We start from the raw sequence: 57,671 nt of genomic DNA on the forward strand, positions 1-57,671 counted from the left end.
AATGGAACTCTATCATTTTCAATACGATGTCATGCGCCTTTTAGAACTTGAAGGATTATCCATTAAGTTTTGTAAAGTCGGGAACTTAATGACAAGTTGTGATATGTCAGGAATTTCATTAACACTTTGTTCTGTCAAAGATCCTAAATGGTTGGACTATCTGAATGCTCCAACTGGAGCTTTCGCCTGGTAATCAATCTTCAAAAAGATTCAGTTGAGCGAGTAAGAGTTTAACTATCTGAGGATAAAGGTCCTCTAAAGAATTTCCTCTGATGATTGACTCTTTAGTTATTGCACAAATTGCTGAAGCATTATAACGACATATAAATGATTTTTCTAAGTCTGACCAATGATAGTCAGACTTTTTTTCTTGGTCAAAAAGTACCTTATCAAGCAAGTTTTCCCATTGAATAAGAAAAAAATGTTCAAAATTTTTATCAATAACAAAAATTTTTTGATAAAAAATTTGATTTTCATCTAAGTAACGTAATAAAAGCAAGAGTTCTTTTTGCCAGCCATAATAATCCAGATTATCATTAATTAATTCGGCAAAGTCATTCTCAAAAATCCAAGATAAAAGTTCTTCTTGGTTTTGAAAGTAATTATAAAAAGTTTGTCGTCTAATTTTTGCGACTTGCATGATATCACTGACCGAAATCTGGTGATAGGCATTACTTTGCATTAAGTCTTTAAAGGACTTAGCAATAATTTTTTGTGTAATGATTGATTTTTTCATATTTTAAAAGAAAGCGGACACATTTTGCGATTTGTCCCTTATTTTTATCAAATTTTTATTTTATACTAAGTATAACATAAGAAACTCAGGAGGATGAGCGATGAAAAAAATTATTAATCAACCACAAGATGTGGTCTCAGAAATGCTAGCCGGATTAACCTATGCTTACGGGGATTTGATTGAAAAAGTTCCAGATTTTGAAATTATTCAACGTAAAAGTCCTAAAAGTGGGAAAGTTGCCTTAGTCTCAGGTGGAGGTTCTGGACACGAACCGGCTCATGCTGGCTTTGTTGGGGAAGGAATGCTGTCAGCAGCTGTTTGTGGAGCTGTTTTCACTTCCCCAACTCCTGACCAGATTTTTGAAGCAATCAAAGCGGCTGATGAAGGAGCTGGAGTGCTCTTGATTATCAAAAATTATTCAGGTGATGTCATGAACTTTGAAATGGCAAGAGAAATGGCTGAGATGGAAGAGATTAAGGTTGAGCAAATTATTATCGATGATGATATCGCCGTTGAAAATTCGCTCTATACTCAAGGGAGACGAGGAGTTGCTGGAACAGTCCTTGTTCATAAAATATTAGGCGCAGCTGCCCATCAAGGGGCTTCTTTAGATGAAATCAAGGATTTGGCTGATAAGGTCGTCAAGAATATCAAGACTATTGGCTTAGCTTTGTCAGCCGCAACAGTTCCAGAAGTTGGAAAACCTGGTTTTGTTCTTGACGAAGATGAAATTGAATATGGCGTAGGAATTCATAGTGAACCAGGATACCGTCGGGAAAAAATGAAAACTTCTTATGAGTTAGCAACAGAACTGGTTGGTAAATTGAAAGAAGAATTCAAATTTGAAGCTGGTCAAAAATATGGCATTCTTGTGAATGGTATGGGAGCGACGCCACTAATGGAGCAATTCATTTTTATGAATGATGTTGCAAAATTACTGACAGAAGAAAAAATAGAAGTTCTTTTTAAGAAAGTTGGAAATTATATGACTTCAATTGATATGGCAGGCTTGTCACTTACAATGATTAAGTTGGAAGATGACCAATGGCTCAAAAATCTTAATGAAGACGTGAAAACTATTTCTTGGGGATAAGGAGAGAGAATGTTAACAATAGATACAACCATTGAATGGTTAGGGAAATTTAACGAAAAAATACAAGAAAATAAAGCTTATCTAAGCGAACTAGACGGACCGATTGGTGACGGGGACCATGGTGCAAATATGGCTCGTGGGATGTCTGAAACAATGAAAGCATTGGAAGGTTCAGACTTTGAAAATGTTTCAGAAATCTTTAAAAAAGTGGCCATGACCCTAATGTCAAAAGTAGGCGGAGCTTCTGGACCTTTGTATGGTTCAGCCTTTCTAGCCATGAGTAAGGCTGCCACAGAAACTTTGGATACAAGTGAATTAATTTATGCTGGATTAGAAGCTATTCAAAAAAGAGGAAAAGCTCAAGTCGGTGAAAAAACGATGGTTGATATCTGGTCAGCATTTTTAAAAGACCTGCAAACAGATTCAGCTTCCAAAGAAAATTTAGAAAAAGTTGTTAAAGCAAGTGCAGGACTTTTAGCGACTAAAGGACGAGCTTCTTATCTTGGTGAACGCTCAATTGGGCACATTGACCCCGGAACACAATCAAGTGCTTATTTATTTGAAACACTTTTGGAGGTAGTAGCATGACTTATGGAATTGTCATCGTTTCTCATTCGTCTGAGATTGCCTCAGGACTTAAGAAATTAATTCGTGAAGTTGCTAAAGATATTTCACTAACCGCTATAGGTGGTTTAGAAAATGGCGAAATAGGCACCTCATTTGACCGAGTTATGAATGCTATTGAAGAAAATGAAGCAGACAATCTCTTAACGTTTTTTGATTTAGGGAGCGCTCGAATGAATTTGGATTTGGTTTCTGAAATGACAGACAAAGAATTAACCATTTTTAATGTCCCGCTCATTGAGGGAGCTTACACAGCGAGTGCCCTCTTAGAAGCAGGAGCAACTTTTGAAGCAATAAAAGATCAGTTAGAAAAAATGCTGATAGAAAAATAAGGTAGAGCAATGACATTACAAATATTGGGAGAATTTCTGGGCACTTTCATCCTTGTATTATTAGGAAATGGGGTTGTCGCAGCAAATGTTTTAGGTAAAACAAAATCGGAAAATGCAGGTTGGGTGACTATTGCAATTGGCTGGGGCTTAGCCGTTGCTGTCGCCGTCTGGGTAGTTGGCTTCTTTTCGCCCGCTTATCTCAATCCCGCCTTGGTCATTGGTTTTCTCGTCTTAGGGAAAATAAAGATTGGCTTAGCACTTGCTTTTATTGTAGCTGAATTTTTAGGTGCTATGTTAGGTGCTGTTGCCGTTTGGTTACATTATTATCCCCATTGGGAAGAAACAAAAGATTCTTCTCTAATCTTGGCAAGTTTTGCCACAGCACCTGCTATTCGTCATTCTTGGTCCAATTTTTTAGGAGAAGCTTTTGACGGGGCGCTGCTCATGCTATTGATTATGGCAATGGGACATTATCGTCTTGAAGGTGGTTTTGGTCCAATTATTGTCGGTTTTCTCATTATGGCAGTTGGTTTTTCTTTAGGACCAACTACTGGTTACGCGATGAATCCAGCACGTGACCTAGGTCCGAGAATAATGCACGCACTTTTACCAATCAAAAATAAAGGAACTTCCGACTGGGGCTATGCTTGGATTCCAGCAACTGGTTCGATTGTTGGTGCTGTAATTGCTGGACTACTCTATCAATGGATGCTGACGCTTTGACTGAAAAATAATCTAAAAGCTAATAAATAAAAAGAGTTTGATTTTTTAAATCAAGCTCTTTTTGTATCTGTTATTGGGACAATTTCTGAGCACTTTTATTTTTAGATTAAATTATATGAATATTTGAAAAAGTTGTTGACATTCCGAATTTTGAAGAATATAATAAAACTATCTTCTAAAAAATTTTGAAGATACACTAAACCGCTCGGCCAACTGCTTAGTGTAAATAATATAGGAGGACTTTATTATGCAAAAAGCAAAACAACTCAAAAAATTGTTGGCAAAGCAAGAAAAAGAAGCTGAAGTAATTATGTATTCAACTGACTTATAAAACTAAAAAGTACTTCTACAGAATTTGTAGAAGTATTTTCTTTTATTGGAGAGAATAAACTATGGAAAATAAATTTATTGATAAAAATGATATCTGGGCTCTGAGTATTACTATTACAGGGAAATGTAATGCATACTGTGATTATTGTCATTTTTACGCTAGAAAAGACAGAAAAGAATATAATTTCAATCTTGATGAGGAGATTTTTAAGAAGTATGTGCAGCTAATCAAAATAATAAAGAAAAAATATCATAAAAACTTGCAAGTAAGATTTTCTGGTGGGGAGCCGCTTATGGCTAGAGATACACTTTTTAAATATTCAGAATACCTATTTAATGAAACTGGGATTAAACCATTTGCCCTATCAAATGGTAAAAGTATAGACAAAAAAGTTATTGAAAATGCGGAAAAAAATCATTTGGCTGGATTTTATGTTTCAATAGAAAATCCATTTGCCCCCGCCCCAGGGGCACCTATTCCAAAAGTAGTCATACAAAATATCAAAGATTTTAATTCAGAAATTGTGAAAGTTGCACCAGCAATTATGATTGTCAAAAATAACTCATTTAAACATCTAATGAAAATTGCAGACTATATTTATGAAGAAACAGGAACACTACCGGCTATATCGGAATTGACTTATCAGGCCTTTGAAAGCCCAACGGAACAAGAATTAAAAGATTTATCTAAGAATGTGGAAGAGCTTTGCTATAAATACTATGGAGTGGCACCCATACGCTTATTTCCCTACGTATCTCCAGAGTTTTTTGCAAATGGAGAAAAGAACTTTTTGAGTGAATTAGATTTAGAAAATTCTTTAAATGTAAGTGAAGGTAATATTGATGAAATTGCGGAAAGATTATATCATAAACTAGGAAAAAGTTACGTTAATAATCCTTGTCAAGATAAGAGCTGTCCGTGGTATGATGATTGTCGAAAAATTAAATGGTTATGGTTTCATGATTCGGATAAAGTTACAGCGGGAAAAAGGTTGGAAGACTTTTGTAGAATGAAGAAAGTCTTAAACGATTCAATTTACAATGGGATAATGAAAAAAGCCAAGGAACTTGGTTATGTTTGAAATTTTAAAAGAAAATAAAAACTTTAGAAATTTCTTTCTAGCTTTAAATTCTAGTTATATTGGAGATGCGATTGATGACATTGCATTTGGAATGCTAATTTATCAAATTACTAAATCTGCATTTTTGACGGGATTAGTAGTTGTGATTAGGATATTTTTTAGTTTTATTTCGATATTTACGGCAGCTTTGACAGATTATTGGAGAAAAGAAAGAGTTATTGTTTTATCAGAATTAGGAGAGTTCACATCCCTTTTACTATTCTTGATAATATATTTATTTAAAATACCTCCAGTTTGGCTTATTTTTATAGTAGTTATTATTAATGCTGGATTCGGAGCCTTTTCTACACCAGCCAAAAGTGGACTAATCGGATATATATTAAAAGATGTAGAAATTGTAAAAGCAAGAAGTTTATTATTTGGAGGGCAAAATCTATCACAAATTATAGGTTATACCATAGCTGGATTAGTTATTACCAGTTTGGGTTATAAAACTTGTATAATGATTGACTTAATAAGTTTTATTATAGGGATAATATTTATAAGCAAAATAAATTGTTACAACATCCCTTTAAAAAATAAAAATAGAAGATTTATGAGAGAAGCACTAAAGGGAATTAATATTATTTATAAAAAAAGAATATTAATCTTATTAATCCTTCTGTCTTTGATAGGAAATTTTGCGATTGCACCGGTAGAATCAATGATGACCGCATATTTGGGGAAATATTTTGGAGATATTAATTATTTTTCTTTATTTATGCTGTTTTCTACAATAAGTTCATTTTTAGGGGTAGTTTTTATTTCTCACTTTAATAAAAAATTTAAAAATAGTATTTTAATGATGATTGGCTTTGGCTTTGGAGTTGTTGGAATATATAGCTTACTCGGTAACAGGTTGTTTTTATTAATCCTATCGGCAATTTTTTTGGGACTATCAAATGTGATAGTTTCTACTATAAATGCCGCAATGATTCAGTTAAACACGCCGAAAGAATTTCTAGGAAGAGTTTTTGCTACGTTTAAATTTATATCATTATCAATAAGCCCACTATCTATTTTAGTAGTGGGAGGAATATCTTCAAGTTTTCCATTGTCAAGCTCTTTCGCTATTTTAGGAATACTATTATTATTGTCTATGGTACTTAGTCCATTTCTAAGTAGTGGGGATAAAAAAATAAAAATACTATGAGTTTTCTCTCCTAAAATAAATACTTTTCTAGTAAGTCGTTCTATATTAGATATATATGATAATAATTAAAAATAGGCAGTTTAAACTGCCTATTTTTTTAATCATTAAAATCAAAGCGAAGTTTCATATGATTGGAACCAGAAATAACCATTTTACCAAGAAGTTCGGTTTGAGCAGTCAGCGTAATTTGAGCGAGTTTTTCATTAACTGCTTCAAGGGATTGATTATCGATTGCTTTGTCAGTTTCATTTTGCAATGCTCTTAATTTGGCCATTGTTTTTAAGTCAAAATCATCTCTTTTATCGACATAGCCTTGGAAATTACTGTCTCCAAGGACAGCAGTCATTGTGGTCAACCAATACATTTGTGTTGGGTCAAAATCCAGCTTTGTATCACGATAAGAAGCAGGTGTGTCGCTTACTCTGGCATAAAAAGGAACCAGACAATTAAAGGTGTTGGCACCAAAGGCAAGCCAGTGAATCCCAGCAATATTTTCAGCAACCTTATCTCGAATTTGCAAAACATGAAGTTCTAGATTACGGTTGAGTCCAATTGGTCGAATCAATTTTTGTTCTGCGGCGCTTGAAGTTGTACTATAAGGGTCATAAGCTGTATTTTCATAATGACTTGACAGGACAAACTTAATTTCTTCAATGGAAATTTTACGATTGGCTTGGCAGATGAAAGGTAAATCTTGATTAAAAGGGTCATCATTTCCTGTGATTTCTGGAGAAAAATAGTTTTGAACATACCAAGCACGTGGATTGTTGTAGCGCGTGTCTTTAATCGTGCTTGAACCAAAAATATGCCGAAGATTATATTCGTCAAAGTCTGGATTAAGATTGTTGTCATCAATAAATTCTTTCAAACCAGTTGAATAAATCGTGTCAGAGCTTTCAAAATCATACCAATCAATATTAAGACGATTAGGTGCAATAACATAGGCATCATCGGGGATACGAATAGCAGCCCACTGATGTCCGCCCAGTGTTTCTAACCACCAAATCTCATCTTTATCGGAAAATGCCATGCCGTTTGATTCATAGGTTCCATATTTTTCTAAGAGTTGTCCTACTCGTTCAACCCCATCACGCGCACTCTGGATATAAGGAAGAGTAATTGTTGTGAAATCTTCTTCTCCCAGTCCTTTTTCAGCGTAGGGGTCCAATCCTAAAATTCGACTATTTGTTGTGGAGGTTTCTGTCGCGGTCATGGCAACATTCGCACTATTAATTCCAGCTGCAGCCCAAATGCCGTAAGTAGAGTCAGCATCGGGAGTAGAGGTATATGATAGGGGATTTTCTGGTAAGTCAAATTCACAAGCTGTGGCGATAGAGCGATAGCGCTTGGGTTGATTTTCAGGATTGATGACAACAAAACGTTGGGGATTAGGTTTATCTCCCCCATCTTCGTTTCGTGCAATTAGAGTGCTACCATCTAATGAGGCTTTTTTACCTACGAGAAATGTTGTACAGGCCATAAGAACTCCTTTATAAATGTGATAAATAGCCTGTTATTAATAAATACTAAGCATAATTACAGGTTAGATTTTTGAATTTATTTAAAACTTAAAGTTAACTATTATTATACTATAAAGAAAGTTGTTTTTGAATGCAGAATAATACAGTTTTTCTAAAGGGCAAATTGATTTGATGTTCAAAAGGGAAGTGTTAGAATTAGGGTAAGATTAAAGCTAGAGAAGATTTATTTGAAGGAGAAGAATATGACCTCACCAATAACTGTTAAAGGTATGAGCGTGAAATTTGGCGATAAAATAATATTAGACCGATTATCTTATGATTTTGAAAGTGGAAAAATAATTTGTTTGATTGGGCCTTCGGGCTCTGGTAAATCTACTTTTATTAAGTCAATTGTGGGAATGCAAAAATTAGATAGTGGAAGTGTTGAAATTCTTGAAGTCAAAATACCAGATAGAAAAATTTTAGGACAATTAGGATATATGGCGCAAGAAGACGCCTTATTTAAGGAGTTGACTGGAAAACAAAATTTAGAGTTTTTTGGTTCGCTCCAAGGAATCAAAAAAAATGAATTGACAGAAAAACTTGAAAAAGCGGCACTGACAGTGAATCTTACAAGTCATCTTAAGCAATCGGTTGCTAATTATTCAGGAGGAATGCAACGTCGTTTATCACTCGCCATCGCTTTACAAACGGATGCTCCAATCTTACTTTTAGATGAGCCAACGGTCGGGATTGACCCAGAATTACGTCAAGAAATCTGGGAAGAATTAAGAAATCAAGCGGACCAGGGGAAAACGATATTGATTACAACTCATGTCATGGACGAAGCAGAACGGTGTGATATTGTATTGATGCTTAGAAATGGCAAGTTTATTGCCGAAGGCTCTCCTAAGGAAATTAAAGAAAAATATCAAGTAGACTCGGTGGAAGAGGCTTTTATTGTGGCAGGAAAAACTTTAGAAATGAAAGCTAAGGAGGTGGTGAGATGAGAATTATTGCCATTTTCAAGCGAATTATGCTTCAAAGGCGCGGAGACCCAAGGACACTTGCAATGATGTTTTTAGCGCCGATATTTATTTTGACACTCATGTATTTTCTCTTTCAAGTGCCGTCAAATACTGCCTATCGAGTGGGCTTAAAGTCGGATAATACAGAACTAACGAAGGCTTTAAAAAATATGCCAGATGATAAAGCTCATTTGGAAGTGGTAAATGTTTCTAAAAATAATCGCTCGACAATGAATGAGAAAGATTTGAGTGCAATTGTCAGCATTTCAGGGAAAAATATTGAGATTAGCTATGCCAATCAGTCAAATGGAACAAGTTCTGCGGTAAAAATGCTTTTAACGCAAGTAATTCAAGAAAACCAAGCCAAAGCGACTAAAGAAGAGACTCAGCAGGCTTTGCAAAATTTGATGGATAAATTATCTCAAGTATCAGGACAAAGTGCTCCAACCAAACTGAGCGTTAATACAGAGCAGTTTCAGATAAGAAGCAAGTATTTGTATGGAAATCCGACGAGTATAAATGCTACTTTTGATGATTTAGCACCGATTTTAGTTGGCGCCTTTGCTTTCTTTTTAGTTCTTCTAATTTCAGGAATTTCCTTAGTGAATGAGCGAACATCAGGAACATTGGGAAGAATGCTAGTGACTCCTGTTAAACGAAGTGAGATTGTCACTGGCTATACTTTGAGTTATGGAATTCTTGCGATGATTCAAACGGCACTCATGGTTATTTTTACCTATTGGATTTTAGGGGTTCATAATAATGGAAATATTGGTTGGGTTTTTGTCATTAATTTCTTTATTGCAATCATTGCTTTGTTGTTCGGCTTGCTCTTATCCACATTAGCAAAAACAGAATTTCAATTTGTGCAGATGATTCCTTTGGCCATTATTCCACAATTTTTATTTTCGGGATTGATTCCTGTCGATACGATGCCAACAATTCTGCAAGGAATTGCCCACTGCATTCCAGTTTATTATGGGATTAGTGCCATGCAAGAAGTGGTTAAAAGGGGAATGGGTTTTTCAGGAATTTGGTTCGATTTGTTGATTATGTTCGTTTTTGCTGTCGTGCTTTATCTTGCAAATGTTTTAGCTTTGAAAAATGTTCGCAGAACCTAAGTAAATAATTTTTATCCTATTGATTGACAGCTTTCAGATCTGTCAGTTTTTGTATTGTCCGATGGGGAGGACCAGTAAGGTGAACCATTGTTTCGTGTAACTGGCTATGCTATAATTAAAAGATGAAAAAAATTACAGTACGGACAAAAGCAGCAAAAAAACTGCGAGCGGGTTACCCACTTTTGGTGGCAGAAGATTTAAGTTCACCTATTTCAGAGGATGATTTTGCACAGTTTTTTGATGAAAAAGCTCAAGCTCTTGGAACAGGCTATCTTTCAAAGCAAAATAAAGGAATTGGCTGGTTGTTGAGTACCTCATCAGCAAAAATTGACCATCATTTTTATGTGGAAAAATTTGTTCAAGCACGAAGCTTACGTGCTCCTTTTTTCCAAGATGAGTTGACGACAGCCTTCCGTCTGTTTAACGGCGAAGGTGATGGTTTAGGAGGCTTAACCATTGATTTTTATAATGGTTTTGTTGTCTTTTCTTGGTATAATCCATTTATTTATAGTCAAAAAAAAGCAATTGTCAAAGCTTTCCAAGTGGTTTTTCCTGACATTAAAGGGGCTTATGAAAAGCTGCGTTTTGCTGACAGTCAATTGGAAAGTCAATATCTGTTCGGTGAAGAAGCGCAAGAACCTTTATTAGTCATGGAAAATGGGGTGACTTATGCGACATACTTGAATGAAGGCTTAATGACAGGGATTTTTCTTGACCAAAAAAATGTCCGTGGAGCGCTTGTCAATGGCCTTGTGGCTGGTAAAACTTTGTTGAATATGTTTAGTTATACAGGGGCTTTCTCAGTAGCTGCAGCCGTTGGTGGAGCAAGTCAAACCACTTCGGTCGACTTGGCAAAACGATCACTTGATAAAACAAGAGAACAGTTTTTGGTCAATGGAATTGAACCAGACAGTCAAAAAATTTATGTGATGGATGTTTTTGGCTATTTTAATTATGCCAAGAAAAAGAATTTGACTTATGATATTGTTGTGCTTGACCCACCGTCATTTGCTCGCAATGGTAAAAAGACATTTTCGGTGGCCAAAAATTATGGGGAACTTGTGGAAGAAGCTGTGGATATCCTCGAAGATAATGGAACCTTGATTGCTTCAACGAATGCAGCAAATGTTTCTGATAAGAAATTCCGTCAAATGGTTGAAGAATCTCTCAAAAATAAGGGAGTGAAATTTACCGTTTTCCAAGAAGAAAAACTACCAGCTGATTTTCAGATTGCTGACAGCTTTCCAGAAGGAAATTATCTTAAAGTTTTATTTATTAAAATCAAAAAATAGTCTGTCAGTTACTGACAGGCTTTTTTGTCAGTAATTTAAAAATGTGAGCGCTTTACTATCTGCTTTCTATATGATAAAATGCAAGCATAAGCTTAATTATTCTCATTTTTTTAAATAGAAAGCAGATTGGTGAGATAGGGATAGAAACCTATTTTATTTTTATTATGGATAAAAAATATTATCAGTTATTAAAAAAGCAGTTTTCTTCAAAGGAGGCTGTACTTACAGAAATTATTAACTTGAGTGCAATTTGTGAATTACCAAAAGCAACAGAGCATTTTATGAGTGATGTGCATGGTGAATATGATGCTTTTAATCATGTCCTAAGAAATGGTTCTGGCAGTATCAAAGAAAAATTACGGGATTGTTTTCCACAATTTTCGTCAGCAGAAATTTCATCAGTGGCAACCTTGATTTATTATCCACAAGAAAAACTAGACTCTGAATGTCAACTTCAAGATAAAAAGCTTTTTGAACACTATTGCCGTCTAAACCTAGTCTATCTATTGAAAACAGTTAAATTTGTTGGACAAAAATATACGCGTTCAAAAGTTCGTAAAGCTTTTCCAGAAAAATTTCGCTACATCTTAGAAGAGTTAATCAATGAAGTGGATTCGACGACTGACAAACAGGATTATTTTGATTCAATTCTTTCGCAACTACAAAATCTGGGAGAACTTACTCGCTTAATTGTTGCACTTGCAGATACAATTCGCAGATTGACGGTCGACCATCTACATGTTGTTGGGGATATTTATGACCGCGGACCATATCCAGACAAAATTATTGACCGTTTGATAAACATGCCCTCAGTTGATGTTCAGTGGGGCAATCATGATATTGTGTGGATGGCGGCTTTTAGTGGCTCACCTTTGGCCATGATGAATGTGATAAGAATTTGCGCCCGTTACGGGAATTTAGATATTCTTGAAGAATCTTATGGGATTAATTTGCGTGCGATTTTAGAATACGCTGAACGTTATTATGAACCAAGTGAGGCATTTCGTCCCCGTTTAGTTGATGGGGTTCGCTTGTCAGCTGATGAAAAAGCACTCCTTAATAAATTACAGCAAGCCACGGCTATTTTACAATTTAAGTTAGAAAGTCAACTAATTGAAAGACGGCCAGATTTCCAACTTGAACATCGGGACCTCCTCCATTTTATTGATTTCTCACAAAATAAAATAGAATTAGCAGGTGAAACCTATGATTTAATTGATTTTCAGGCGCCTACAATTAATCCTGAACAGCCCGCAAGTCTAACTGAAGAAGAAGAAAAAATAATTGCTCACTTGTTAAATAATTTTAAAACTTCAGATAAGCTCAAGCGCCATGTTGGATTCTTGCAAGAAAAAGGGGCCATGTATCTTTCTTACAATGGCAATCTATTGATTCATGGTTGTCTTCCCTTACATGAAAATGGAGATTTTAAATCATTTACGATTGATAAGAAGGCCTATGCTGGACGAGATTTACTTGATTTTTTTGACAGTGAGGTTAGAAAATGTCTTGCTCATCCTGAAGAATCAGAGGATTTAGCAACAGATTTGATGTGGTACTTATGGGTGGGAGAATGTTCTTCCTTGTTTGGCAAAACAGCAATGACAACCTTTGAACGTTATTATATCAAGGATAAATCCACTCATGTGGAAAAGAAAAATCCATATTATCAATTACGTGAACAGCCTAAAATCATTACAAAAATCTTAGAAAACTTTGGTTTAGATGAAAATGGACATTTGGTTAATGGTCACACTCCAATTAAGGAAAAAAATGGCGAGAATCCAATCAAGGCGGATGGAAAGTTGATTGTGATTGATGGAGGTTTTGCTAAAGCCTATCAAAAAGAAACAGGTATCGCTGGATATACTCTTCTTTACAATAGTTTTGGCATTCAATTGGTTGCTCACCAACCTTTTTCGACAGTCAAAGCAGCGGTCGAAAAAGGAACAGATATTATTAGCTTGAAACGTTTAGTGGCGGAAGTTGACGAACGAAAGCGGGTCAAAGATACTAATGTTGGGCAAACTTTGCTAAGTGAAATAGCAGATTTAGAGGTGCTTTTTGAGCATTATGAAGATTATTAAAAGGAGTACCTTTCTTGGTACTCCTTATTTTCTATAAAAAGGCAATAAAAAAACTCAGCCTTAGCTGAGTTAATATTATGCGGTGGGCGGGACTTGAACCCGCACCAAGAAAATTCCCGACAGGATCCTTAATCCTGCGCGTCTGCCAATTCCGCCACCACCGCAAAACAGTACTTTAATATAGTACCATTTCTAGATTAATTGTGCAAGTATGAACTAGGGCTGATTTTTTATTGGAAATAAGAGGCAATTTCGGCGGCATGTTTTCCAGCGACAAAACCTGTGACAAAGGCACAAGTAATATTATAACCACCAGTATATCCATTAATGTCTAGCAGTTCCCCAGTCATAAATAAGCCTTGCGTTTTTTTACTTTCCATACTTTTAGGATTTACTTCTTTCAAAGAAACACCGCCACCAGTGACAAATGACTTCTCAATTGGGAGAGTTTTATTTATCATGATTTGCCAGTTTTTGAACAGTTGAACGAGTTTTTCGATTTGTTGTTCAGATAAAGATTTGGCTGGTAAGGCAGGATTAATGCCAGCTTTTTCAAGAATAAAGAGAAGCATGCGTTCTTGGGTTAGTCCAGCGAAGGCATTTTTAATTGATTTATCACTTGAAGCTAGCTTGGTCAGTTCATTTTTTAAAAACCCAGCCGATTTATCTGGGAATTGGTCTAAGCTGACCATGACAGGAGTTTCACCTTTTTCAAGAAGTTGGTTAATGAAACTTGAACAGCGTAAAGCAGCCGGACCAGACAAACCAAAATGAGTGAAGAGCAAGTCATGTTGATGAGAAATCACTGTTTTTCCTTTAGCATTAACGACTGACAGCTTGATTTCACGTAAAGAAATTCCTTGAAGGCTTTTATCTAAAATGAAAGATTCATCAGAGAGTAGCGCAGCTTCGGTAGCATAAAGTTGCGAAATCGTATGTCCCGCTGAGCGGGCTAAGCGATAACCATCGCCGGTTGAACCTGTGGAAGGATAGGCACGACCACCCGTAGAGAGAACGATTGTTGGACTTAAATAGCTTTCACTATCAGTTTCTAATCCAACGATGGCCCCATTCTCAATGATAAGTTGGCTGACAGCTTGACTTGGAAAATAAGAAACATGAAGGCTTAAAATTTTGTTGAAGAGCGCATCAACGATTGTTTTAGATTTGTCAGTTAGAGGGAACATGCGTCCATGGTCTTCTTCTTTTAATTTAACACCATTACTTTCAAAAAAGTTAATAATATCAAGATTAGAAAACTGAGAAAAGGCCGAATGAAGAAAGCGTCCATTACCAGGAACATTTGCTAATATTTCATCAACAGAGCGACTATTGGTCACATTACAGCGCCCGCCACCGGTCATTAATAATTTTTTTCCGACTTTTTTATTTTTATCAATAAGAGCAACTTTTGCTCCATTTTCCGCTGCTGAAATGGCGGCCATCATTCCTGACGGGCCTGCACCAACAACGATAACGTCAAATGTTTTTGCTGATTTTGTCATGGTTTAATTTTAACACGAAATGCGGTAAAATAGCAGTATGATTGAATTGACTGATGAGATTTTAAGAAAAGTGATTAAAAAACGTAAAAAAGATTCTTATAAAGGAACTTACGGACGTTTATTAGTGATTGGTGGAAATGCTCAATATGGCGGCGCGGCTATTTTGGCAACGACAAGTGCAGTTTATTCTGGAGCTGGTTTAGTTTCTGTAGCATTGGCTAAAGAGAACCATGGCGCTTTACATGCAAGACTCCCAGAAGCAATGACAATTGATTTTGATGATTTGTCAGCTCTAAGAGAAGTGGCAAAATCTGCTGACGTCATTGTCATTGGTCCAGGACTGGGTTTAGAGAGACTTGATTTACTGACAGAAGTTTTGAATTTACTGACAGAAAAACAAAAGTTGGTCATTGATGGTTCAGCACTGACTCTTTTTGCTAAAGAACAGTTAAGCTTGCCTTATCCGCAAAATACGATTTTCACACCGCATGAAATGGAGTTAGAACGACTTTCTAGTTTGAAAATTGGTCAGCAAACTAAAGAAGCCCTTCAAGATTTTGTTAAGCAAGAAGGAGCAATTATCGTTGCAAAATCCTCAGAAACGCGAATTTTCAGTCCAAATCAAGAGAACTTTATTTTAAAAATAGGTCTCCCAGCTCAAGCAACGGGAGGAATGGGTGATACGTTGGCTGGAATGATTGGCGGATTTTTGGCCCAATTTCATGGAGAAACAAGAGAGACAGTAGCTGCTGCAACCTATTTACACAGTTTAATAGCAAGTCATTTAGCTAAAAAAGCTTATGTGGTCTTACCCAGTCGATTGATTGAAGAAATCCCATTATTTATGAAAAAATATGAATGCTGATAAATTCTGTCAGCATTTTTTTCTTTGAACTTTGTTATAATTAATCATCAAATAAGCGAAATGAGGTGAAAAAATGAATGCAATAGAACTTGTAGAAGGAGCCATGAAAAAAGCTGAGACCATTCGCCCAAAAGTGGGCGGTTTTCCATATCTGGCCGAATGTTTGAGAGAAGCTGGTGTTTTGAAAAACGTCTGGACCTTACCAGCGGGACAGAGCACTTTTTGGACGGTTGCTGGAGTAATTAGCCTGACTAATGCGCCAATGCTTACCGGCTTTCAGGAAGTTGCAACTTTTGATAGGGAAGCCTTGATTAAAGCTTTACGAGCTGACCAAGCGGGTAAAACGACTTTTCCTGAGTTTTTAAGTGCAACTTGGGAGGCTGGTGTGATTGACTATGAAGCTAATTTTGAGAAAAGGATTGTTACTTATCGTGGAGCTCAGGGCGAGGAATATGTTGAAGCCTACCTTGCGGTAACCATTGTTTAGGAAAGTTCGTTATAAAAAAGCACTCATGATAATAGAGTGCTTTTTTATTTTAGGGACGAATATAGGATTAATCACAAGCTTTAGTAGACAAATGATAATTTCTAAAAAATATCAGCAAGAGATTGGATAATTTCTGTCAGTGATTTTTTCTTTCGTAATTTTTGAAATAAAAATGATATAATATTGATGATGAGAACTAATAAAAATAAAGAAAAACTACTAAATGTAGTTTCGCTAAAAAAGGAGAAAGCATGCTAACAATCGGCCGACGCTATTTGAATTTTTGGCCTGTTTTTTGGGCACTTTTTTTGCTTGTCATTCAAGTGGTGACTAATCTTTGGTTGCCAACAATTACAGCGGACATTATTAATAAAGGAATCGGTCAATCAGATATGAAATATATCTGGTTTATGGGTTTAATAATGCTAATCGTTGCCCTTGCTAGCTGGATTTCAGCGATTGGGAATGTTTATTTTGCTTCCAAACAATCGCAAGGTTTGGGGATGAAATTACGTCGTGACTTATTTAATAAAGTATTATTTATGGATGAGCGTAATTTTCAAGATTTTGGTGATGCAACTTTAATCACCCGGACAACAAATGACGTGACTCAACTGCAAAATGTTTTTCAGACGATGCTTCGGATGATGCTTATGGCACCGATGATGTTGATTGGTTCAATCTTTATGGCTTGGAAATTATCACATGATTTGATGCTTGTTTTTTTAATTTCTTTGCCTATTTTGACTTTGGCTGTGGTGATAAATATCGCCATTGCCATGCCCCGCTTTCGTTCAATGCAAACTAAAGTTGATAAGATTAATCTCATCTTTCAACAAGGGCTGACTGGAGTAAGGGTGATTCGGGCTTTTAGGCGAGACCAATATGAAATTGATAAATTTGATGAAGCAAATCGAGATTTAACGCATACTAGCCGAGTAGTATTGACCACCATTGCCATGTTAATGCCAATCATGACCGTTATTTTGAGTTTTACAAATATCGGAATTGTCTGGTTTGGTGCACAACTCATCGGTAAAGATATGATGGAAATGGGCTCATTGGTTGCCTTTTTGACTTATGCATCACAGATTTTGATGTCCTTTATGCAATTGTCGGCAGTCGCTGTTATGGTGCCCCGAGCTCAAGTTTCGGCTGTCCGCGTTCGAGAAATTTTAGAAAGACAAGACAAAATCACGGATGAGCAAGTTAATAAGGAGCTAAATGAGTCTGTCAGTAATTCTTTAGCACTTCATCAGGTTTCATTCAAATTTGATGAGGCTAAAAGACAAGCACTGTCAGATTTGTCAGTAAATGTGAAAGCTGGTCAAACTTTAGCGATTATTGGTGGGACAGGTTCTGGGAAATCAACGATTTTGAATTTGATTGCTAGATTGATTGACCCAACAAGTGGAAGTGTCAATATTAATGGGATTGATATTCGGCAAATGTCTCAACATGATTTGCATGAGAAGGTCGCCTTAACTCAACAAAAAGCAGTTCTTTTTTCTGGAAGCCTGCGTTCTAATCTACAATTTGGGAAAAGTGATGCCACTGATGAAGAAATGTGGCAAGCTTTAGAAATTGCTCAAGCTGCAGATTTTATTCGAGAACAAGGTGGTCTTGAGATGGCAGTGGAACAAAATGGTGCCAACTTTTCTGGTGGCCAAAAACAAAGAATTGCCATTGCTCGAACATTGATTAAAGAGGCTGAAATTTATCTCTTTGATGACTCATTTTCTGCATTAGATTTCGCTACAGACCGGAAACTTCGCGAGGCGATTAACAAGTCAGAAAAACATCATGATAAAATCAAAGTGATTGTCGCCCAAAGGATTGCCACAGTCATGTCAGCTGACCAAATTTTAGTTTTGGAAAATGGACTTGCCGTGGGTCTTGGAACACATGAAAGTCTGGCCAAATCATGTCCGCAATATCAAGAAACCATGCAATCACAACTCTCAGATGAGGATTTGGTGAAAATGGGTCTTTCGATTACAAATTCAACTGACAAAGGAGGGCCAGTCCAATGATGAGAGGAAATTATCTTAATCGTGGGGGGAAGGGAGCTGACCGTTTCCAAAAGGGACGGCGAGCTGAAAATTTCTTTCCGACCATTATTCGTCTTTTTAAATATATGCGTCGCGATTTGTGGGGGTTGATATTTTCAATGGTAATTGCTGGTCTGTCAGTCATCTTATCAGTTCAAGCCCCTAAAATCTTAGGGACGGCGACAACGGTGATTTTTGATGGAGTGACAAAAAGTCTAAAAAATCATCAAGCTATTCGAATTGACATGGCAAAAGTTGAATCTATTTTGCTTTATGTCTTGGTCATTTATCTAATTTCATTTGTTTCTGGAGTCTTGCAACAAAGCATCATGACTCGAATTTCACAACGAACGGTTTATACTTTGCGCCGCGAATTTAAAAATAAAATGAAAAAGTTGCCCATTTCTTATTATGATAGTCATAATAATGGTGATATCATGAGTCGAATGATTAATGATATGGACAATATTTCGGGGACTTTAAACCAAACATTGATTCAACTGATTACAAGTATCCTGCAATTTGTAGGAACCATCTACTTCATGCTGACAATTTCTTGGCAGTTGGCACTAGTTGCCTTTATCACAGTTCCTTTAGCAATGATTACTGTCAGAATTGTCGCTCCTTTATCGCAAAAATTCTTTTCTGAACAACAAAAGAATTTGGGCTTATTAAATGATCAAATTGAGGAAAATTACTCAGGGCACACGGTCATTAAAACTTTTAATCATGAAGCAGCAGCTGAAAAAGAATTTGCTAGAAGAAATGATGATTTTTATAAATCCGCATGGAAAGCACAATTTGTGTCTACTTTGATTTATCCAACCATGCGCTTTATCAATAATTTGGATTATTTAGCCATGGCAGTGATTGGTGGGCTTAAAGTGATTTCAGGGTCAGTCAATCTCGGAGATGTTCAAGCCATGTTGCAATATACCAATCAATTTGCGCAACCCATTACGAATATTTCTAACATGCTTAATACCATTCAAGCAACAGTCGCATCGGCTGAGCGTATTTTTGAAGTATTAGATGAAAAAGAAATGACTGATGGGATAACGGACATTGAAAAAGTTACTGACAGCAAGAAAAAAAGGACTGACGAAAGCTCAAAAAATTCTGTCAGCAACTTAAAAGCAACTGCTTCGCCTGATTTCATTAATTTTGAACAAGTTGCTTTTTCTTACAATGAAAATCAAACACTGATGACAGATGTTAATTTTTCAGTTGAAGTCGGTCAGATGGTTGCCATTGTCGGACCAACTGGTGCTGGGAAAACAACCATGATTAATTTGCTAGAACGTTTTTACGATGTGAGCTCAGGGAAAATTTTACTTGAAGGTAAAGACATTCGGGAAACAAAACGAGAACAATTGCGAAGTCGGATGGCAATGGTCTTGCAAGAAACATGGCTATTTTCAGGAACAATCATGGATAACTTGCGTTATGGACGTCTTGAAGCGACAGATGATGAAGTGATTCAGGCCGCTAAAATGGCCCATGCTGATGAGTTTATCACGACTTTACCTCAAGGTTATCAAACCGTCTTAAATGAAACGGCTACAAATATTTCTCAGGGACAAAGACAGCTGTTAACCATTGCGCGTGCTTTTGTGGCAAATCCCGAGATATTAATTTTGGACGAGGCAACCTCAAGTGTAGATACAAGAACTGAGCGCTTGATTCAATCGGCAATGAATCGTTTGCTCAAAGGGCGGACAAGTTTTGTTGTGGCGCACCGTTTATCGACCATTCGTGATGCTAATCAGATTTTGGTCATGGACAAGGGAAATATTGTAGAAACAGGCAATCATGAAAGTCTACTAAAACAAGAAGGACTTTATGCAAGTTTGTACAATTCACAATTTGCAAAATAAAAGAAATCAATCAAATTTTTGATTGATTTTTTCGTGTATTAAGAGACTATTTTGTTATAATGAGTTAAAAATAGGCTGAAAGGAGCGCAGATGATTAGAAAATCAGATAAGAAATTAAAGGATAGAACAGATGAAGATAAAATAGCAAAAAATGAAGGCTTTGATGAATTTTTCAATCAAGTTCTCAAAAATATGCCAGCTCGTTCTGCTAAAATAATAAAATCTTCATTTGTGGTTTCAAAGGCTAAGGCCGAACAGTTTTTGGCTAATAATTCTCAAAAATTTGATCAGCTTTTTGATGAGTTTTTAGTCGGAGTGGACAGTCAAACACGAAGAAAATGTCATGAAACGATTCATTTTGCAACTTTGACAGCAGCAATTGTTGGCTTTTCACCCATTCCTTTTTCGGATGCCGTCTTGCTTGTTCCGATTCAACTGACCATGATGATGCGACTTTATAAAATATTTGGGGCTTCTTGGTCAGAAGCTTTGGCAAAGGGAGTCACAAAGGAATTAGTAGTCGTTGGTCTGGGACGCAGCCTCGTAGGAAATGTCTTGAAATTTGTTCCAGCAGTAGGAACAATTGCAGGTGGAGCAATTAATGCGACAGTAGCCACAACAATTACTGAAGCCTTGGGTTGGGTGACCGTCAAAATGCTCAATGATGGTGAGGATATTTTCAATAATGTTCTTACTTTTGAAGGGCAATTTAAAGGTTTGGTCAGTAAATTACAAAAAACCACGAAGAAAAAATAAGTTGTCAGCAAAAAAAAGACTCATCAGTTGATCAGTCTTTTTTTTATTATTTAGAAAAACCATTTTCCAAAGTTTTGATAACAGCTAGCATTTGCTCATCAGAAACTAACTTGTCAGCGCCATTGATGATTGCTTCATAAGCAGAATCATAAACTCTTCCATAATCACCGGCAACAGTTGGGATATGTTTCACAATCCGGTCACCATTTTGATTGAAATAAGTAAGCTTACCAAAATCAGCAGGACTATCTTGGCCAAAGCCTTCATCACCTGGGAACATGCCAACTTTTAAATCATTTTCTTGTTGGTCAACATCCATTTTGATGAATGTTCCTTTTGTTCCATAAACAATCCATTTTGGGTGGGGCATCGCAGCAACTTCGGTAGCAGCGACGGTTGCTCTTAAGTTTGGATACATGAGATTGACAGAAAAGTAATCATCAACACTGTCATAATCTCTGGTCGCGCGAATGTCGTATTGAACTTCTTTGGGAGTTCCAAAAAGCGATACCATTTGGTCTACTAAATGAACTCCGTGACCATACCAAGCGCCATCAAAATTTCCACCTTGACTAGCATCATTAGGTCTGAAATGATCCATATTGACGGTAATGTCCACTAAATCACCTAAATAACCTTGCTCAATCACTTTTTTGACAGTCAAGAAATCACTATCAAAGCGGCGATTTTGGAAAGGCATGAAGAAAAGATTTTTTTCTTTAGCGATATCTACCAACTCTTTGGCTTGTTCTAAAGTTTCCACAAGAGGCTTATCACAGAGCACGTTTTTCCCTGCTAATAGCAATTGCTTAGCGTAGTCATAATGAGCAAAAGCTGGTGTAACGATAACGACTAAATCAATCAGGTCATCATTGATAATATCAGCGACATCAGTTGAAAATAAAGTTCCAGTCGCTTCTAATTCAGCTTGTTCCGGACGTTTTCCTAAAGTCCGATTGACAACTCGTTTAATCACAATATTCTCACGTTCTTTCACGTAAGGGATATGATAGCGATTAGTTGATTTACCAAAACCAACATAAGCAATATTAAGCTTTTTTGTCATATTTTTTATTCTCCATTTTGGCACGGAGGGCTTCGATTTTAGCCTGAGTAGCATTTTTGGTATTGATGCCTTTTCCGCCTACCGTTGAGTTTTTTTCATGAAATTTACCGACAGATTTCTGTCCCTTATTATCAAGTTGATATTTTCCCATAAGATTAAATACGATTCAGCAAGTAAATTACTCACTGAATTCAGTTCCTTTCTAAGTAGATTTGACGTACGAAAATTTACTGACAGAACTGTCAGTAAAAATTAACCTATTAAATTCCTTACAAAAGGAAATGATTAAGTGTTGTAATCTAAAAACGTTGATAGTTTAAAATTACTTCGTGCGGTAAGTGAGCGAATTTTAAATGACTTTACGTTCGTAAGGGTCAGTTGAAATTCCTTCAGCGAGGATTTTCTTAGACCATTCTTTAGCACCGAAAAGTGAGTGATTGCGGTAGTTTCCGCATTCTTTTTCCGCAACACCAGGAACATTGTCCCAACCAAATTCATCACTTGAAAGCTCTTCTAGAGAAGATTTAATCACTTTCGCAATTTCTTCGGAACTATGTTCACCCCACATAATCATGTGGAAACCAGTTTGACAACCAAATGGTGAAAAGTCAATCATACCATCGATTCTATCGCGAATCAAACTTGCCATACTATGCTCGATAGTATGTAAAGCAGCCATACCAATGGCATTGGCATTAGGTTGTACAAAACGAACGTCAAAGTTAGTAATAACATCACCTTTCGGTCCAGTTTCGCTACCAATTAAGCGTACGTAAGGGGCAAGTACTTTTGTGTGATCTAATTGAAAAGATTCTACTTCAGCCATAAAATATATGATACAAAACTCAGCCGATAAAAGTCAGCCTTGTCAGTATCTCCTCCTTTATTTTAAATTCTAATTCTATTCTATCATTTTTTAAGCGAAATATTTTTTTATTTTTATTATAAAGTGGTAAAATGACCTTATAGCGTTTTCAGTAAAGCGTTTGTAGTCCTAGTTAAGGAAGTATTAGACGATACTTTCAAAAGAGTGAGGAGGGGAAGTGAACATCAGAGAAGTTGAAAAGTCATCTTTCTCGGTCATCGGAAAAGAAGGCTTAGGTAAATCGCAAGAAGCTGACATTTGGATTCCGCCGCTCTGGCAGCAAGCTACAAATGCTTTTGACGAAATTGCTCATTTAGTTAAACAACCTCTTGCCGTGTGGGGAGTCATGTCTGATGAGGCACGAACTTTTAGCGCTTGGTCCGATGGAGGACTTTATCTGGCAGGTGCTGAAGTTGAAAATACTACGAAAGCTCCTGAAAATTGGACAAAATGGACCTTTCCAAGCTTTCGGTATTTAGTTGTTGAAACAGCAACTTATGAAATGCACAAAGTCTATTCAGAGATGGAAAACTTCATGGCTCAACAGGATTTGGAACTAGTTGGAGCCGTACAGGAGCATCATTCGATTTCAGCTGAAAATCCAGAGGAGTTAGAACTTTGGTTTCCCATTGAAAGAATTTAAGAAGCAAAAAAGAGTTTTGATTGGTGACGAACTCATGTATTTTTAAAATTACTAAGGAGAAAAAATATGACATTAACAGACACTTACACACTAAACAATGGCATTAAAATCCCAAAAGTTGGATTTGGGACTTGGCAATCAGCAAGTGGAGAAGAAGCTTATAATGCAGTAAAAGCTGCCCTTGAAGCAGGCTATCGTCATATCGATACAGCGGCTGCTTACAAAAATGAAGAATCTGTTGGTAAAGCAATTGCTGACTCAGGAATTCCACGTGAAGAACTTTTCATTACTACTAAACTTTGGGGCGTAGGAACGACAGAAGATGCAGCAAAAGCATTGGACGAATCATTGGAAAAATTGGGACTTGATTATGTCGATTTATATCTCATTCATTGGCCAAATCCAAAGGCTTTTCGTCCTGACTTTGAAAAACGCAATCTCGCTGTTTGGAAAGCAATGGAAGCAGGATTAAAAGCTGGGAAAACTCGTGCGATTGGTGTTTCAAACTTCCACCCACGTCATTTGAAACCTTTGTTGAAATTTGCTGAAATCAAACCAGCAGTTAACCAAATCATGGTCAATCCAAGTGACCAACAAGAAGAAATTGTAAGTTTTAATGTGGACAATAATATCTTGACTGAGGCTTATAGCCCGCTTGGAACTGGTAAAATCTTTGAAGTTGCAGAACTTGCTGATTTGGCAAATAAATATAATAAAACAATTGCCCAAGTGGTACTGCGCTGGTCACTTCATAAAGGATACCTCCCACTTCCTAAATCAGTAACCCCTGCTCGAATTAAAGAAAATGCAGAAATCTTTGATTTTGATTTAAGTATTGAAGATATTGCTTTTATTGACAGTCTTCATGGTAAAGCCGGATTGGCTAAAAATCCTGATGAAGTTGATTTCTAAAGAATAATTATGAAATATTTTACTGACAGATTGTTTACCTCTCTTACAAGACAGCAGAGAATTTGGTCAGTAAATTAAAAAAGGTCTGTCAGTAGAATTTTGCTGACAGATTTTTTAGATTTTTGCTATAATTATCTCTAACTATAAAACGCTAGACTGCCTAGTCGAGCCACGCTCACCTTGCGAAGAATAATGCTCGGTCATAATAAGAAAAAATTATCAAATACCAAGGAGAAAAGATGAAAAAAGCACTTGTTTTAGTTGATTTTCAAAATGATTTTATTGATGGAAGTTTGGGAACAAAAGAGGCGCAAGCTATTCTTCCTAATGTCATTGAAAAACTTTCTCACTATCCTAAAGAAAATCGGTTTGCCACGCAAGACACGCATTTTGAAGATTATTTATCAACACAAGAAGGAAAGAATTTGCCGGTTATTCACTGTCAAAATGGGACTTATGGTTGGGAAATTCGCAAAGAAGCACAAGTTGGCTTTGCTAAAATTTTTGAAAAAACAACTTTTGGTTCAAGAAGTTTAGCGGAATTTATCCGTGATGAAAACTTTGATGAGGTTGAACTCATCGGAATTTGTACGGATATTTGTGTGGTTTCTAATGCCTTGTTAATCAAAGCCTATGCTCCCGAAGTGAAGTTGACAGTCGATGCTTCTTGTTGTGCGGGCGTTTCACCAGAAAAACACTTAGCTGCTCTTGAAACAATGTCTTCTTGTCAAATAGAGATTATAAATGCATAGGTTGCAATAAAACTACTGATTCTGTCAGCAATTTCAACTTGACAAATTCTTATCTATCATTGATAATGGAAAGAGAAATGACAAAAATTTGGAAGTGTGAGAGAGGTTAAAAATTTGAATTATCATCAATTATTTTCCCGCTTGAATGAAAAACTTTCAGAAGAGAATTTGCAACTTCATTTACACTGTGTTGGCGGTTTTGTACTTGAATACTATGGAATGAAGGCGACAGAGGACATTGATGCTTTTTATGAGACTACTGAAAAAATAGATAAAATCATTGAAGAAATTGGTGAAGAATATCATGTGGGAACTGCTAATGAACCTTGGCTGAGTCAAGCAGTTGGGGAAGTTATGTCTCATTCAAAAACAGATGAAACAATTATTTTTGAAGGAAGTCATTTGACTGTTGGGCTCTCACCACTGGAAGCGATTTTGATTGATAAAATTCAAGTCGGACGTACCAAAGATGTGCCAGACATTGCAAAATTGATGAAGAAATTGAAAATTGAAAGTCCGGATATCCTTTTAGAACGTTTTAAGCATACTGATGGATCGGCAGACCCAGCGGTTATTTTAGAAGCTTATAGTTTGGCTTATGGTGAAGAAGCTTTAAAAAATTATTTACGAAAAAATCCAAAAATACTGAGGTTATTACAATGACGTGGATTGAATATCTCTTGCAGGCTGCCCAAAAATCCAAATGGAATTTAGAACTTTGGGTTCGCTACCTAAACAAAGTGATTCAACGTGACAAAATTTTGCTCTCTAAAAAAGAGATTGACTATTTAACGAACTGTGAAGAATTAACTTCATTTCAACGTGTTTTTCTTGAATTGGCTCTTGAAAAAGAAACAACTCCTTGGGAAATGACTGTTGGAATGTCAGAACCGACTCGTTCTATCCATCTTCAAGCGGTTTTACAAGAATTAAAAAAAGAATGAATTGAATTTCATTCTTTTTTTATTAACTAAAAGTTCATTAATAATAATTTATTTTATTCGCAGATACTGACCAATTAAAATAGTATCGCTAGATAAATGATTCCAAGCCTTGATTGAAGCAATTGGGCTGCCAGATTTTTGCGAAAGTCCCCAGAGAGTATCTCCTTTAACGACCTTATGAATTGAGGAATTTGAGTTAGAAGAAGTCGAGTTTGAGTTATTGGTAGCAGTTGAGCCCGAACCTGTCGAAGGATTTGAAGAAGCAGCAGATTGTGAAACAATAAGATTTTGACCAATATAAATGGTATCTGAACTTAAATGATTCCAACTTTTCAATTGAGCAATACTAGTTTTATATTTTACTGATAGCGCCCAAAGGGTATCTCCGGATTTAACCTTAACAGTTGTTTGTGAAGCTGGTTTTGCAGGTGTCACAGAAGTGGTTGGAGTAGTGCTTGCGGAATTGTTTGAACCACCTGAATTTGTAGAAGAAGCTGAACCTGTCAGTACAAGTTTTTGACCAATGTAGATAATGGTACTTTTAAGATTATTCGCACTTTGAATTTGAGCGACACTAATTCCATATCTTTGTGAAATTCCCCAAAGAGTATCACCAGATTTGACGGTATAAGTAGTTGAACTGCTATTGGTTCCAGAATTATTATTCGTATTTGTGGTTGTCGAGCCACCAGAATTAGTATTTCCAGCTGAAGAAGCTCCGTCAAAACGAGTCAAATTATATTGAGAAATAATGCGATTCAGTGAAGCGCCATAACTTGGGTCGGTAGCATATTTGCCCGTCAATGCAGCAGTAGCGTCTTGATAGGTGGCAGCATTAGCTCGCCAAGCCTTAGCGTAATAGGGACCATTCCCAAAGTTTGTTGTTTTTAGGACATAAGCATTGTCTTGAAAACTTTGATTAAAGGAAGGATAGACTCTAAAGGGCATATCTTTGGTCACCCATTTACCATTGAGATACTCTTGAGTTTTAAATACGACGCTCTTTCCTTGATAAGTACCTTGAATACCAAATAAATTATAATAGGGAGCTCGTGAAAGCTGACTTGAGCCCCAGTTGCTTTCCAAAATAGCTTGGGCAATCATGACCGAAGGATATAAGCCATTAGCATCTGCCACAGGTTTTGCTGATGCGGCAATACTTTCAATAAAAGCCTCTGATGAGTTAGTCGCTGCTTGAACCATTGGACTTGTCTGTTGAAGAAGAAGTTCATGTGTGGTTGTCAATGTTCCGGCAATAAGAACAGCGCCAGCAAATTTTGTGGCTGGTTTATAAAAAGCGAGTGGTTTTTTAGTTTTCTTTTTTAAATGTCTATTTTTAACTTTAACACGTGATACTGGCATAAATAATTACCTTTCTAAAGATTACAAAATATAATAAGTACTATCTTTATTCTACCACGCCTCAAGCTAAAAAAAGATGTCAATTTGGTGGCGGTTTGTAAACGTTTTTCCGTTAAGGATTCATATTTGTAAAAACTTTTTGCCTTTAATCTAAAAAATCTGATTTAAAACAAAAATATTACAATTGTGATACAAAAAACTTATATTTTGTCAAATAATAAGAAAAAGCTGAATGAAAGCAAGCGACACAAGATATTGTGTGTCATTACATAATTTATTCTATATATTGTGTCATTTGCGAGAATTTGATAGAATAGATGATGTAAATGAAGAGGATGGATATATGAAAACAGAAGTAAAATATCAAGATGTAACACTAGAAGAAATCAATGTTATAAAGCGTGATGGGCGCTCAGTAAAATTTAATAGTGAGAAAATTTTTGATGCCTTGACTAAAGCGGCTAAAAAAGTAGAACTGACAGATAAATCAGTACTCTCAGAACTTACTGACAGAGTGGTCAGTGAGATTTTTAGTCGTTTTTCTGAAAATGTCAAAATTTATGAAATCCAATCCATTGTTGAACAAGAACTTCTGGAGTCTGGCGAAACAGCACTTGCTGAAGAATATATCTCTTATCGTGCGAATCGTGATTTAGCTCGTACCAAAGCGACAGATATCAATTTCACGATTGAAAAATTAATCAATCGTGACCAAACTGTCGTTAATGAAAATGCCAATAAAGATTCTAACGTTTTCAATACTCAACGTGACTTGACTGCTGGGGCGGTTTCCAAAGCAATTGGTTTGAAACTCCTTCCCCCACATGTGGCAAATGCTCACCAAAAAGGCGATATTCATTATCATGACCTTGATTATAGCCCATTTACAACGATGGCTAACTGTTGTTTGATTGACTTTAAAAATATGTTTGAAAATGGTTTTAAACTTGGAAATGCTCAAGTTGATTCACCCAAATCCATTCAAACAGCAACTGCTCAAGCCAGTCAAATTATCGCCAATGTGGCAAGTAGCCAATACGGTGGTTGTTCATTTGACCGTGCCGATGAAGTTTTGGCCCCTTATGCCAAGTTAAACTATCAAAAACACTTAAAAGATGCTCAAAAATGGATTGATGGCGATGAAAAACGCGAAGCTTATGCTCGTGAGAAAACAGCTAAAGATATCTATGATGCAATGCAATCTTTAGAATATGAAATTAATACTTTGTTCACTTCAAATGGTCAAACACCTTTTGTAACTGTTGGTTTTGGTTTAGGAGATGATTGGTATGCGCGTGAAATTCAAAAAGCAATTTTGAAAGTACGGATTGGTGGTTTAGGTTCTGAGCACCGCACAGCCATTTTCCCTAAATTGATTTTCACACTCAAACGTGGACTTAATCTAGAAGTAGGAACACCAAACTATGACATCAAAGAACTTGCCCTTGAATGTTCAACAAAACGCATGTACCCTGATATTTTGAGCTATGATAAAATTGTTGAATTAACAGGTTCATTTAAAGCTTCAATGGGTTGTCGTTCATTCTTACAAGGTTGGAAAGATGCCAATGGGAATGAAGTGACTGCTGGACGTAATAATCTTGGAGTTGTCACAGTCAACCTGCCACGTATCGCTCTTGAAGCCGCTGGAAATAAAGAAAAATTCTGGGAAATTTTCAATGAACGTGTTGAAATTGCACATGATGCCCTTGCCTTTCGTGTGGAGCGTGCCAAAGAAGCACAACCTAAAAATGCACCAATTCTCTTTATGAATGGCGCTTTAGGCCGTCTTGATGCCGAAGGTTCAGTAGATGACTTGTACAATAATGAACGTGCAACCGTAAGTTTGGGCTATATCGGACTTTATGAAGTGGCTACCACTTTTTATGGTCCAACTTGGGAAAGTAATCCAGAAGCCAAAGCTTTTACCATTGAAATTGTCAAACGTATGCACGAAGATTGCGAAGATTGGTCTAAAGCCTCAGGCTATCACTATTCTGTTTATTCAACACCATCAGAAAGTTTAACTGACCGTTTCTGCCGAATGGACAAAGAAAAATTTGGTTCAGTGGCGGATATTACTGACAAAGACTACTATACTAACTCTTTCCATTATGATGTTCGTAAAAATCCAACGCCATTTGAAAAATTAGAGTTTGAAAAAGATTACCCTGTTTATGCTAATGGTGGATTTATTCACTACTGTGAATACCCAGTTCTTCAACAAAATCCGAAAGCACTTGAAGCCGTTTGGGACTTTGCTTACGACCGTATTGGTTATCTTGGGACAAATGCGCCAATTGACCATTGTTACGCTTGTGGTTTTGAAGGAGATTTCACTCCAACAGAACGTGGTTTCAAATGTCCACAATGTGGCAATGATGATCCTAAAACCTGTGACGTTGTAAAACGTACCTGTGGATATCTTGGAAATCCTCAAGCACGTCCAATGGTTCACGGTCGTCACAAAGAAATTTCATCGCGTGTAAAACACATGAACGGTTCTGTTGGAGCTTTGAATGATGGAAATTTGATTGATTCAGTCGAAGTTGACGAAGCAAAATCAAAATATTTTGCGGAGAAATAAGTATGAACAATCCAAAACCAGGAGAATGGAGAGCTGATGAGCTCTCACAAAATTATATTGCAGATTATAAGCCTTTTAACTTTGTTGATGGTGAGGGCGTACGTTGTTCACTTTATGTGAGTGGTTGTATGTTTCATTGCGAGGGCTGCTATAATCAAGCCACATGGTCCTTTCGTTATGGAAGACCCTATACCAAAGAGCTCGAAGATAAAATAATGGCTGATCTTGCCGAGCCTTATGTCCAAGGCTTGACCCTCCTTGGCGGGGAGCCCTTCTTGAATACGACATTTTTGATTCCGCTACTTAAACGGATTCGCCGTGAATTGCCTGACAAAGATATTTGGTCATGGACGGGTTATACATGGGAAGAGATGATGCTTGAAACAGATGATAAATTAGAAATGCTTGATTTGTTAGATGTTTTAGTTGATGGTCGTTTTGAATTATCAAAGAAAAACCTGATGTTGCAATTCCGTGGTTCATCTAATCAACGAATTATTGATGTGCCAAAATCACGCTCAAAAGGTCAAGTAGTTATTTGGGAAAAACTCAATGATGGTGAAAATAGTTTTGAGCAAATTCATAAAGAAAAATTAATTTAAAAATACTGATGGACATTCGAGCATATCCGTAAGCACTAAAGTGCCAACGGCTATCCTCTGACAGTCTTCTGTCAGTATTTTTTTAATAATTTTGTGAAATCTGACTCGTCGTCAGTAATTTGGATTTCTTTGAGCGCCGTTTTGAGGGGGCGGTGTTTTTTTGTCCCTTTTAAGTAATTTTGAGTTTCCTTAGCTTTAGCAGATTCAGATAAAGAAACTTTCTTTTGCGAGGCTGTTTTACCATTTTGGTTTTTAGTTTTCTTGATTTGACCAGTCCTTTCAAAGGACTCATCTGGAAAATTTTGCGTTAATTGTTTGATGATTGTTTCCAAACCAAAATTACTGCTAATCCAAAAGGGAGTATTAGTTGCTTTGCAGGCTTCTTTAGCAAATTGAATCGAATGATGAGCCACATTTCGATTTCTCATGATGACAAAGTCTGATTTGGCTACGAGCTGGTCAATTTCAGCCCGATTTGGTTTTTTCTTATCGAAACCAAGAAAAGTAACTCCAACCTTAGCCAAGCCCTCCCGAAAATCATGCCAATATTTTACTTCACATAGAATAAGTAGTGTTTTCATTTAAATTTCCTTATTAATAGCTCCGTCTTTACTGACAAAAGCGAATTATAGTGATTATATCACATTTTTAGTTGAAGATTTTAGCAAAGAATTATGTTAAGACTATATCAATAAAGTTAAAAAATAATAAATAAGTTAAAATAAGCTTGAAAAAGAAAGAATATCTTTATAAAATTAGGAGGAAAAGTTAAAAAGGAGATTTTATGGAAAAGTTTAAAGGGAGTTTAGGCTCGGTCGTGAGAGGACTTGGTTTTTTGTTTGTAGTCTTATTTTTGATAATGATTACATCAACAATCAATAATGTATTAGGAATAATCGTATTTTTAGGACTCTTAGGATTCACTATTTATTATTTGTTAAGTGGACGAAAAAATACAGGGAATTTTATTTCCAAAATCACTAATAAGATTCTTTGGCTTGTTACTCTTATCTTATTTGTTGCTACAACTGGAGTATTGACAGTTCATAGTAATCAAATTAATTTAAAAGAAGCTCGGACAGAGCTAACCAAGTCTGATAAAAAACTGTCAAATTTATCATCGGAATATGTTTCGATAGAAACACAAAAAGATGTTAAAGCTGAACAAAAAGATACTCATCAAATTAATCAAAGTAAAAACAATGACAAGATAAAAGCAGAGACAAAAAGACTTAACCACCTTATATCTGTTGTAAAATCTGAGCAAAAAGCAGTCGATGATATTTTGAATCAATCTGCTGAGCTTAAAAATGATGAAAATATTTTATCAGAAGATAAAGCAAGCCTTGATAAATTAGAGCAAAAAGCAAATAATTATCAGTCATTAAAGTCCTATAAAAAGGAATCTGAAAATTTATTAGAGCTAATTTCTGTTCATAATCAACGAGAAGAGCAACTGAAAACAGTTGCAACAACTTTAAAAGATAAAAATCTGTCAGCACAAGATAAAAGTCAACTAGACAAGTTAGTACTAGAGATTAAAAAAGCTAAAAAAGCTTCAGATATCGAAGATAAGATGTCTGAGATCAGTACTGCTTTAGAAACTGCTCAGTCAAATATCCAAACAAAAAACGAAGTAGATGATAAAAAAGCACAACTCAATTCGACAGTAAAAAGTGCTCAAAGTTTACTAAGTGATACATATATTTCTGCTGCAGACAAAACATTAATTCAAGAGAGCATAGATTCAGTTAATAAAGCTGAAACACTTGATGAGTTAGATAAAGCTTCGCAAAACATTATTGACAATACAAGTAAAGTTAAAGCCAATAATGAAACGGCTAAAGCAGCTGCGGACAAGAAAAAAAGAGATGACGAACAAAAAAGAATAGCAGATGAAAAAGCTGCAGCCCAAGCAGCAGAAAATCAAACAGCTGCAGCTCAAGCAAGCTCAGATTCGCAAGAAAATTCGGCAGTGGCAAGTGGAGGTTATAGCACAAATCCCGCTGGTTGGGGAGTAGCGGAAGCTGGCTATTGTTTCTATCGTCCAAGTAGTCAAAGATATTATAGTTCGGTGGCAAATCCTGGGAATTATACCTATATGACTATCAGTGAAGCTCAAGGTCTTAATGGAAGCCCAGGGCATAGTAATGGTTCGGCTCACACATGATAAATTTATCAAAAAAATAGATTTCAAAAATTTGACCTAGTAAAAATAAAGTGGTAAATTAATAATAGATGGGTATGGTGCACACCCGAAACCGTTTCAAGAAATAACTTGAATCTAATGGCGCCTACAAAGCAAAGTTTTTTTTGCCTTGTAGTCTGCCATTTTTTCTTTGGCTTACAATGGCATTAAAGGCAAAGAAAAGGAGAGTTATTATGACAGTCACAATCGAAAACATTCACGCAAGAGAAATTTTTGATTCCAGAGGAAATCCAACCGTTGAGGTAGATGTTAGATTGACAGATGGAACTTTGGGACGGGCGGCAGTTCCCTCAGGAGCATCAACAGGAGATCGTGAAGCGGTCGAACTAAGAGATGGCGGAGCGCGACTTCAAGGAAAAGGCGTTTCTAAAGCTGTTGCAAATGTTAATGGTGAAATTTATGAAGCCTTAAAAGGCCAATCACCATTCAATCAAGCAAAATTAGACCATCTGATGATTGAACTTGATGGGACAAAAAATAAGTCTCGCTTAGGTGCCAATGCAATTTTGGGTGTTTCCATGGCTATTGCTCGTGCCGCGGCTAACAGTGAAAAAATCCCACTTTATCGTTATCTTGGTGGAGTAGATTTGGAACTTCCTCAACCATTTTTCAATGTCATCAATGGCGGAGTGCACGCCGATTCAGGAATTGACGTTCAAGAATTCTTGATTACCCCTGTCAAACGTGCTAGTTTCCGTGATGGTTTAGAAAAAATCGCAAATATCTATCATACTTTGAAGAAAATTTTAGCTGATAAAGGACTAGAAACGGCCGTAGGGGACGAGGGTGGTTTTGCTCCAAAACTTGGTTCGACGGAAAATGCCATTGCTACACTTTATCAAGCAATTGAAAGAGCTGGTTATGTGCCAGGCGAAGAAATTGCGATTGCTATTGACCCAGCTTCTAGCGAATTTTATGATGACAAAGAAAAAGTCTATCATTTTGAAGGTCAAAAGCTCACTTCAGCAGAATTGTTGACCTACTATGAGGGGTTAGTTGAAAAATATCCTGCCCTAATCTCTATTGAAGATGGATTTTCGGAACATGATTGGGCTGGTTTTGCGGCTCAAACGAAAGTTCAAGGTCAAAAAATTCAATTGGTTGGTGATGATATTTTTGTCACAAATCCCGAAATCTTCAAAGAAGGGATTCAAAAAGGTGTAGCAAATGCTATTTTGATTAAACTAAATCAAATCGGGACAGTGACCGAAGCGATTGAAGCGATTAGTTTGGCCAGAAAAGCAGGTTATAAGACCATGATTTCTCATCGTTCAGGTGAAACGGTTGATAGTTTTATTGCTGACTTTGCTGTAGCCATGCACGCTGGACAAATAAAAACAGGTTCAATGGCGAGAAGCGAGCGGGTTGAAAAATATAATCAATTTTTGCGTATTGAAGAAGAATTATTAGGACTAGAAGTTACCAAATAGAAGTTGAAAAATTACTCGGCAAAAAACCTTATATCTGATGATATAAGGTTTTTTTATATACGAAGTCATGTCGAAGTAAACTACTATATTAGAAGAGTTGTTTAAGGTAAAACTGATACACTGCCAGAAGTCAAAGCAACATCATTTGCATCATAGAGAGTTACTAAAACAACTGATTTATCTGTGATACCATAAGTTGATGTGAAGATTGAGAAGTTTCCATTTCCAGGTGTAATCTTCATTGAAGCTTTTTTATTACCGTCCACTGTCACACCAATTCTTGCTACTTTAGATCCAGTGTAAGTTCCTGTAATGTATTGGTCTTTGCTGGCTGAAAAATTATCAATATGAGTGATTGCATTTGGGATAGGAGCTTGTACAACTACTTGAGTAATAGGGCTTGTGTCTTTACCATCTGTTTCTACTACATTAAGAATTGCATAGGCAGGTTGAGAAGAATTGAGAGTAATAGAATATTTACCTGCTGAGTCAACAGAACCGCGTCCGATTTCCTGTCCAGAAGAATCAGTAACAATAATAGTATTACCAGGAGTATGTCCAGTACCAGTTACTACTACATCACCTTCATGGATAGGATCTACTTTTGGCGCAGGAATTTCAGAGACTTTATGTTTAACGACTGTTGTTGCTGCAACACTCATACCTACACCAGTGTCTTGGCGGACTTCAATAGTTACATTCTCATTTTGTTTAGGAGAAATTGTAACATGATAAATACCATTTGTTCCTACAGTACCAGTGCCGATAACTTTACCACCAGCTTTAATCTCGATTGTTGCTCCTGGTACACCAGTTCCCACAATTTCTGTATCTGTATCATAAACATCTTCGATTGTTGGGACCTGTTGAAGTAGGTCGTAGCCAGGGTCAAGGGCATGTGTATTTAAAGAAGTAGCAGTGTTATCATCAGCAATATTAGTGTAATCATGGTCTGTTACTACCGCACCATTGAAACTATAGTGTGTGCCGTTAACTGCATCTGCGATACGAATTCCTGTCTGTGTGACAAAATCTCCGAGGTCAAGTGAAACGTTAACATTGAAGTGGAGGCCATTAGCAACTCCCCAAGTAGCAGGTGGGTTAGTGAATCGAACGATGGTATTGCCGTCATTGTCAACGCCCATACGAATATCAGACGTTTGATATTTATATGGGTTTGCACCCCATCCAGGACCATCATAAGTTCCGCTGAAATAAGTAATGAAGCTTGGGTCTTGAGCGGCCTTGTCTAATTCACTAGGAAGGACAAGAACGAATTCAGTTTCCTGGTTCCATCCAATTGATCCAAGTGGGAAACTTCCAGAGTAAGTGAAATCAAGTTGACCTGTGGTAACTGTATTGCCAGAAGTGAGGTGTAAACCATTGGAACCAGTACCATCAATAAGGACTTGACCTCTTGAAGTAGTAGAAAGTGGATTAACATCTGTTGAGACAATACCATCTTGTGCTTGAACATTCATATTTGTGTCTGCACTTGCTGAGTTAGCGAAAAGTATTGCCGAACTTAGTAGTCCGATAGTAGCCATTGGTACAAAAATCTTTTTATTCATTCTTATTCTCCTTTTTTTAAAAAACTTTTTTTGCGATTGGGACTATGAGCGCATCCTGAGTTCAGTCCAGTAACATTAAAATCCTTTCTTTTTTCTAATGGGGCGCTTCAACTGTTGTTTACAAGATTAATTGTATTATAAAAACGTTTTCTAGTCAAGAGAAAAATGAAATTAATTAATTAAAATCTAATGAAAGTCTAATAAAATAAGTTTTCGGTAAAGTTTCAAACCAGTAAAAAAAAGGAAAATCAATCCATAAGGTCTTTTTTTGAGAATAAATTCACAAAAAAAGACCTTTTTCCATACAAAAAAGCCTCATTTTTGAAAAATTCTTCCTATTTCTTGGATTTTGCAATCTTAAAATATAAATCTGAAAGTAAAAATATTGATTAGTAAAAATAATATTGGCTGATTTATAGGCTAAAAACCTAATTTTTAAGCATAATAATCGAAAGCTTTAATTATTTCAGGGATTATTTATAAGAAAAAACATTTAATAGGTAGAAAATCTATTTTTTTAATAGAAAAAAAGCTCTGTAATCTATTGACAGAGCTTTTCGGAAAAATTTTTAAGGAGAAGAGGGGATTCGAACCCCCGATACGCTTGTGACGTATACACACTTTCCAGGCGTGCTCCTTCGACCACTCGGACACTTCTCCAACTTCCTTAACATTATAGCAAAAAAGCTCAGACTTTAGCAAAGATTTTTAAATGACACTTTATTTACTGATAATCGGGTTAATTTTTAGTAGAAATATAAAACTAAATGGTTAAAAGTCTTTAAAATTTGGTATAATAAGGGCTATGAATAAAATTCTCGAAGTGGAAAATTTAGTTTTTAAATATGAAAAAGAAAGCGATGTAAATCAGCTTAATGGTGTCTCCTTTTCGATTACAAAAGGGGAGTGGGTTTCGATTATCGGGCAAAATGGTTCGGGAAAATCGACGACTGCACGACTGATTGATGGACTTTTTGAAGAATTTGAAGGAGTTGTCAAGATTGACGGTGAAAGATTAACAGCTGAAAATGTCTGGAATCTACGTCGAAAGATTGGGATGGTTTTTCAGAATCCTGATAACCAATTTGTTGGGGCAACGGTTGAGGACGATGTTGCTTTTGGCATGGAAAATCAAGGAATTCCCCGTGAAGAGATGATTAAGCGAGTTGATGAGGCTTTGCTTGCTGTCAATATGCTTGATTTTAAGACACGTGAGCCGGCAAGACTTTCTGGTGGACAAAAGCAGAGGGTAGCCGTAGCTGGAATTATTGCTTTGCGTCCTGAAATTATTATTCTTGATGAGTCAACCTCAATGCTTGATCCGACAGGACGAAGCGAAATTATGCGCGTGATTCATGAGATTAAAGATAAGTATAATTTGACGGTTTTATCTATCACTCATGACCTTGATGAAGCAGCTAGTTCTGACCGAATTCTGGTCATGCGAGCCGGTGAAATCATTAAAGAAGCCGCGCCATCTGAACTCTTTGCGACTAGCGAGGATATGGTTGAGATTGGACTTGATGTGCCCTTTTCTTCAAATCTAATGAAAGATTTGCGCACAAATGGTTTTGATTTACCTGAAAAATATTTGTCAGAAGATGAATTAGTAGAGCTTTTAGCTGATAAATTGGGCTAGATTTACTGACAGATTTTTCTGTCAGTTCAAGGCGATTAAGATTAGCATTGAATCGGCAAATCAAGGAAATTCTAGTCTGTTAGAATTTCTGTCAGTTCAAGGCGATTAAGATTAGCATTGAATCGGCAAAATAAGTAAATTCTAGTCCTTTAGAATTTCTGTCAGTAAAATGGATATTATTGGATTTGAGAAAAAAGAAAAATGATTAAATTTGAAAAAGTAAATTATACTTATCAACCCAACAGCCCTTTTGCCAGTCGTGCCCTTTTTGATATTGATTTAGAAGTCAAAAAAGGAAGTTACACGGCTTTAATTGGGCACACAGGTTCTGGGAAATCAACCTTGTTGCAACATCTCAATGGTTTGTTGCAACCGACTGAGGGTAAAGTGACCGTTGGAGATATTGTTGTAAGTTCAACAAGTAAACAAAAAGAGATTAAACCTGTTCGCAAAAAAGTAGGGGTTGTTTTTCAATTTCCTGAAAGTCAACTTTTTGAGGAAACAGTCTTAAAAGATGTGGCTTTTGGCCCACAAAACTTTGGAATTCCTAAAGAAAAAGCTGAAAAAATCGCTGCTGAAAAGCTTGAAATGGTTGGACTTGCTGATGAATTTTGGGAAAAATCTCCTTTTGAACTTTCAGGAGGTCAAATGCGCCGCGTTGCCATTGCCGGAATTCTTGCAATGGAACCAGAAGTTTTAGTGCTTGATGAACCAACCGCAGGGCTTGACCCGAAAGCTAGAATCGAAATGATGCAACTTTTTGAAAGTATTCATCAATCAGGACAAACAGTTGTCTTAGTCACTCATTTAATGGATGATGTGGCTGATTATGCTGACTATGTTTATCTTCTTGAAAAAGGGCATATCATTAGCTGTGGTACTCCGTCAGACGTTTTTCAAGAGGTTGATTTTTTGAAAGCACATGAATTGGGCGTGCCAAAGGCAACGCATTTTGCTGACCAACTTCAAAAAACAGGAGCGGTCACCTTTGAAAAATTACCCATCACACGAGCTGAGCTTGTTACTTTACTGACAAGTCTGTCAGTAAATTCAGGAGGTGAAAACTGATGCAAAATATGCTGATGGGACGTTACATTCCAGGTGACAGTATCATTCACCGGATGGACCCGCGTTCAAAACTTTTAGTCATGATTGCTTTTGTCGTCATTATCTTTTTGGCTCATGATTGGTTAGGCTATCTTCTTTTAGTGCTTTACACTTTGGCCGGTGTCTTACTATCAAATATTTCAGTCTCTTACTTTTTAAGAGGCCTGCGGCCAATGATTGGTTTAATTCTGTTCACAGTCATTTTCCAAATGCTTTTTACCAACGGTCAACATGTCATTTTTAGCTTATGGTTTATCAAGATTTCGACAGAATCTTTGATTAATGCGGTTTATATTTTCTTCCGTTTTGTTTTAATTATCTTTATGTCAACGATTTTGACCTTAACTACACCACCATTGACCTTAGCTGATGGAATTGAAAAAGGCTTGGGTCCATTGAAAAAAATCAAAGTTCCAGTTCATGAATTAGGTTTGATGCTATCTATATCATTACGTTTTATTCCAACATTAATGGATGACACAACAATGATTATGAATGCTCAAAAAGCCAGAGGAATGGATTTTGGCGAAGGAAATCTGCTGAAAAAAATTAAATCAGTCATTCCAATTTTGATTCCACTTTTCGTCAGCTCATTTCGTCGTGCCGATGATTTAGCTGTAGCCATGGAAAGTCGCGGTTATCAAGGTGGCGATGGGCGGACAAAATATCGTCAGCTCAAATGGCAAAGTCGTGACAGTCTACTGGTCGTAAGTATTATTATCATGACCATTTTACTTATTCTATGGTCAAAAGTTTCCTAGAAAAAGTTCAAAGGAGAAAAAATGATAACTTTAAACGTAAATAGTCTAGAAAATGCCGAAATTTTTTGGAAAGAACTAGGTTTAGAAGAGGAAATAGCCCTCAATGAAACCTATGACCCAGCTCCAGAAACCTTGGCAATTTCAGTAGAAACAATCGATGAAATCCATGACAAAATCATCGAACTCGGACTGACACTAAGTCCAATTACCAAAAGCGCTGACGGAAGATATCTGTTTTCCTTTATCGCTCCAGAAGGTAACACCATTATCATCATTGGTGAGTGGGTCGAAAGACCTTATACAGGAGAGATGCGGACAGAATTTTTTGAAAATATGAAAGACGTCCTACCGCTTGCGCCTGTACGCTTGTCAGAGCTGACAGAAGGCCAGTTTGTCCTCTTTGGGCGTGTCACTTGCCCTTGGACGAGAAGATTTGTCAAACAGCTCCCTGAGTATGCTGACAAAACGATTTACTATATCGATACAGAAAACACAGACATACATCCTGAGTTGCAAGCCATTCGCAAAGCCCACGAAATTAACACTGTACCCACATTTATGAAACGAAGTGCTGACGGAACTTTCGTCAAATTTGACGAGAAAACAGAAAGACTGTCAGACTTTATCAGTCAGTAACACACAAAATCAGAGCAATCTGATTTTTTTATTACTACTATAAAAACGCTTACTTTTCCGCTGATACACTACATGTATCAGGTTTTGACAATCCTGTCAAAACCAATACTTAAGGAGCTTTTTATGAAAATAATAAAAAATCGCAGAAATTTTATTCTCATCAGCCTGATCGCCCTTTTTTGGCTGACATTTAGTCTTGCGTTACCTTTTCGCCTTGTCGGCGATGATCCGCATTATTTCACAGCCTTACATGATTTTCATGGCAATTTGATTTCATATCTCGTCAACGATTATAAAACTTGGTCATCACGAATGATAGGCGACGCTCTTAATGTCCTTCTGGTTCATCATGTCAGACTCTGGCAAATCCTTGAAGCATTTGCCTTTACGATAATTTCTGTCCTACCAGCTTATTTTTTCAAAAACTCATCTAAAAATCGTGCAAAATTCCTTTTGATTTCATTTACTTTATCTTTTCTTTTTCCCATCGGTCTGATTTATCGCGCGGGTTATGTAGCCACAACTGTTCACTATCTCTTTCCTTTCGCTTGTCTCCTTTTAGCTATTTTTCCTTTTATTCAAAGACTCAATGAAAAGCAAAATCCAATTTTTCTATGGATAATTAGTTTACTATCATTTATTTATGCCATTTTAGAACAACAAACCCTCGTAATATTAGGGATTTTCCTCACTTCACTTATTATTTATCTACTTATTGAAAAAAAGCAAATTCGTTTGCCTCTCACTTACCTTGTTTTTGCCCTTCTTTCTCTTATTTTCAATCTCACTGCCCCGGGAAATCACTTACGGACAATCAGTGAAACAAAAGCATATTTTCCAAATTTTGGTCAACTTTCCCTCTTTACAAAAGCCAATATGGGATTTGCTTCGCTCACATCATCTCTCTTCACAAATACTTATTTGCTCCCTCTTATTTTCTTGCTGACAGTCTTTGTTTTACTCATTAAACAAGGAAAAATTTATAAATCACTGATTCTTTTACCGCCAATTATCTTTAGTGTAATTATCGGCTTTGACGCGTCCAGCTTACAAGACCTTATCGCCTCAAAGTTAGACCTAGCAACAAATGCAGGAGCGATTACTCGCCTCCTTCTGACTTTTCTCAATATGAATAAAGTCAATAATACAGGCAATCCTGTGATTACCAGTAGTTTGGCAGATATCCTATTTTTACTTCTCATCATCTGCCTATTTTTAGCGATATATTGGCTTTTCGATAGTAATTTCAAGAAATCTTTACTTACTTTTCTTGTTTTACTGACAGGATTTTTAAGCAGATTTATGATGGGATTTTTCCCTTCAGTCTGGGCGTCAGGCGCACGAACAGCAACATTTTTACTTTATAGTTTTATGTTTGCACTCCTTATCATCCTTTATCAACTCAACAAAGACAAAAACCTCGAATAGAACTTTTTTTCCGAACAATGCTATAATATTCTAAAAGAAGTTCCGAGGAGAAAAATATGACCCAAGCACAAAAATTATCCGCCCAAGAAATTATTCAATTTATCGGCAATGCCGAGAAAAAAACAGGTGTCAAAGTCACTTTGTCAGGAATGCCAAGTTTTAAGTCAGCCGGTTTTCTTGCGGAAAACGGTCGACCAAACTTTAAGGCGCTTGCCAATAAAGGCATTCAAGTTTTGGGCGATTTTCACACCCATTACAGTCTTAAAATCATCATTGGCGATTGGCAAGCCGTGCGTCCCTTGCTTGAAGGATTGACTGAGAATAAAGATTATACCATTGAATTTGAAGGCAGAAATTCAGCCGTGCCACTCCTTGATACAAGAGCTATCAATGCTCGAATCGAGCCGGGTGCGATTATCCGTGACCAAGTGACGATTGGCGATAATGCGGTCATCATGATGGGCGCTATCATCAACATCGGAGCTGAGATTGGCGAAGGGACGATGATTGATATGGGTGCTGTTCTAGGTGGTCGGGCAACTGTTGGGAAAAACTCTCATATTGGTGCTGGTGCTGTGCTTGCGGGTGTCATTGAGCCAGCAAGTGCCGAACCAGTTCGTGTGGGCGACAATGTCCTTGTTGGGGCAAATGCCGTTGTCATTGAAGGTGTTCAAGTTGGCTCAGGCTCAGTCGTTGCTGCAGGCGCGATTGTCACTCAAGACGTCCCAGAAAACGTTGTGGTTGCTGGTGTCCCTGCTCGAATCATCAAAGAAATTGATGAAAAAACAGCACAAAAAACTGCTTTAGAAGATGCCCTTAGAAATTTGTAAATTACAGGAAATAGATAATTTCTGAACTTTTGTTACTTTTAACAAAAGTTTTTTTGATAAAAGTAGGAATTCACAGGAAAAAAAGAGTAAAATAAATAAAAAAACTTTTGAAATTTAGCTTAGTAATGAGGACAAATATGATAAATTTAATCGAAATCCGGCGCCAACTTCACCAAATTCCCGAAATTGGACTTGAAGAACATAAAACTCAAAAATATTTATTGACGATCATTCATCAAATTATTCAAAATAAATCTTTTATTCAAGTTGAAACTTGGCAAACTGGTATTTTGGTATATTTGAAAGGGAGTCAAGGCCAAAAAACAATTGGCTGGCGCACAGATATTGACGGACTTCCTGTTGAAGAATTGACTAATTTACCATTTGCTAGTAAAAATGGACGAATGCATGCTTGTGGACATGATATTCACATGACTGTTGCTCTTGGTTTACTTGAAAAATTGAGTGAAAGTCAGCCTAAGAATAATCTTCTTTTTCTTTTTCAACCTGCGGAGGAAAATGAAGCAGGGGGAAAACTGATGTATGATGGTGGAGCCTTTAAGAATTGGCTTCCTGATGAATTTTACGGATTACATGTTAGACCTGACTTAAAAGTAGGAGATATTGCCACTAATGAACAGACTCTTTTTGCTGGAACTTGTGAAGTTGAGTTGACTTTCGTTGGGACAGGAGGACATGCTGCTTTTCCGCATACGGCAAATGATGCACTCGTTGCTGCCGCTTATTTCGTCACTCAAGTTCAGACGATTGTGAGCCGTAATGTTGACCCCTTAGATTCAGCAGTGGTGACATTCGGAAAAATGGAGGCCGGAACAACCAATAATATTATTGCTGAACGTGCCTTTTTGCATGGGACCATTCGGAGTTTGACCCAAGAAGTCAATGAATTGACTCAAAAACGTTTGACCGAACTTGCCAAGGGTGTTGCTCAATCTTTTGATATGACCATTGATTTAAAACTCAAACAAGGAGGTTATCTTCCTGTTGAAAATAATCCTAAACTGGCAAAAGAACTCATGGATTTTTTTAGAAATGAAACAAAAGCAAATCTGATTGATATTGCACCGGCAATGACTGGTGAAGATTTTGGTTATCTGTTGAGTAAGATTCCTGGGGTCATGTTTTGGCTTGGGATTAACAGTGAAGCTCCTTTACATTCTCAAAAAATGCAAGCTGATGAAGGAGTGCTTGATTTTGCTGTAGAAGCCATTGGCCAATTTTTAGATTTTAAAGCAAATAGGAACTAATAATATCTGATTTTTTCATAAAAAAATAAATTAACAACTTTAATATTGAATAGGGATATGTTATTATAGAAAGATAGAAGTTAAAATAACATTTTTGTATTAATGGTGTTACAAAGAGAACTTTTTTGAAATATATAGGAGTTTTTAAGAAGAAAAATGAGTCAAAAAAGAAGTGCAAGATCAAAGAGTTCAAAAAAGGCCTTTTGGAAACTGACGTTGATTATGGGAGCCCTGCTGATTGTTGTCGCTGGAATCGGGACATATTATTACGATCAAGGAGTTCGTAAGCAGAATATTGCTTATGAAAAGCAGGTAAATGAAGCAAAAGAAGCCAAAGATAAAGCCTATAATTCCAGAAAAACAAGCGACATTAATGAAGCAAAAAAACTAATTGTTAAGCTCCATGAGAAAGATAAAAGTAGTCTAAATCAATCAATTACTCAACTTTTGGCATATTTGACAGATATTGATAAAGTGAGTCAACTGGTTGCTAAAGAGCATCAAAATATCACCGAAGATACGATAAAAGAAGCAGAGCAAGCTCTTGAACTTTTAAATGCTTCTTATGAAAAAACAGATAAAGAAAAATTTGCTCAACAAATCGCCGCTGATAAGCAAGTTCTTATTGAACGACAAAAAGAGGCTGAACGAATTGCTGATGAAAAAAATAAATTAGCAAATCAAAAATTGATTGCTTTGACTTTTGATGATGGTCCAAACCCGACTACCACTCCTCAGTTACTAAAAACATTGAGTGCTGCAAAAGTTCCCGCTACCTTTTTTGCTTTGGGTAAAGAGGCTCAGCAGTATCCCGATATTATTAAAGAGGAATCTGACTTAGGAAATGAAGTCGCTTCACATACTTGGGATCATAAAGATTTGGTGACTTTGTCACCGGCTCAACAAAAACAAGAAATTGAAAGTGCCAATCAATTAATCAATAAGATTACAGGGAAAAATGTCACGCTCTTTAGACCTCCGTACGGAAGTTACAATAATTCTGTATTGTGCCAAACTGATTTAACGGCGGTCAATTGGTCAGTGGATACTAATGACTGGCGTTATCGTACAAGCGCACCGGTCGTTCAAAATGTAGCGACTTATGCTCATGATGGTGCGATTATTTTGATGCATGATATTCATCAGTGGTCAGTAGATGCCGTACCACAAATTATTCAAAATTTGAAAGCACAAGGATATACTTTTGTGACTGTCAGTACTTTATTGGATATTCGGAATGGGGGCGCAAAAGCACAACAAGTGTATTTTGGCAGATAAATTGATAAAGGAATAGTATTTTATCTATTCCTTTTTTTACTGACAAAAACCTAATTTATTTTAAATTTTGCATGTAATGAGTTTATTCTTGACAACTTTTGGGAAACTTGGTATACTAATATAGTCGTTTAAGAGAAACGCAGGCGTGGCTCAACTGGATAGAGTACCTGACTACGAATCAGGCGGTTGTAGGTTCGAATCCTACCGCTTGCATAAATAAAATATGACGAAAGTCATTTTTTTATTTGAAAGCTGATCTCTCCTACAAAATGTGAGAAGTATCGGTAAGGATTTAGAAATTATAAAATAATATTTGGGACTTCGCGACAAGCGCGAAGAACTGAATTGCTAAACGCTAAAGCGTCAAGCACTTCATGTCCGGGAAGTAGCTCAGCTTGGTAGAGTACTTGGTTTGGGACCAAGGTGTCGCAGGTTCGAATCCTGTCTTCCCGATTACCGACTAACCCTAACTCATCTTTCGTGGATGAGTTTTTTTGATACCAAAATTAGCTAAACTTCCATAATTCTTGAAAGTGTTATCAAGATATGATAAAATTCAAGTGATAATGTGAGTTGAGAAAATCTCTAAAAGCGAGCATTAAATGAAAGGAGCCATCATGGCATATAAATCACATAAATTTGGTAAACGTAACGGGAAAAAACACTTTAACGCGGTAGGTGTAAGAACTGCACCAAAACCAGAAGCTAAAAAAGAAGAAAAATAATTAATTTTATCTTTCCAAATTCTTGACTCATCTATTGAAGATGGGTTTTTTTGATTCCAAAAATCGCTGATATACTATGTATATCAGGTCTTGACATTCTGTCAAGACCAATACTAAGGAGCGATGATGGAAGAAAATAAAAACTTATTTAAGAGAAAAATTTTTCCACTTTTAATAATCACTTGTGCGATTACATTGACCTATTTTCCTTATTTTAAGAATACATTTGGTATTGATACGAGTACGATGATAAAAAGTCAAGGACAGATGTTAAGTGGCTATTTGTCGCAAGGACGTTTTGGAATGGTCTGGATTTTTGAACTTTTGATTCATCGTTATAATAATCAAATTGTTCCGTTTATTGTTATCCCACTTCTTGTTGGTGCTGGGATTTATCTTTATTTCACTTTAAAGAAGTATGATAAAGAGTCATCGGATTTTGCGGCTAGTTTATTTGCGATTGTTTTTATCTGCAATCCAGTGGTTTATGCCCAACTTTATTTTAAAATGCAAGCAATTCAGATTGTAATAGGGGTATTTTGTGTACTTTTGGGAATAAATTTGAGCTTATCAAGACTTAGAACTTCAGTTAAAATTATTGGTTCTGGCTTATTATTTGCTTTTTCATTTTTGATTTATCAAGTTTTTGTCTTCTTTATTTTTTCAATGATTTTATTTTGTTTTTACGTTTTTAGAGATAAACGTCAGCAAATTTTGCAAGTCATGGTGCCTAGTTGGCTTGTTGCAAGTCTTATATATTTCCTAAGTTATTTTCTAGCTTCATTTATGATTCACTATTCTTCTTATGGAAATGAAACTTATATGATGTGGAATAAATTACCTGAACTGGGAAATTTGCAAAAGATAGGCGCTTTATTTATTGCACTATTTGCCTTAGCCTATCTGTTTTTATTGATAATTACTATAAGAAGATTTAGAGCAAAAAAAGAAATCGATGTCTTATTATTGATACTGTTGATTGGGTCAATAATGACATTTAACATGGCTTTTGGTAATTTACGGCCTGCTCCTCGTGTTTATTTTGGAACATTTTCGACGGTCTTTTCTGGAATATTATACTTGGGAATTAGAAAAGGAAATGGTCTGAAATATCTTTTTTTGCTGATTATTTTATTTTCTATGTTTTTTACTTTTAGCCTTTCTCATAAGGCTAACTTATCTTATGAAAATGACCAGATTTTGACGGAAAACGTTATGAAATATGCTCGAGAGCATAATATATTGGAAAATGGAACTAATCTTGTCTTTATTGGAAATTTACAAACAGGAAATCAGGGAATGCTTAATAAATTTCAAGATATTTTTATTACAGGTGCTACGAGGGTATCATTTTTCCAATTTGACCCACCTTTGACGTCTTTAAGACCTTATGATTTTATGGAAATTAAAGGCTATCATTTCAAAATTCCTACCCCAAAATTGAGAGCAAATCTTAGTCTGAAATATGAACATTTGCCAAATTATCCGAGCAAAAAATCAATGTTTTGGGATAAAGGAGAAAATGCGCTTCTTGTGAAGCTTTCTAATTGAGCTTTTCTTGACAAAATAAGGATTTTTGGTATAATAGAAAAGTTGAATATAGCAGTCAGCTAGAAAGCTCGTCAACATTTTGCTGTTATGTCAAGGAAGATAAGTCATTATGTTCCTTGTGTCAAGTAACTGAAGCTATAAGCGAAGGCAAAATGAACGAATTCGAGGCTGTCAATATTCTTCAAATAAAATATTTGGAGGACATAAATTATGTCACGTTATACTGGTCCATCATGGAAACAATCACGCCGTTACGGAATCTCACTTACTGGTTCTGGTAAAGAAATCGCACGTCGTAACTACGTACCTGGACAACACGGTCCAAACAACCGTTCAAAACTTTCTGAATACGGTCTTCAATTGGCTGAAAAACAAAAACTCCGTTTTACTTACGGCCTTTCTGAACGTCAATTCCGTAACTTGTACGTTGCTGCAACTAAAGTTAAAGAAGGAACTGTTGGTTACAACTTCATGACTTTGCTTGAACAACGTCTTGATAACGTTGTTTACCGTCTTGGTCTTGCGACTACTCGTCGTCAAGCACGTCAATTCGTAAACCACGGTCACATCCTTGTTGATGGAAAACGCGTTGATATCCCATCATTCCGCGTACAACCTGGTCAAGTGATTTCAGTTCGCGAAAAATCTATGAAAGTTCCTGCAATCCTTGAAGCTGTTGAAGCTACTAAAGGTCGCGCTAACTTCGTATCATTTGATGCTGACAAACTTGAAGGAACTCTTGTTCGTCTTCCTGAACGTGATGAAATCAACCCAGAAATCAACGATGCTCTTATCGTCGAATTCTACAACAAAATGATGTAATTTCTTATAAGCATTTTGAAATCGCTCCTATTTGGGAGCGATTTTTTCATCATTTTTTTGGTAAAATAGAGATAAGCGTTGTGATTAAGAATTGCTGACAAAAAAACTAGTTAAGGATTATTTCTAAGTGGAAAATGTTAAAAAAATTGCTGAATTATTGAATATCAAAAATTCACAAGTTGAAAAAGTATTAGAATTGACGGCTGAGGGGAACACGGTTCCTTTTATTGCTCGTTATCGTAAGGAAGCAACAGGTTCACTTGACGAAGTTGAAATCAAAAAAATTATTGATGAAGATAATTTGCTGACCAAACTTTCAGAACGTAAAACGGCTGTTTTGTCAAAAATTGAGGAGCTTGGCAAGTTAACTGATTCGCTTAAAACACAAATTTTGGCTGCTGAAAAACTGACAGAAGTTGAAGATTTATATTTGCCTTACAAAGAAAAACGACGGACCAAAGCAACGATTGCTAAGGAAAATGGTCTTTTTCCATTGGCACAATTAATTGTAAAAAATTCAGCGAATCTTGAAGAAGAAGCTGAAAAATTTGTCAATGAGAATTTTACAAGTCCTCAAAAAGCTTTGGAAGGTGCCGTGGATATCTTGTCAGAAGCGATTTCTGAAGATGCTCGTTTGCGCTCTTGGTTGACTGGTGAAATTAAAAACAATAGTCTACTGACAAGTAGTTTGAAAAAAGATGCTGCTGATGAAAAACAAGTTTTTCAAATGTATTATGAATTTTCAGAAAAAGTTTCAGAATTACCAAATTATCGTGTATTGGCTTTAAACCGTGGTGAAAAATTGGGGATTCTGTCAGTAAAATTTGAAAATAACGAAGACAAAATTTTACGTTATTTTGCCGCCCGTTTTGCTGCTCAAAATAATCCAATGATGCAAGTGGCCATTAAAGATGCCGTCAAGAAAAAATTGATTCCTGCGATGGAACGAAGTATTCGAGGCGAGCTGACAGAAAAAGCTGAAGCATCTGCTATTGAAGTTTTTGGCGAAAATTTGAAAAATCTTTTATTGGTTGCACCGCTTAAAGGCCGTGTAGTCATGGGATTTGACCCTGCTTACCGTACTGGAGCAAAGCTTGCTATTGTTGATGAAACAGGTAAATTATTGATGACAACCGTCATTTATCCTGTCAAACCAGCAAATGCTGGGCAAATTGCTCAGGCGAAAAAAGATTTAGCAAAATTCATTCGAGAATATGGTGTGAATATGATTGCGATTGGGAATGGAACTGCCAGTCGCGAATCTGAAAGTTTTGTTGCAGAAGTTCTCAAAGAAAATAATTTTTCTGATGTTTATTATGTGATTGTCAGTGAATCTGGAGCCTCTGTTTATTCAGCGAGCGAGTTGGCACGTGAAGAATTTCCAGAATTGACTGTTGAAAAACGTTCAGCGATTTCAATTGCACGTCGGTTGCAAGATCCCTTAGCTGAACTTGTAAAAATTGAACCAAAAGCCATCGGTGTGGGTCAATATCAACATGATGTTTCTGAGAAAAAATTGACAGAAAATCTTGATTTTGTTGTTGAAACAGTCGTTAATCAGGTCGGTGTAAATGTCAATACAGCTAGTCCTAGCCTGCTTTCACACGTTGCGGGCCTTAATAAAAGTTTGGCCCAAAATGTGGTCAAATATCGTGAAGAAAATGGGGCGCTTAAGACAAGAAACGAACTTAAAAAAGTCCCGCGTTTGGGAGCTAAGGCATTTGAACAAGCGGCAGGTTTCCTAAGAATTCCAGAAGGAAAAAATTTCCTTGATAATACAGGGGTTCACCCAGAATCTTATAAAGTGACTGAGCAACTTTTGGCTGAAATTGCTGCTGGACCTGCTGTCAGTAATGAAGAATTACTGACCAAACTTTCGTCAGTAAATATTCCTGAAATGGCTGAAAAACTTGGTCTTGGTCAGGAAACATTGACCGATATTATTAATGATTTGCAAAAACCTGGTCGTGATTTGCGTGATAGCTTTGATGCACCGATTCTTCGTCAAGATGTCTTGTCTGCTGGAGATTTACAAATTGGTCAGCAACTTGAAGGCGTGGTTCGTAATGTTGTTGATTTTGGTGCCTTTATTGATATCGGAATTAAAAATGACGGCTTGGCACACGTTTCTGATTTGAGCAAATCATTTGTCAAAAATCCAAGTGATGTGGTCGCTGTTGGACAAATTGTAACGGTTTGGGTCAAATCTCTTGATTTACAAAGAGGAAAAATTAATTTGACCCTAGTGAATCCTCGCGAAAAAGATTAATTCTGTCAGAAAATTTTTCTGATTTCAGTTCCGTTAGATGAAACTCTAATCCAAATTTACTGATAGAGAGAATTGATAAGAAGCGAAAAAAATACTGACAACCTTCTTAGATTGTTTTGCCAAGGAGAAGATGTGCTTACAAATCAAGAATTGACGAAAAAGGTAAGAGAAATTTCTTTAAACTATTTTAAGCGTCCATTTGAACATGAAGCAAAGTGGAATCAGCGTTTACGAACTACTGGTGGTCGCTTTTTTCCAAAAGATTTACATCTTGATTTTAACCCTAAAATGGCCGAACTGGAGGATTTTGAAGGAGTAGTTCTACATGAATTAACTCATTACCACCTCTATCGCACAAAAAGGGGTTATAAGCATCAAGATGCTGACTTTAAAAGATTACTTGCGCAAGTTGGTGGCCTTCGTTATGCACCAGCAGTAGAGGAAAGAAAAGTAAAATATGATTATGTCTGTCAAAATTGCGGACAAAACTATCCCAGACAAAGAAAAATTGATACAAAAAAGTATCGTTGTGGAAAATGTCGTGGTCAGTTGAAAATAAAAACAAGCAGAATTTAACAATTCTGTTTGTTTTTTATTAATTATTAAGAGATTTATCCACATTTTCTTCACTTTTTCCCCAAATGCTGTGAATAAGTACCGTGAAATTGGGGATAAATTCCCAAAAAAGGGTTAATTGAGCCAAAGAAATCTTATCCACAACTTGTATTGAAAAGAATAGAGATGAGGATTGATTTTTTTGACAAAAAAGCGTAGAATAGTAAAAATACATTTTTGAAAGAAATATTCGAGCTTTTGGGCTCGAAATCTTTTATATCATGCTCTAAAAATTGGACGAAAAAGAAAAGGGAGATACTCGTGCTTAAATCAGAAATTATTGCTCAAATGCCAAAAGTTGAACTTCACTGCCATTTAGATGGCTCGCTAAGCTTGTCTTGTATCAAAGAACTCGCTAAAAATGCCGGCGTGAATATAACGATGACCGATGAGGAGATTTTGGAAAAGGCACAAGCCCCAGAAAATACCAAAAATTTACTGGAATATCTAAAACGTTTTGATTTTGTTCTGCCTCTTTTACAAAGCTATACAAATCTTGAATTGGCGGCCTATGATGTTGTTAAACAGGCAGCTGATGATCATATCAAATATATTGAGATTCGCTTTGCTCCAAGTCAACATTTATTAGAAAATCTAAGTCTAGAAGAAGCGGTGGAAGCCGTTATAGCTGGTCTTTCTCGTGCCGAAAATGATTTTGATATAAGAGCTAATGCACTCATTTGTGGATTAAAACAAGAACCAATTCAAAAGTTACAAAAACTTCTGCCTCTTTTTGCTAAAATTCCTGATGAACACCTTGTCGGATTTGATATGGCAGGAGATGAATTGAATTATCCACAAGAAAAATTTGTTGATTTGATTCATGATTTAAAAATTAATGGTGTAAATGTGACACTTCATGCTGGAGAATGTCCAGCATGTGAGCAAAATATTTTAGATTCAATCGCCATGGGGGCAAGTCGGATTGGTCATGGGATTATGACCAAAAATCTATCCAAAGCCGAACAAGAAATGATGATTGAAAAACAAATTGTTTTAGAGATGGCGCCTACGAGTAATTTTCAAACAAAAGCTGTGACGGAGCTTGCACAATATCCTTTTAAGGAACTGTATGATAAAGGGCTTCATGTGACTTTGAACACGGATAATCGGACAGTTTCTGCCACAAGTCTAAATAAAGAATATGAAAAAATATCAGCTTGGTATCCAGATTTTTCTCTAGCTGATTTTGAAAAAATTAATCATTATGCGATTGATGGAGCTTTTATAAGCAAGGAAGAAAAAGAACAACTTCATCAAATCTTTATCAAAGAATACAAAAAAATCTCTGAATAATTCAGAGATTTTTTTTATTTTAAATCGCGATTTTCGATGACATCTGCGTGAAGTTCACGATGCTTAAATTTCCAACCAGATTCTGTTTTTTCAAAGCTATCATCATAACGGAGATAAGCAATCATCAGTGATTTTTCCCCATTTTCTTTTGTGATGACATGATGAGCAATAGTATAAACATAGGCACTTGCTTGCCTTGGCTTTTCACTGTCAAGAGCAATTTCGACTTGTCCAATGAAATGAACAGTTTTTTCGTATTGTTTGAGGGCTTCAAAGGTTGCTAGCATTTTTTCTGACGTATTTATTTCCTCAGCCTTGCCCTTATTCCATGGATAATAAACGCTCATTGAGCCGTCTTTTGTGAAAAGGTCAAACTGAGCTTTTGTTTGCCGAGTGTCTGCATAAGTCGCATAGTTATTGATTAATGTGTGAATTTCTTCTTTGTTGGTCATTTTGATTTTCCTCTAAGATATGAGCTATAGCTCAATTAATCTTTTTCTTTTTGTGCTAATTGCTCATGAAAAATGATTTTGTCTGCTAAAAATACTCTTGTTTTTTCAAGTTCCGCTATTTTATTGTCCAAATCTTGCGCCGTTTTCTTTAAGAGTTGAACGGAAACTTGATGATTCATGTAATTTTTAAAAATTTCGTGAATATCTTCCAAACTGACACCAGCTGTTCGATAATGTAAAACGAGCTCTAGGCGTGTTAGACTTTCCTCGTCAAAGATTCGATTGCCATTTTTATCACGAGGAATACTTAAGAAACCTTTACGCTCGTAAAAACGAATGCTGGAGGAGGAAACTTTAAATTTGCGAGAAACTTCTTGAATCGTTGGCATTTTTAGCTCTTTCATTTTAAGTGAGTTGAAGTTTTTATTATTTCATTACTTCATGTTTAGAGTATATCAGCTTAAACCAGGTTTAAGTCAAGAAAAAAGATTATTTTGAATAAAAAAATACTGACAGACTTCCATTCTAATAAGAATTTGGTTCTGTCAGTAATTTTTTATTTTTCATCAGGTGTCATAATCATTGGAACAACAAGTGGTGAGCGCTCAGTTTGTTTATAAAGGAATGGTGAGAGTGCTTCACGCATCGCACGTGCTACAGACGCTTCATTAGCATTTTCTTCATGCATGGCTTCACGTATAGCATTGAAAAGGACACGTTGGCCACTACGAATCAAATCACCAGACTCACGCATGTAAATGAATCCACGTGAGAGCATATCAGGTCCAGCAAGAACGGTTTTCTTTTCAAAGTCAACGGTTGCCACTGCAAGAACGATTCCGTCTTCTGAAAGTTCATGACGGTCATGGAGAACGGCATTTCCGACATCTCCAATTCCTGAACCGTCGACATAAGTGTCGGCAGCCGGGAAATGGTCAGCATATCTGGCGCTGTCAGCAGTCAGAGCAAGAACATCACCGTTTTCTTGAATGAAACAATTTTCTTTAGGGACACCAGTATCTTGGGCAAGTCCAGCATGGATTTTAAGCATACGATACTCACCGTGGACAGGCATAAAGTATTTTGGTTTGATGAGACGCAACATGAGTTTTTGTTCTTGTTGTCCACCGTGACCAGAGGTGTGAATGTTGTTCATCTTACCATAAATGACTTCAACTCCAGCTTCAGCGATTTTGTTAATCAATTGGTTAACACCATGAGTATTTCCAGGAATCGCATTTGATGAGAAGACAACGGTATCGCCCATTTGTATGGTAATATGACGGTGCATTCCGTTGGCAATTCTTGAAAGTGCAGCCATTGGTTCGCCTTGCGAACCTGTACACATAATCAAAAGTTCATGTGAAGCATATTGATTGACTTCATTTGGTTCGATAAATGTGCCCTTAGGCGCTTTGATATAACCAAGTTCTAAACCGTTAACAATGGCTTTTTCCATTGAACGACCAAAGACAACAATTTTACGCCCAGTCTTAACTGCTCCATCAACGGCTTGTTGCAAACGGAAAATATTTGAGGCAAAAGAAGCGAAAATAATCCGACCTTCAATACGTTCAAAAATTTTCATGATGCTTGCACCAACGACTTTTTCAGAATGTGAAAAAGTTGGAATTTCAGCATTGGTTGAATCAGAAAGAAGGAGTAAGACACCTTCGCTACCAAGTTCAGCCATACGGTGTAGATCAGCAGGTTCACCCACTGGTGTGAAGTCAAACTTGAAGTCACCGGTCGCTACAATTTTACCTTGAGGGGTATTCACAACAATTCCTAAAGGTTCTGGAATTGAGTGAGTGGTACGGAAGAAATCAAGACTCAAGTGATTAAATTTAATGACTGAATCGGCGTGGATTTCGTAGAGTTTAGCATCACGTAAAAGCCCGTGTTCTTCGAGTTTTCCACGGATGAGTGCAAGTGACAATGGCCCAGCATAAATAGGGATATTGGCTTGTTTCAAAAGGAAAGGAATTCCTCCGATATGGTCTTCGTGTCCGTGAGTAATGAAGAGCCCTTTAATCCGGTCGATATTTTCAACAATATAAGTGTAATCAGGGATGACATAGTCAACACCTAATAAATCGTCTTCTGGGAATTTAATTCCGGCGTCGATGATGATGATTTCATCTTTATATTCAACGCCATAAGTGTTTTTACCGATTTCGCCCAGTCCGCCAATGGCGTAAACTGCGACTTCATCAGCTTTTATTTTAAGTTGTTTTGGCATGTTTCTCCTATTCTTTGGATTTTATTAGTTATTTTTACTGACAATTGGTCAGTTAAGTATCAAGAGTTAAAAATTTGGTCACAGGACTGAATACAGACTGCCTTTTTAAATTTAAAGGTACAAGAAAATCACTTTAGATTGCTGTCATTTTTGACAATAATCTAAAGTGTTCTCCTTTGTACTCCTGTTAGTCTTAGAAGCTTGTGATTTCAAATACGCCAGTTTCTTTTTCATATTCAACAGATTCATCTGAGAGTGAGTCAATAAACTCAACATGGTAAGCAGTATTTTTAGCAAGAAGTTCGCGGGCAAGGATAACCCCTTCTTCTTTAGTTGCGACATCAAGGTCGAGATAAAGGGCATCAGTTGTCTCACGGCGAGGTGAGCGAGTGTTATCTTTTTGGTAGAAAACTTTAAAAATCATTCTATAATTTACGACGAGCAAAAGCTCGTTCCTTTCTTAATAGTTCGTGTTTGCTGTTCTTTGCAATTATTATCATTTTAGCATATTTGCAAGGAAATGGAAAGTTGCGCTCATTAATTTCACAAATGAAACGCTTCCTAAAAAATAATGGTGGAACTTGCAAGGCAAGCGTGGTAAAATATAAGGAAGTAGATACTGATAATCGAGATAAAGTAAAAAATTATTTAAAAAGGATGATTTGACAGGAAATTAATCAACAAGATTAGCTTTAAAACTGCCAGTCAGTCCTATCAGTGACTTATAAATCAACAACTTTCAGAAATATTATAGGTAAAAAATGAATATATTAGCATTTGATAGCTCATCAAAGGCTTTGTCAGTCGCATTGCTTACTGACGGATTATTGCTTGGTGAAGTGACACTAAATTTGAAAAAAAATCATAGTACGACATTGATGACGACGATTGATTTTTTGATGGCTCAGGTTGGCATGGAAGCAAAAGACCTTGATCGAATTGCAGTAGCTCAAGGTCCAGGCTCTTACACGGGATTGAGGCTTGCTGCAACTGTAGGAAAAACGCTGGCCTTTAGTTTGAATAAAGAACTTGTTGGCCTATCAAGTTTACTTGCGATTGCCAATCGTGTTCAAGATGATGAAGCCTATGTTTTGCCAATTATTGATGCTAGACGCGGAAATGCTTATGCCGCCCTTTATAAAAATGGTCAGCAAGTTATTGCCGACCAACATTGTAATTTTAGCGAATTTTTGGCTGATTTATCAGAAAAAGTTTCAGATTTTAGCAAAGTAATTTTTACTGGAGAATCTGAAAATTTTGTTGATGCAATTCAAAATGCTGGATTTTCAAAAGAACAAATCATCGCTGACAGCTTGGAAAAACTTCCGTCAGCTTATGAAATTGCAAAAATTGCCGAAAATTTAGTTCCTGAAAATGTGCACGCTTTTGTGCCAAAATACCTCAAAAAAGTTGAGGCTGAAGAGAAATGGTTGGAAAGTCATGAAAAAGCTGAAAACACTCCTGACGACTACGTTCAAAGGGTTTAGTGGAAAAAAATTTAATCCTCGTCGTTATTTAGAAATGGCCGATATTGACCTTGAACACGATCGAGAAGGTGTTCATTATCGGTTGGCAGATAGGGTGGATATTGTGGCTCTACTTGCGATTGAGCGAGATGTTTATAATGGAGATATTCCATGGACTTTCTCGCATTTTGAACATGAAATTGTCAAAAATGATGAAGCTTTTTTCATTGTGGCTGAAATTTCTGGTAGTGTTGTTGGTTTTATTGGCACACGAATTAATCATCATGGTCAAGACGCACATGTCACTAATTTGGCTGTCTTTAAAGCTTTCCAAGGGCAACAGATTGCCTCAACATTGATTGAGCAGTTAATATCTCTAATGGCAGCACTTGGAAAAAATGTGATGACCTTAGAAGTTCGCCGTGATAATACAAAGGCTCAAGGGCTCTATCGCCGCCAAGGCTTTGTTACTGACAAGCTTCTTCCTCAATATTATGAGGATGGTGCCGATGCAATTTGGATGGTCAAAGAATTAAAAAAATGAATTTAAAACGTCTGTCTTACTCTGAAAATAAGTCGAAAGACAAAAATACTTTTCCACCTGTGGAAAAGTTATCAGTCAATATTTATGAACTTTTATCAGTGGCTTATGGACAGTCGCCTTGGTCACAAGTTTATATATCGAGTGATTTAGTAAACGAAAATTCGGAATACTTTTTACTAGAAGAAGATGAGCAATTAATTGGTCTGCTAGCCATTTCAACAATGATGGATGAATTAGAAGTGACCAATATCGCCATTCATCCTGATTTTCAAGGACAAGGTTTAGCAAAACTTTTACTGACAGAATTATCAGGATTTACAGGAACTTTATTTCTTGAAGTTCGTCAGTCAAATTTTGCTGCTCAAAAATGTTATGAAAAATTCGGTTTTGAAATTTATCATACAAGAAAAAATTACTATGACAAACCTCTTGAAGATGCTTTGTTAATGAGAAAAGAGCAATTTTAAAAATGAAAGATAATTATATATTAGCCTTTGAAACTTCATGTGATGAAACTTCAGTGGCGATTTTAAAAAATGGAAGTGAATTATTATGTAATATCATTGCCAGTCAAATCAATAGTCATAAACGTTTTGGTGGGGTTGTGCCAGAAATTGCCAGCCGTCATCATGTAGAACAAATTACCGTTTGTATTGAAGCAGCGCTTGAAGAAGCGGAAATTTCAGCTGACCAACTGACAGCCGTTGCGGTGACAGAAGGTCCAGGACTAAACGGTGCTTTATTAGTTGGAATCATGGCCGCAAAAACTTTTGCTTGGGCCAACCATCTGCCTTTGATTCCTGTCAATCATATGGCAGGGCATTTGATGGCGGCGAGTTTAGTCGATACCATCGAATATCCGGCCATGGCTCTTTTGGTTTCAGGTGGACACTCTGAATTGGTTTACGTTGAAAAAGAAGGAAGCTATAAAAAAGTTGGCGAAACACGGGATGATGCGGCTGGTGAAGCTTATGATAAAGTCGGTCGGGTGATGGGATTAACTTATCCTAGTGGAAAAGTCATTGATGAACTGGCCCATAAAGGTCAGGACACTTACAATTTCCCACGAGCTATGATGAACACACATGAAGTAGAATTTAGCTTTTCCGGATTGAAATCAGCCTTTATCAATCTTGTACATAATGAAAATCAAAAAGG

The 57,671-nt window shown here is 36.5% G+C and carries 55 protein-coding genes, 4 tRNA genes and 1 riboswitch (2 of these 60 running past the window's edge); of the genes, 44 read left to right on the forward strand and 15 right to left on the reverse strand.

The window, feature by feature from the left end; genetic code table 11:
• On the forward strand, positions 1–193 hold the end of the coding sequence (gene dhaQ / locus KW2_RS01175) for a DhaKLM operon coactivator DhaQ (protein WP_021036629.1). The gene continues 794 nt to the left of window position 1, outside the view; 193 of the gene's 987 nt are visible here — the last part of the coding sequence; the start codon falls outside the window, past its left edge; its stop codon occupies positions 191–193.
• Here the strand turns inward: dhaQ and dhaS are convergent, their stop codons facing one another.
• Positions 194–736, reverse strand: coding sequence for a dihydroxyacetone kinase transcriptional activator DhaS (dhaS, locus tag KW2_RS01180; protein WP_021036630.1), 543 nt, complete (start codon positions 734–736; stop codon positions 194–196). It abuts the gene before it with no gap.
• 100 nt (positions 737–836) lie between these two features.
• Here dhaS and dhaK point away from each other — a divergent pair, with 100 nt between their 5' ends.
• From dhaK to KW2_RS01210, 6 genes are all read left to right on the forward strand, one after another.
• Positions 837–1,829: a dihydroxyacetone kinase subunit DhaK gene (gene dhaK / locus KW2_RS01185; RefSeq protein ID WP_021036631.1), complete on the forward strand. Its 993-nt coding sequence runs from the start codon at positions 837–839 to the stop codon at positions 1,827–1,829.
• Positions 1,830–1,838: 9 nt separating this feature from the next.
• Positions 1,839–2,417, forward strand: coding sequence for a dihydroxyacetone kinase subunit DhaL (dhaL, locus tag KW2_RS01190; protein ID WP_021036632.1), 579 nt, complete (start codon positions 1,839–1,841; stop codon positions 2,415–2,417).
• Positions 2,414–2,785 (forward strand): dihydroxyacetone kinase phosphoryl donor subunit DhaM, encoded by a 372-nt coding sequence (gene dhaM, locus KW2_RS01195; protein ID WP_011834337.1) that lies wholly within the window; start codon positions 2,414–2,416, stop codon positions 2,783–2,785. Before dhaL ends, dhaM begins: the two co-directional genes overlap by 4 nt.
• Positions 2,786–2,794: 9 nt before the next feature.
• Positions 2,795–3,508, forward strand: a complete 714-nt coding sequence (locus KW2_RS01200) for an MIP/aquaporin family protein (protein ID WP_021036633.1) — start codon at positions 2,795–2,797, stop codon at positions 3,506–3,508.
• 392 nt (positions 3,509–3,900) lie between these two features.
• Positions 3,901–4,920, forward strand: a complete 1,020-nt coding sequence (locus KW2_RS01205) for a radical SAM protein (RefSeq protein ID WP_021036634.1) — start codon at positions 3,901–3,903, stop codon at positions 4,918–4,920.
• Positions 4,913–6,112 (forward strand): MFS transporter, encoded by a 1,200-nt coding sequence (locus tag KW2_RS01210; RefSeq protein WP_021036635.1) that lies wholly within the window; start codon positions 4,913–4,915, stop codon positions 6,110–6,112. Before KW2_RS01205 ends, KW2_RS01210 begins: the two co-directional genes overlap by 8 nt.
• A 97-nt stretch (positions 6,113–6,209) precedes the next feature.
• On the opposite strand, the gene KW2_RS01215 is transcribed toward KW2_RS01210, so the two are convergent.
• Positions 6,210–7,592, reverse strand: coding sequence for a C69 family dipeptidase (locus tag KW2_RS01215; RefSeq protein ID WP_021036636.1), 1,383 nt, complete (start codon positions 7,590–7,592; stop codon positions 6,210–6,212).
• Positions 7,593–7,835: 243 nt separating this feature from the next.
• Here KW2_RS01215 and KW2_RS01220 point away from each other — a divergent pair, with 243 nt between their 5' ends.
• From KW2_RS01220 to KW2_RS01235, 4 genes are all read left to right on the forward strand, one after another.
• Positions 7,836–8,582: an ABC transporter ATP-binding protein gene (locus KW2_RS01220; protein ID WP_021036637.1), complete on the forward strand. Its 747-nt coding sequence runs from the start codon at positions 7,836–7,838 to the stop codon at positions 8,580–8,582.
• On the forward strand, positions 8,579–9,721 hold the full coding sequence (locus tag KW2_RS01225; protein ID WP_021036638.1) for an ABC transporter permease: 1,143 nt from the start codon (positions 8,579–8,581) through the stop codon (positions 9,719–9,721). Before KW2_RS01220 ends, KW2_RS01225 begins: the two co-directional genes overlap by 4 nt.
• A 122-nt stretch (positions 9,722–9,843) precedes the next feature.
• On the forward strand, positions 9,844–11,013 hold the full coding sequence (locus KW2_RS01230) for a class I SAM-dependent rRNA methyltransferase (protein ID WP_021036639.1): 1,170 nt from the start codon (positions 9,844–9,846) through the stop codon (positions 11,011–11,013).
• A 164-nt stretch (positions 11,014–11,177) separates the two neighbouring features.
• A complete protein-coding gene (locus KW2_RS01235; RefSeq protein ID WP_021036640.1) occupies positions 11,178–13,100 on the forward strand; it encodes a fructose-1,6-bisphosphatase in 1,923 nt (640 codons plus the stop codon).
• 78 nt (positions 13,101–13,178) lie between these two features.
• Here KW2_RS01235 and KW2_RS01240 read toward each other — a convergent pair.
• Together KW2_RS01240 and KW2_RS01245 are read right to left on the reverse strand one after the other, a co-directional pair.
• Positions 13,179–13,264, reverse strand: a tRNA-Leu gene (locus KW2_RS01240).
• Positions 13,265–13,330: 66 nt separating this feature from the next.
• Entirely contained in the window at positions 13,331–14,605 is a 1,275-nt protein-coding gene (locus tag KW2_RS01245; protein WP_021036641.1) for a BaiN/RdsA family NAD(P)/FAD-dependent oxidoreductase, read from the reverse strand.
• Between the two features lie 37 nt (positions 14,606–14,642).
• On the opposite strand from KW2_RS01245, the gene KW2_RS01250 reads away from it, so the two are divergent.
• The 5 genes from KW2_RS01250 to KW2_RS01270 all read left to right on the forward strand — a co-directional run bounded on the left by KW2_RS01250 (position 14,643) and on the right by KW2_RS01270 (position 20,641).
• On the forward strand, positions 14,643–15,470 hold the full coding sequence (locus KW2_RS01250; protein WP_021036642.1) for an NAD(P)H-hydrate dehydratase: 828 nt from the start codon (positions 14,643–14,645) through the stop codon (positions 15,468–15,470).
• A gap of 73 nt (positions 15,471–15,543) precedes the next feature.
• Entirely contained in the window at positions 15,544–15,957 is a 414-nt protein-coding gene (locus KW2_RS01255) for a DUF1398 family protein (RefSeq protein WP_021036643.1), read from the forward strand.
• Between the two features lie 251 nt (positions 15,958–16,208).
• Complete coding sequence (locus KW2_RS01260) at positions 16,209–17,990, forward strand: ABC transporter ATP-binding protein (protein WP_021036644.1); 1,782 nt, start codon at positions 16,209–16,211, stop codon at positions 17,988–17,990.
• Positions 17,987–19,885, forward strand: coding sequence for an ABC transporter ATP-binding protein (locus KW2_RS01265; RefSeq protein WP_021036645.1), 1,899 nt, complete (start codon positions 17,987–17,989; stop codon positions 19,883–19,885). Before KW2_RS01260 ends, KW2_RS01265 begins: the two co-directional genes overlap by 4 nt.
• Before the next feature lie 90 nt (positions 19,886–19,975).
• Positions 19,976–20,641 (forward strand): YcjF family protein, encoded by a 666-nt coding sequence (locus KW2_RS01270; protein WP_021036646.1) that lies wholly within the window; start codon positions 19,976–19,978, stop codon positions 20,639–20,641.
• A gap of 46 nt (positions 20,642–20,687) precedes the next feature.
• Here the strand turns inward: KW2_RS01270 and KW2_RS01275 are convergent, their stop codons facing one another.
• From KW2_RS01275 to KW2_RS01280, 3 genes are all read right to left on the reverse strand, one after another.
• On the reverse strand, positions 20,688–21,707 hold the full coding sequence (locus tag KW2_RS01275; RefSeq protein ID WP_021036647.1) for a Gfo/Idh/MocA family oxidoreductase: 1,020 nt from the start codon (positions 21,705–21,707) through the stop codon (positions 20,688–20,690).
• Positions 21,691–21,858: a hypothetical protein gene (locus tag KW2_RS12070; protein WP_011675293.1), complete on the reverse strand. Its 168-nt coding sequence runs from the start codon at positions 21,856–21,858 to the stop codon at positions 21,691–21,693. The genes KW2_RS01275 and KW2_RS12070 overlap by 17 nt, the downstream gene beginning before the upstream one ends.
• Positions 21,859–22,056: 198 nt before the next feature.
• On the reverse strand, positions 22,057–22,533 hold the full coding sequence (locus KW2_RS01280; RefSeq protein ID WP_011834348.1) for an S-ribosylhomocysteine lyase: 477 nt from the start codon (positions 22,531–22,533) through the stop codon (positions 22,057–22,059).
• Positions 22,534–22,750: 217 nt separating this feature from the next.
• On the opposite strand from KW2_RS01280, the gene KW2_RS01285 reads away from it, so the two are divergent.
• The 5 genes from KW2_RS01285 to KW2_RS01305 all read left to right on the forward strand — a co-directional run bounded on the left by KW2_RS01285 (position 22,751) and on the right by KW2_RS01305 (position 25,823).
• Positions 22,751–23,215, forward strand: coding sequence for a GyrI-like domain-containing protein (locus tag KW2_RS01285; RefSeq protein WP_021036648.1), 465 nt, complete (start codon positions 22,751–22,753; stop codon positions 23,213–23,215).
• Between the two features lie 66 nt (positions 23,216–23,281).
• Positions 23,282–24,127, forward strand: a complete 846-nt coding sequence (locus KW2_RS01290; RefSeq protein ID WP_011675296.1) for an aldo/keto reductase — start codon at positions 23,282–23,284, stop codon at positions 24,125–24,127.
• 239 nt (positions 24,128–24,366) lie between these two features.
• Complete coding sequence (locus KW2_RS01295) at positions 24,367–24,879, forward strand: cysteine hydrolase family protein (RefSeq protein WP_021036649.1); 513 nt, start codon at positions 24,367–24,369, stop codon at positions 24,877–24,879.
• A gap of 114 nt (positions 24,880–24,993) precedes the next feature.
• Positions 24,994–25,542 (forward strand): DUF6036 family nucleotidyltransferase, encoded by a 549-nt coding sequence (locus KW2_RS01300; protein ID WP_014571972.1) that lies wholly within the window; start codon positions 24,994–24,996, stop codon positions 25,540–25,542.
• Positions 25,539–25,823 carry a hypothetical protein gene (locus KW2_RS01305; protein ID WP_011675299.1) on the forward strand — a complete coding sequence of 95 codons (285 nt, stop codon included), beginning with the start codon at positions 25,539–25,541 and terminating at the stop codon, positions 25,821–25,823. The genes KW2_RS01300 and KW2_RS01305 overlap by 4 nt, the downstream gene beginning before the upstream one ends.
• 48 nt (positions 25,824–25,871) lie before the next feature.
• On the opposite strand, the gene KW2_RS01310 is transcribed toward KW2_RS01305, so the two are convergent.
• The gene (locus KW2_RS01310) at positions 25,872–27,185 is read right to left on the reverse strand and encodes a LysM peptidoglycan-binding domain-containing protein (protein ID WP_021036650.1); all 1,314 of its coding nucleotides are present in this window, start codon (positions 27,183–27,185) and stop codon (positions 25,872–25,874) included.
• Positions 27,186–27,528: 343 nt separating this feature from the next.
• Here KW2_RS01310 and nrdD point away from each other — a divergent pair, with 343 nt between their 5' ends.
• Positions 27,529–29,772: an anaerobic ribonucleoside-triphosphate reductase gene (gene nrdD, locus KW2_RS01315; protein ID WP_021036651.1), complete on the forward strand. Its 2,244-nt coding sequence runs from the start codon at positions 27,529–27,531 to the stop codon at positions 29,770–29,772.
• A 2-nt stretch (positions 29,773–29,774) separates the two neighbouring features.
• Positions 29,775–30,374, forward strand: coding sequence for an anaerobic ribonucleoside-triphosphate reductase activating protein (gene nrdG / locus KW2_RS01320; protein WP_021036652.1), 600 nt, complete (start codon positions 29,775–29,777; stop codon positions 30,372–30,374).
• 71 nt (positions 30,375–30,445) lie between these two features.
• Here the strand turns inward: nrdG and KW2_RS01325 are convergent, their stop codons facing one another.
• The gene (locus KW2_RS01325; protein WP_021036653.1) at positions 30,446–30,955 is read right to left on the reverse strand and encodes a DUF2325 domain-containing protein; all 510 of its coding nucleotides are present in this window, start codon (positions 30,953–30,955) and stop codon (positions 30,446–30,448) included.
• A 203-nt stretch (positions 30,956–31,158) separates the two neighbouring features.
• Here KW2_RS01325 and KW2_RS01330 point away from each other — a divergent pair, with 203 nt between their 5' ends.
• Both KW2_RS01330 and eno read left to right on the forward strand, forming a co-directional pair.
• Positions 31,159–32,544 (forward strand): DUF4199 domain-containing protein, encoded by a 1,386-nt coding sequence (locus KW2_RS01330; RefSeq protein WP_021036654.1) that lies wholly within the window; start codon positions 31,159–31,161, stop codon positions 32,542–32,544.
• Positions 32,545–32,605: 61 nt separating this feature from the next.
• Positions 32,606–32,678, forward strand: a riboswitch (Fluoride riboswitch).
• 78 nt (positions 32,679–32,756) lie between these two features.
• A complete protein-coding gene (eno, locus tag KW2_RS01335; RefSeq protein ID WP_021036655.1) occupies positions 32,757–34,013 on the forward strand; it encodes a phosphopyruvate hydratase in 1,257 nt (418 codons plus the stop codon).
• Between the two features lie 101 nt (positions 34,014–34,114).
• Here the strand turns inward: eno and KW2_RS01340 are convergent, their stop codons facing one another.
• Together KW2_RS01340 and KW2_RS01345 are read right to left on the reverse strand one after the other, a co-directional pair.
• Entirely contained in the window at positions 34,115–35,584 is a 1,470-nt protein-coding gene (locus KW2_RS01340) for an Ig-like domain-containing protein (protein ID WP_021036656.1), read from the reverse strand.
• A 572-nt stretch (positions 35,585–36,156) separates the two neighbouring features.
• A tRNA-Ser gene (locus KW2_RS01345) sits at positions 36,157–36,244 on the reverse strand.
• Positions 36,245–36,389: 145 nt separating this feature from the next.
• On the opposite strand from KW2_RS01345, the gene KW2_RS01350 reads away from it, so the two are divergent.
• From KW2_RS01350 to add, 15 genes are all read left to right on the forward strand, one after another.
• Complete coding sequence (locus tag KW2_RS01350; protein WP_021036657.1) at positions 36,390–37,223, forward strand: energy-coupling factor ABC transporter ATP-binding protein; 834 nt, start codon at positions 36,390–36,392, stop codon at positions 37,221–37,223.
• A 201-nt stretch (positions 37,224–37,424) separates the two neighbouring features.
• The gene (locus KW2_RS01355; protein WP_021036658.1) at positions 37,425–38,291 is read left to right on the forward strand and encodes an energy-coupling factor ABC transporter ATP-binding protein; all 867 of its coding nucleotides are present in this window, start codon (positions 37,425–37,427) and stop codon (positions 38,289–38,291) included.
• Positions 38,291–39,091: an energy-coupling factor transporter transmembrane component T family protein gene (locus KW2_RS01360; RefSeq protein ID WP_021036659.1), complete on the forward strand. Its 801-nt coding sequence runs from the start codon at positions 38,291–38,293 to the stop codon at positions 39,089–39,091. The genes KW2_RS01355 and KW2_RS01360 overlap by 1 nt, the downstream gene beginning before the upstream one ends.
• Positions 39,092–39,112: 21 nt before the next feature.
• Positions 39,113–39,727 carry a VOC family protein gene (locus tag KW2_RS01365; protein ID WP_021036660.1) on the forward strand — a complete coding sequence of 205 codons (615 nt, stop codon included), beginning with the start codon at positions 39,113–39,115 and terminating at the stop codon, positions 39,725–39,727.
• Positions 39,728–39,850: 123 nt separating this feature from the next.
• Complete coding sequence (locus KW2_RS01370; protein WP_021036661.1) at positions 39,851–41,155, forward strand: DUF6056 family protein; 1,305 nt, start codon at positions 39,851–39,853, stop codon at positions 41,153–41,155.
• Between the two features lie 56 nt (positions 41,156–41,211).
• Positions 41,212–41,985 (forward strand): 2,3,4,5-tetrahydropyridine-2,6-dicarboxylate N-acetyltransferase, encoded by a 774-nt coding sequence (dapD, locus tag KW2_RS01375; RefSeq protein WP_021036662.1) that lies wholly within the window; start codon positions 41,212–41,214, stop codon positions 41,983–41,985.
• Positions 41,986–42,122: 137 nt separating this feature from the next.
• Entirely contained in the window at positions 42,123–43,253 is a 1,131-nt protein-coding gene (locus KW2_RS01380; protein WP_021036663.1) for an N-acetyldiaminopimelate deacetylase, read from the forward strand.
• Positions 43,254–43,409: 156 nt separating this feature from the next.
• Positions 43,410–44,531: a polysaccharide deacetylase family protein gene (locus tag KW2_RS01385; RefSeq protein ID WP_021036664.1), complete on the forward strand. Its 1,122-nt coding sequence runs from the start codon at positions 43,410–43,412 to the stop codon at positions 44,529–44,531.
• A 139-nt stretch (positions 44,532–44,670) separates the two neighbouring features.
• Positions 44,671–44,744, forward strand: a tRNA-Arg gene (locus KW2_RS01390).
• 166 nt (positions 44,745–44,910) lie between these two features.
• Positions 44,911–44,984: transfer RNA gene (locus KW2_RS01395), tRNA-Pro, on the forward strand.
• Positions 44,985–45,382: 398 nt separating this feature from the next.
• Positions 45,383–46,807, forward strand: coding sequence for a glucosyltransferase domain-containing protein (locus tag KW2_RS01400; RefSeq protein WP_021036665.1), 1,425 nt, complete (start codon positions 45,383–45,385; stop codon positions 46,805–46,807).
• Between the two features lie 210 nt (positions 46,808–47,017).
• Positions 47,018–47,629: a 30S ribosomal protein S4 gene (rpsD, locus tag KW2_RS01405; protein WP_011675319.1), complete on the forward strand. Its 612-nt coding sequence runs from the start codon at positions 47,018–47,020 to the stop codon at positions 47,627–47,629.
• 127 nt (positions 47,630–47,756) lie between these two features.
• A complete protein-coding gene (locus KW2_RS01410; RefSeq protein WP_021036666.1) occupies positions 47,757–49,898 on the forward strand; it encodes a Tex family protein in 2,142 nt (713 codons plus the stop codon).
• 132 nt (positions 49,899–50,030) lie between these two features.
• Complete coding sequence (locus KW2_RS01415; protein WP_011834367.1) at positions 50,031–50,474, forward strand: SprT family protein; 444 nt, start codon at positions 50,031–50,033, stop codon at positions 50,472–50,474.
• A gap of 300 nt (positions 50,475–50,774) precedes the next feature.
• A complete protein-coding gene (gene add, locus KW2_RS01420; protein WP_021036667.1) occupies positions 50,775–51,809 on the forward strand; it encodes an adenosine deaminase in 1,035 nt (344 codons plus the stop codon).
• A gap of 14 nt (positions 51,810–51,823) precedes the next feature.
• On the opposite strand, the gene KW2_RS01425 is transcribed toward add, so the two are convergent.
• The 4 genes from KW2_RS01425 to KW2_RS01440 all read right to left on the reverse strand — a co-directional run bounded on the left by KW2_RS01425 (position 51,824) and on the right by KW2_RS01440 (position 54,927).
• Positions 51,824–52,261: a nuclear transport factor 2 family protein gene (locus KW2_RS01425; protein WP_011834369.1), complete on the reverse strand. Its 438-nt coding sequence runs from the start codon at positions 52,259–52,261 to the stop codon at positions 51,824–51,826.
• Between the two features lie 35 nt (positions 52,262–52,296).
• Positions 52,297–52,650: a MerR family transcriptional regulator gene (locus tag KW2_RS01430; RefSeq protein WP_011675341.1), complete on the reverse strand. Its 354-nt coding sequence runs from the start codon at positions 52,648–52,650 to the stop codon at positions 52,297–52,299.
• Between the two features lie 167 nt (positions 52,651–52,817).
• Positions 52,818–54,503: a ribonuclease J1 gene (gene rnjA / locus KW2_RS01435; RefSeq protein ID WP_021036668.1), complete on the reverse strand. Its 1,686-nt coding sequence runs from the start codon at positions 54,501–54,503 to the stop codon at positions 52,818–52,820.
• 193 nt (positions 54,504–54,696) lie between these two features.
• Entirely contained in the window at positions 54,697–54,927 is a 231-nt protein-coding gene (locus KW2_RS01440; protein WP_011675343.1) for a DNA-dependent RNA polymerase subunit epsilon, read from the reverse strand.
• A gap of 337 nt (positions 54,928–55,264) precedes the next feature.
• Here KW2_RS01440 and tsaB point away from each other — a divergent pair, with 337 nt between their 5' ends.
• The 4 genes in view from tsaB to tsaD are tightly spaced (at most 2 nt apart) and all read left to right on the forward strand, a layout consistent with a single transcriptional unit that may run on beyond the window.
• Entirely contained in the window at positions 55,265–55,990 is a 726-nt protein-coding gene (gene tsaB / locus KW2_RS01445) for a tRNA (adenosine(37)-N6)-threonylcarbamoyltransferase complex dimerization subunit type 1 TsaB (protein ID WP_021036670.1), read from the forward strand.
• Complete coding sequence (rimI, locus tag KW2_RS01450; protein ID WP_011675346.1) at positions 55,944–56,513, forward strand: ribosomal protein S18-alanine N-acetyltransferase; 570 nt, start codon at positions 55,944–55,946, stop codon at positions 56,511–56,513. Before tsaB ends, rimI (KW2_RS01450) begins: the two co-directional genes overlap by 47 nt.
• Positions 56,510–56,980 (forward strand): ribosomal protein S18-alanine N-acetyltransferase, encoded by a 471-nt coding sequence (rimI, locus tag KW2_RS01455; protein ID WP_011675347.1) that lies wholly within the window; start codon positions 56,510–56,512, stop codon positions 56,978–56,980. The genes rimI (KW2_RS01450) and rimI (KW2_RS01455) overlap by 4 nt, the downstream gene beginning before the upstream one ends.
• 2 nt (positions 56,981–56,982) lie before the next feature.
• Positions 56,983–57,671, forward strand: partial view of a tRNA (adenosine(37)-N6)-threonylcarbamoyltransferase complex transferase subunit TsaD gene (gene tsaD / locus KW2_RS01460; RefSeq protein WP_011675348.1) — the 5' portion only. The gene runs 337 nt beyond the window's last position; the window shows 689 of its 1,026 coding nt (coding positions 1–689); it begins with the start codon at positions 56,983–56,985; the stop codon falls past the right edge of the window.

This window comes from Lactococcus cremoris subsp. cremoris KW2, assembly GCF_000468955.1.
GTDB lineage: Bacteria > Bacillota > Bacilli > Lactobacillales > Streptococcaceae > Lactococcus > Lactococcus cremoris.

What these genes read in the sequence shown, in the direction of transcription:
- KW2_RS01360 (WP_021036659.1), top strand. Translation starts at nt 38,291, where the DNA reads ATGCAAAATATGCTGATGGGACGTTACATTCCAGGTGACAGTATCATT.
- KW2_RS01265 (WP_021036645.1), top strand. Translation starts at nt 17,987, where the DNA reads ATGATGAGAGGAAATTATCTTAATCGTGGGGGGAAGGGAGCTGACCGT.
- KW2_RS01210 (WP_021036635.1), top strand. Translation starts at nt 4,913, where the DNA reads ATGTTTGAAATTTTAAAAGAAAATAAAAACTTTAGAAATTTCTTTCTA.
- KW2_RS01365 (WP_021036660.1), top strand. Translation starts at nt 39,113, where the DNA reads ATGATAACTTTAAACGTAAATAGTCTAGAAAATGCCGAAATTTTTTGG.
- KW2_RS01220 (WP_021036637.1), top strand. Translation starts at nt 7,836, where the DNA reads ATGACCTCACCAATAACTGTTAAAGGTATGAGCGTGAAATTTGGCGAT.
- KW2_RS01295 (WP_021036649.1), top strand. Translation starts at nt 24,367, where the DNA reads ATGAAAAAAGCACTTGTTTTAGTTGATTTTCAAAATGATTTTATTGAT.
- KW2_RS12070 (WP_011675293.1), bottom strand. Translation starts at nt 21,858, where the DNA reads ATGGGAAAATATCAACTTGATAATAAGGGACAGAAATCTGTCGGTAAA.
- KW2_RS01255 (WP_021036643.1), top strand. Translation starts at nt 15,544, where the DNA reads ATGAATGCAATAGAACTTGTAGAAGGAGCCATGAAAAAAGCTGAGACC.
- KW2_RS01235 (WP_021036640.1), top strand. Translation starts at nt 11,178, where the DNA reads ATGGATAAAAAATATTATCAGTTATTAAAAAAGCAGTTTTCTTCAAAG.
- KW2_RS01230 (WP_021036639.1), top strand. Translation starts at nt 9,844, where the DNA reads ATGAAAAAAATTACAGTACGGACAAAAGCAGCAAAAAAACTGCGAGCG.
- rimI (WP_011675347.1), top strand. Translation starts at nt 56,510, where the DNA reads ATGAATTTAAAACGTCTGTCTTACTCTGAAAATAAGTCGAAAGACAAA.
- KW2_RS01340 (WP_021036656.1), bottom strand. Translation starts at nt 35,584, where the DNA reads ATGAATAAAAAGATTTTTGTACCAATGGCTACTATCGGACTACTAAGT.
- KW2_RS01430 (WP_011675341.1), bottom strand. Translation starts at nt 52,650, where the DNA reads ATGCCAACGATTCAAGAAGTTTCTCGCAAATTTAAAGTTTCCTCCTCC.
- eno (WP_021036655.1), top strand. Translation starts at nt 32,757, where the DNA reads ATGACAGTCACAATCGAAAACATTCACGCAAGAGAAATTTTTGATTCC.
- KW2_RS01380 (WP_021036663.1), top strand. Translation starts at nt 42,123, where the DNA reads ATGATAAATTTAATCGAAATCCGGCGCCAACTTCACCAAATTCCCGAA.
- KW2_RS01400 (WP_021036665.1), top strand. Translation starts at nt 45,383, where the DNA reads ATGGAAGAAAATAAAAACTTATTTAAGAGAAAAATTTTTCCACTTTTA.
- KW2_RS01350 (WP_021036657.1), top strand. Translation starts at nt 36,390, where the DNA reads ATGAATAAAATTCTCGAAGTGGAAAATTTAGTTTTTAAATATGAAAAA.
- nrdD (WP_021036651.1), top strand. Translation starts at nt 27,529, where the DNA reads ATGAAAACAGAAGTAAAATATCAAGATGTAACACTAGAAGAAATCAAT.
- dhaK (WP_021036631.1), top strand. Translation starts at nt 837, where the DNA reads ATGAAAAAAATTATTAATCAACCACAAGATGTGGTCTCAGAAATGCTA.
- KW2_RS01200 (WP_021036633.1), top strand. Translation starts at nt 2,795, where the DNA reads ATGACATTACAAATATTGGGAGAATTTCTGGGCACTTTCATCCTTGTA.
- KW2_RS01305 (WP_011675299.1), top strand. Translation starts at nt 25,539, where the DNA reads ATGACGTGGATTGAATATCTCTTGCAGGCTGCCCAAAAATCCAAATGG.
- KW2_RS01355 (WP_021036658.1), top strand. Translation starts at nt 37,425, where the DNA reads ATGATTAAATTTGAAAAAGTAAATTATACTTATCAACCCAACAGCCCT.
- KW2_RS01215 (WP_021036636.1), bottom strand. Translation starts at nt 7,592, where the DNA reads ATGGCCTGTACAACATTTCTCGTAGGTAAAAAAGCCTCATTAGATGGT.
- KW2_RS01330 (WP_021036654.1), top strand. Translation starts at nt 31,159, where the DNA reads ATGGAAAAGTTTAAAGGGAGTTTAGGCTCGGTCGTGAGAGGACTTGGT.
- rimI (WP_011675346.1), top strand. Translation starts at nt 55,944, where the DNA reads ATGAAAAAGCTGAAAACACTCCTGACGACTACGTTCAAAGGGTTTAGT.
- dhaS (WP_021036630.1), bottom strand. Translation starts at nt 736, where the DNA reads ATGAAAAAATCAATCATTACACAAAAAATTATTGCTAAGTCCTTTAAA.
- KW2_RS01440 (WP_011675343.1), bottom strand. Translation starts at nt 54,927, where the DNA reads ATGATTTTTAAAGTTTTCTACCAAAAAGATAACACTCGCTCACCTCGC.
- KW2_RS01290 (WP_011675296.1), top strand. Translation starts at nt 23,282, where the DNA reads ATGACATTAACAGACACTTACACACTAAACAATGGCATTAAAATCCCA.
- dhaM (WP_011834337.1), top strand. Translation starts at nt 2,414, where the DNA reads ATGACTTATGGAATTGTCATCGTTTCTCATTCGTCTGAGATTGCCTCA.
- rnjA (WP_021036668.1), bottom strand. Translation starts at nt 54,503, where the DNA reads ATGCCAAAACAACTTAAAATAAAAGCTGATGAAGTCGCAGTTTACGCC.
- KW2_RS01260 (WP_021036644.1), top strand. Translation starts at nt 16,209, where the DNA reads ATGCTAACAATCGGCCGACGCTATTTGAATTTTTGGCCTGTTTTTTGG.
- KW2_RS01280 (WP_011834348.1), bottom strand. Translation starts at nt 22,533, where the DNA reads ATGGCTGAAGTAGAATCTTTTCAATTAGATCACACAAAAGTACTTGCC.
- KW2_RS01250 (WP_021036642.1), top strand. Translation starts at nt 14,643, where the DNA reads ATGATTGAATTGACTGATGAGATTTTAAGAAAAGTGATTAAAAAACGT.
- KW2_RS01325 (WP_021036653.1), bottom strand. Translation starts at nt 30,955, where the DNA reads ATGAAAACACTACTTATTCTATGTGAAGTAAAATATTGGCATGATTTT.
- rpsD (WP_011675319.1), top strand. Translation starts at nt 47,018, where the DNA reads ATGTCACGTTATACTGGTCCATCATGGAAACAATCACGCCGTTACGGA.
- KW2_RS01205 (WP_021036634.1), top strand. Translation starts at nt 3,901, where the DNA reads ATGGAAAATAAATTTATTGATAAAAATGATATCTGGGCTCTGAGTATT.
- KW2_RS01270 (WP_021036646.1), top strand. Translation starts at nt 19,976, where the DNA reads ATGATTAGAAAATCAGATAAGAAATTAAAGGATAGAACAGATGAAGAT.
- KW2_RS01225 (WP_021036638.1), top strand. Translation starts at nt 8,579, where the DNA reads ATGAGAATTATTGCCATTTTCAAGCGAATTATGCTTCAAAGGCGCGGA.
- KW2_RS01310 (WP_021036650.1), bottom strand. Translation starts at nt 27,185, where the DNA reads ATGCCAGTATCACGTGTTAAAGTTAAAAATAGACATTTAAAAAAGAAA.
- KW2_RS01370 (WP_021036661.1), top strand. Translation starts at nt 39,851, where the DNA reads ATGAAAATAATAAAAAATCGCAGAAATTTTATTCTCATCAGCCTGATC.
- tsaB (WP_021036670.1), top strand. Translation starts at nt 55,265, where the DNA reads ATGAATATATTAGCATTTGATAGCTCATCAAAGGCTTTGTCAGTCGCA.
- dhaL (WP_021036632.1), top strand. Translation starts at nt 1,839, where the DNA reads ATGTTAACAATAGATACAACCATTGAATGGTTAGGGAAATTTAACGAA.
- KW2_RS01275 (WP_021036647.1), bottom strand. Translation starts at nt 21,707, where the DNA reads ATGACAAAAAAGCTTAATATTGCTTATGTTGGTTTTGGTAAATCAACT.
- nrdG (WP_021036652.1), top strand. Translation starts at nt 29,775, where the DNA reads ATGAACAATCCAAAACCAGGAGAATGGAGAGCTGATGAGCTCTCACAA.
- dapD (WP_021036662.1), top strand. Translation starts at nt 41,212, where the DNA reads ATGACCCAAGCACAAAAATTATCCGCCCAAGAAATTATTCAATTTATC.
- KW2_RS01245 (WP_021036641.1), bottom strand. Translation starts at nt 14,605, where the DNA reads ATGACAAAATCAGCAAAAACATTTGACGTTATCGTTGTTGGTGCAGGC.
- KW2_RS01385 (WP_021036664.1), top strand. Translation starts at nt 43,410, where the DNA reads ATGAGTCAAAAAAGAAGTGCAAGATCAAAGAGTTCAAAAAAGGCCTTT.
- KW2_RS01425 (WP_011834369.1), bottom strand. Translation starts at nt 52,261, where the DNA reads ATGACCAACAAAGAAGAAATTCACACATTAATCAATAACTATGCGACT.